Source organism: Paenibacillus sp. LPE1-1-1.1 (assembly GCF_040676435.1).
GTDB lineage: Bacteria > Bacillota > Bacilli > Paenibacillales > Paenibacillaceae > Pristimantibacillus.
Window position 1 is genome coordinate 1 of record NZ_JBEGHY010000047.1, and the last position, 57,671, is coordinate 57,671.

The 57,671-nt window shown below is 48.2% G+C and carries 46 protein-coding genes, 12 tRNA genes and 1 rRNA gene (1 of these 59 running past the window's edge); 56 read left to right on the top strand and 3 right to left on the bottom strand.

Features of this window, described 5'->3' with window-relative positions; translation table 11 throughout:
- The 9 genes from MRBLPE1_RS31950 to MRBLPE1_RS31990 form a co-directional block, all read left to right on the top strand.
- A 23S ribosomal RNA gene (locus tag MRBLPE1_RS31950) occupies positions 1-90 on the top strand; the annotation flags it as partial.
- Positions 91-291: 201 nt separating this feature from the next.
- Positions 292-367 (top strand) — tRNA-Asn (locus MRBLPE1_RS31955).
- 4 nt (positions 368-371) lie between these two features.
- Positions 372-447, top strand: a tRNA-Thr gene (locus MRBLPE1_RS31960).
- A 41-nt stretch (positions 448-488) separates the two neighbouring features.
- Positions 489-563 (top strand) — tRNA-Glu (locus tag MRBLPE1_RS31965).
- Between the two features lie 33 nt (positions 564-596).
- Positions 597-672 (top strand) — tRNA-Val (locus MRBLPE1_RS31970).
- 9 nt (positions 673-681) lie between these two features.
- A tRNA-Gln gene (locus MRBLPE1_RS31975) sits at positions 682-756 on the top strand.
- A gap of 10 nt (positions 757-766) precedes the next feature.
- A tRNA-Lys gene (locus tag MRBLPE1_RS31980) sits at positions 767-842 on the top strand.
- A gap of 16 nt (positions 843-858) precedes the next feature.
- Positions 859-941 (top strand) — tRNA-Leu (locus MRBLPE1_RS31985).
- Between the two features lie 98 nt (positions 942-1,039).
- Positions 1,040-1,122 (top strand) — tRNA-Leu (locus MRBLPE1_RS31990).
- A gap of 60 nt (positions 1,123-1,182) precedes the next feature.
- Here MRBLPE1_RS31990 and MRBLPE1_RS31995 read toward each other — a convergent pair.
- On the bottom strand, positions 1,183-1,668 hold the full coding sequence (locus tag MRBLPE1_RS31995) for a GNAT family N-acetyltransferase (protein ID WP_364154289.1): 486 nt from the start codon (positions 1,666-1,668) through the stop codon (positions 1,183-1,185).
- Positions 1,669-1,900: 232 nt separating this feature from the next.
- Between MRBLPE1_RS31995 and MRBLPE1_RS32000 the strand changes: the two genes are divergently transcribed.
- From MRBLPE1_RS32000 to MRBLPE1_RS32170, 35 genes are all read left to right on the top strand, one after another.
- Entirely contained in the window at positions 1,901-4,357 is a 2,457-nt protein-coding gene (locus tag MRBLPE1_RS32000) for a phosphodiester glycosidase family protein (protein ID WP_364154292.1), read from the top strand.
- A gap of 241 nt (positions 4,358-4,598) precedes the next feature.
- Positions 4,599-5,456 (top strand): ABC transporter ATP-binding protein, encoded by an 858-nt coding sequence (locus MRBLPE1_RS32005; RefSeq protein WP_364154294.1) that lies wholly within the window; start codon positions 4,599-4,601, stop codon positions 5,454-5,456.
- Between the two features lie 536 nt (positions 5,457-5,992).
- Positions 5,993-6,067 (top strand) — tRNA-Gly (locus MRBLPE1_RS32010).
- Between the two features lie 6 nt (positions 6,068-6,073).
- A tRNA-Arg gene (locus MRBLPE1_RS32015) sits at positions 6,074-6,150 on the top strand.
- A 34-nt stretch (positions 6,151-6,184) separates the two neighbouring features.
- Positions 6,185-6,261, top strand: a tRNA-Pro gene (locus MRBLPE1_RS32020).
- Positions 6,262-6,276: 15 nt separating this feature from the next.
- Positions 6,277-6,350: transfer RNA gene (locus MRBLPE1_RS32025), tRNA-Gly, on the top strand.
- 324 nt (positions 6,351-6,674) lie between these two features.
- Positions 6,675-9,479 carry a phosphoenolpyruvate carboxylase gene (gene ppc, locus MRBLPE1_RS32030; protein ID WP_364154297.1) on the top strand — a complete coding sequence of 935 codons (2,805 nt, stop codon included), beginning with the start codon at positions 6,675-6,677 and terminating at the stop codon, positions 9,477-9,479.
- Between the two features lie 252 nt (positions 9,480-9,731).
- Positions 9,732-10,874, top strand: a complete 1,143-nt coding sequence (locus tag MRBLPE1_RS32035; protein ID WP_364154299.1) for a S1C family serine protease — start codon at positions 9,732-9,734, stop codon at positions 10,872-10,874.
- Between the two features lie 505 nt (positions 10,875-11,379).
- Entirely contained in the window at positions 11,380-11,946 is a 567-nt protein-coding gene (gene sigW, locus MRBLPE1_RS32040; RefSeq protein WP_364154302.1) for an RNA polymerase sigma factor SigW, read from the top strand.
- A gap of 196 nt (positions 11,947-12,142) precedes the next feature.
- Positions 12,143-12,781 carry a zf-HC2 domain-containing protein gene (locus tag MRBLPE1_RS32045; protein ID WP_364154303.1) on the top strand — a complete coding sequence of 213 codons (639 nt, stop codon included), beginning with the start codon at positions 12,143-12,145 and terminating at the stop codon, positions 12,779-12,781.
- Positions 12,782-12,922: 141 nt separating this feature from the next.
- The gene (cdaA, locus tag MRBLPE1_RS32050) at positions 12,923-13,765 is read left to right on the top strand and encodes a diadenylate cyclase CdaA (RefSeq protein WP_364154305.1); all 843 of its coding nucleotides are present in this window, start codon (positions 12,923-12,925) and stop codon (positions 13,763-13,765) included.
- The gene (locus MRBLPE1_RS32055; RefSeq protein ID WP_364154306.1) at positions 13,758-15,170 is read left to right on the top strand and encodes a CdaR family protein; all 1,413 of its coding nucleotides are present in this window, start codon (positions 13,758-13,760) and stop codon (positions 15,168-15,170) included. The genes cdaA and MRBLPE1_RS32055 overlap by 8 nt, the downstream gene beginning before the upstream one ends.
- A 62-nt stretch (positions 15,171-15,232) precedes the next feature.
- Complete coding sequence (glmM, locus tag MRBLPE1_RS32060) at positions 15,233-16,573, top strand: phosphoglucosamine mutase (protein WP_364154307.1); 1,341 nt, start codon at positions 15,233-15,235, stop codon at positions 16,571-16,573.
- Between the two features lie 566 nt (positions 16,574-17,139).
- Complete coding sequence (gene glmS / locus MRBLPE1_RS32065) at positions 17,140-18,972, top strand: glutamine--fructose-6-phosphate transaminase (isomerizing) (protein WP_364154308.1); 1,833 nt, start codon at positions 17,140-17,142, stop codon at positions 18,970-18,972.
- Between the two features lie 456 nt (positions 18,973-19,428).
- Complete coding sequence (locus tag MRBLPE1_RS32070; RefSeq protein ID WP_364154310.1) at positions 19,429-21,474, top strand: tetratricopeptide repeat protein; 2,046 nt, start codon at positions 19,429-19,431, stop codon at positions 21,472-21,474.
- A 776-nt stretch (positions 21,475-22,250) separates the two neighbouring features.
- Entirely contained in the window at positions 22,251-22,859 is a 609-nt protein-coding gene (locus MRBLPE1_RS32075) for a TetR/AcrR family transcriptional regulator (protein ID WP_364154313.1), read from the top strand.
- A 47-nt stretch (positions 22,860-22,906) separates the two neighbouring features.
- Positions 22,907-25,264, top strand: coding sequence for an MMPL family transporter (locus MRBLPE1_RS32080; protein WP_364154315.1), 2,358 nt, complete (start codon positions 22,907-22,909; stop codon positions 25,262-25,264).
- A 182-nt stretch (positions 25,265-25,446) separates the two neighbouring features.
- On the top strand, positions 25,447-25,971 hold the full coding sequence (locus MRBLPE1_RS32085) for a GNAT family N-acetyltransferase (RefSeq protein WP_364154318.1): 525 nt from the start codon (positions 25,447-25,449) through the stop codon (positions 25,969-25,971).
- 1 nt (position 25,972) lies between these two features.
- Positions 25,973-26,416: a GNAT family N-acetyltransferase gene (locus tag MRBLPE1_RS32090; RefSeq protein ID WP_364154321.1), complete on the top strand. Its 444-nt coding sequence runs from the start codon at positions 25,973-25,975 to the stop codon at positions 26,414-26,416.
- Positions 26,417-26,886: 470 nt separating this feature from the next.
- Positions 26,887-27,249 carry a MarR family winged helix-turn-helix transcriptional regulator gene (locus tag MRBLPE1_RS32095; protein WP_364154324.1) on the top strand — a complete coding sequence of 121 codons (363 nt, stop codon included), beginning with the start codon at positions 26,887-26,889 and terminating at the stop codon, positions 27,247-27,249.
- Entirely contained in the window at positions 27,246-28,208 is a 963-nt protein-coding gene (locus tag MRBLPE1_RS32100) for a lysylphosphatidylglycerol synthase transmembrane domain-containing protein (protein WP_364154326.1), read from the top strand. Before MRBLPE1_RS32095 ends, MRBLPE1_RS32100 begins: the two co-directional genes overlap by 4 nt.
- A complete protein-coding gene (locus tag MRBLPE1_RS32105; protein WP_364154328.1) occupies positions 28,205-29,677 on the top strand; it encodes an alkaline phosphatase family protein in 1,473 nt (490 codons plus the stop codon). Before MRBLPE1_RS32100 ends, MRBLPE1_RS32105 begins: the two co-directional genes overlap by 4 nt.
- A 43-nt stretch (positions 29,678-29,720) precedes the next feature.
- Positions 29,721-30,488: a glycosyltransferase family 2 protein gene (locus tag MRBLPE1_RS32110; RefSeq protein WP_364154330.1), complete on the top strand. Its 768-nt coding sequence runs from the start codon at positions 29,721-29,723 to the stop codon at positions 30,486-30,488.
- A gap of 32 nt (positions 30,489-30,520) precedes the next feature.
- A complete protein-coding gene (locus tag MRBLPE1_RS32115) occupies positions 30,521-32,092 on the top strand; it encodes a hypothetical protein (protein WP_364154333.1) in 1,572 nt (523 codons plus the stop codon).
- 20 nt (positions 32,093-32,112) lie between these two features.
- Positions 32,113-33,195, top strand: a complete 1,083-nt coding sequence (locus MRBLPE1_RS32120; RefSeq protein ID WP_364154335.1) for a hypothetical protein — start codon at positions 32,113-32,115, stop codon at positions 33,193-33,195.
- Between the two features lie 31 nt (positions 33,196-33,226).
- Positions 33,227-34,708: a copper amine oxidase N-terminal domain-containing protein gene (locus tag MRBLPE1_RS32125; protein WP_364154337.1), complete on the top strand. Its 1,482-nt coding sequence runs from the start codon at positions 33,227-33,229 to the stop codon at positions 34,706-34,708.
- Between the two features lie 87 nt (positions 34,709-34,795).
- A complete protein-coding gene (locus MRBLPE1_RS32130) occupies positions 34,796-35,719 on the top strand; it encodes an FTR1 family iron permease (protein ID WP_364154340.1) in 924 nt (307 codons plus the stop codon).
- Between the two features lie 2 nt (positions 35,720-35,721).
- The gene (locus MRBLPE1_RS32135; RefSeq protein ID WP_364154343.1) at positions 35,722-36,489 is read left to right on the top strand and encodes a hypothetical protein; all 768 of its coding nucleotides are present in this window, start codon (positions 35,722-35,724) and stop codon (positions 36,487-36,489) included.
- A gap of 136 nt (positions 36,490-36,625) precedes the next feature.
- Positions 36,626-37,315, top strand: a complete 690-nt coding sequence (locus tag MRBLPE1_RS32140; RefSeq protein ID WP_364154345.1) for a response regulator transcription factor — start codon at positions 36,626-36,628, stop codon at positions 37,313-37,315.
- On the top strand, positions 37,312-38,730 hold the full coding sequence (locus tag MRBLPE1_RS32145; protein ID WP_364154348.1) for a sensor histidine kinase: 1,419 nt from the start codon (positions 37,312-37,314) through the stop codon (positions 38,728-38,730). The genes MRBLPE1_RS32140 and MRBLPE1_RS32145 overlap by 4 nt, the downstream gene beginning before the upstream one ends.
- Positions 38,731-38,766: 36 nt before the next feature.
- Complete coding sequence (locus MRBLPE1_RS32150) at positions 38,767-39,858, top strand: Fe(3+) ABC transporter substrate-binding protein (RefSeq protein WP_364154350.1); 1,092 nt, start codon at positions 38,767-38,769, stop codon at positions 39,856-39,858.
- A 129-nt stretch (positions 39,859-39,987) separates the two neighbouring features.
- Complete coding sequence (locus tag MRBLPE1_RS32155) at positions 39,988-41,628, top strand: AraC family transcriptional regulator (RefSeq protein WP_364154353.1); 1,641 nt, start codon at positions 39,988-39,990, stop codon at positions 41,626-41,628.
- A gap of 128 nt (positions 41,629-41,756) precedes the next feature.
- Entirely contained in the window at positions 41,757-42,752 is a 996-nt protein-coding gene (locus tag MRBLPE1_RS32160) for an ABC transporter substrate-binding protein (RefSeq protein ID WP_364154356.1), read from the top strand.
- Positions 42,753-42,766: 14 nt separating this feature from the next.
- Positions 42,767-42,889, top strand: coding sequence for a hypothetical protein (locus tag MRBLPE1_RS32165; protein ID WP_364154358.1), 123 nt, complete (start codon positions 42,767-42,769; stop codon positions 42,887-42,889).
- Between the two features lie 59 nt (positions 42,890-42,948).
- Positions 42,949-43,554: a hypothetical protein gene (locus tag MRBLPE1_RS32170; protein WP_364154361.1), complete on the top strand. Its 606-nt coding sequence runs from the start codon at positions 42,949-42,951 to the stop codon at positions 43,552-43,554.
- Positions 43,555-43,636: 82 nt separating this feature from the next.
- Here the strand turns inward: MRBLPE1_RS32170 and MRBLPE1_RS32175 are convergent, their stop codons facing one another.
- The gene (locus tag MRBLPE1_RS32175) at positions 43,637-44,545 is read right to left on the bottom strand and encodes a hypothetical protein (RefSeq protein ID WP_364154364.1); all 909 of its coding nucleotides are present in this window, start codon (positions 44,543-44,545) and stop codon (positions 43,637-43,639) included.
- Positions 44,546-44,755: 210 nt separating this feature from the next.
- Between MRBLPE1_RS32175 and MRBLPE1_RS32180 the strand changes: the two genes are divergently transcribed.
- Together MRBLPE1_RS32180 and MRBLPE1_RS32185 are read left to right on the top strand one after the other, a co-directional pair.
- Positions 44,756-45,382 carry a TetR/AcrR family transcriptional regulator gene (locus MRBLPE1_RS32180; RefSeq protein WP_364154367.1) on the top strand — a complete coding sequence of 209 codons (627 nt, stop codon included), beginning with the start codon at positions 44,756-44,758 and terminating at the stop codon, positions 45,380-45,382.
- Positions 45,383-45,412: 30 nt separating this feature from the next.
- Positions 45,413-45,616 carry a hypothetical protein gene (locus MRBLPE1_RS32185; RefSeq protein ID WP_364154369.1) on the top strand — a complete coding sequence of 68 codons (204 nt, stop codon included), beginning with the start codon at positions 45,413-45,415 and terminating at the stop codon, positions 45,614-45,616.
- Between the two features lie 88 nt (positions 45,617-45,704).
- Here MRBLPE1_RS32185 and MRBLPE1_RS32190 read toward each other — a convergent pair whose 3' ends face one another.
- Positions 45,705-46,154: a YdeI/OmpD-associated family protein gene (locus tag MRBLPE1_RS32190; protein ID WP_364154372.1), complete on the bottom strand. Its 450-nt coding sequence runs from the start codon at positions 46,152-46,154 to the stop codon at positions 45,705-45,707.
- A gap of 249 nt (positions 46,155-46,403) precedes the next feature.
- On the opposite strand from MRBLPE1_RS32190, the gene MRBLPE1_RS32195 reads away from it, so the two are divergent.
- The 10 genes from MRBLPE1_RS32195 to MRBLPE1_RS32240 all read left to right on the top strand — a co-directional run.
- Complete coding sequence (locus MRBLPE1_RS32195; protein ID WP_364154375.1) at positions 46,404-47,960, top strand: ABC-F family ATP-binding cassette domain-containing protein; 1,557 nt, start codon at positions 46,404-46,406, stop codon at positions 47,958-47,960.
- Positions 47,961-48,074: 114 nt separating this feature from the next.
- Positions 48,075-49,625, top strand: coding sequence for an SAM-dependent methyltransferase (locus MRBLPE1_RS32200; protein ID WP_364154377.1), 1,551 nt, complete (start codon positions 48,075-48,077; stop codon positions 49,623-49,625).
- 95 nt (positions 49,626-49,720) lie between these two features.
- On the top strand, positions 49,721-50,134 hold the full coding sequence (locus MRBLPE1_RS32205) for a hypothetical protein (RefSeq protein WP_364154380.1): 414 nt from the start codon (positions 49,721-49,723) through the stop codon (positions 50,132-50,134).
- Between the two features lie 216 nt (positions 50,135-50,350).
- Positions 50,351-51,952: a plastocyanin/azurin family copper-binding protein gene (locus tag MRBLPE1_RS32210; protein ID WP_364154383.1), complete on the top strand. Its 1,602-nt coding sequence runs from the start codon at positions 50,351-50,353 to the stop codon at positions 51,950-51,952.
- Positions 51,953-51,962: 10 nt separating this feature from the next.
- Complete coding sequence (locus tag MRBLPE1_RS32215) at positions 51,963-52,637, top strand: plastocyanin/azurin family copper-binding protein (RefSeq protein WP_364154386.1); 675 nt, start codon at positions 51,963-51,965, stop codon at positions 52,635-52,637.
- A 95-nt stretch (positions 52,638-52,732) separates the two neighbouring features.
- A complete protein-coding gene (locus MRBLPE1_RS32220; RefSeq protein ID WP_364154389.1) occupies positions 52,733-53,302 on the top strand; it encodes an RNA polymerase sigma factor in 570 nt (189 codons plus the stop codon).
- Positions 53,303-54,064, top strand: a complete 762-nt coding sequence (locus MRBLPE1_RS32225; protein ID WP_364154392.1) for an anti-sigma factor domain-containing protein — start codon at positions 53,303-53,305, stop codon at positions 54,062-54,064. It begins immediately after the preceding gene.
- A gap of 258 nt (positions 54,065-54,322) precedes the next feature.
- Positions 54,323-55,342: an ABC transporter permease gene (locus tag MRBLPE1_RS32230; protein ID WP_364154394.1), complete on the top strand. Its 1,020-nt coding sequence runs from the start codon at positions 54,323-54,325 to the stop codon at positions 55,340-55,342.
- A gap of 17 nt (positions 55,343-55,359) precedes the next feature.
- Positions 55,360-56,268 (top strand): carbohydrate ABC transporter permease, encoded by a 909-nt coding sequence (locus MRBLPE1_RS32235; RefSeq protein ID WP_364154397.1) that lies wholly within the window; start codon positions 55,360-55,362, stop codon positions 56,266-56,268.
- Positions 56,269-56,408: 140 nt separating this feature from the next.
- A protein-coding gene (locus tag MRBLPE1_RS32240) for an extracellular solute-binding protein (RefSeq protein WP_364154399.1) crosses the window boundary here: on the top strand, positions 56,409-57,671 show its 5' portion. The gene runs 411 nt beyond the window's last position; the window shows 1,263 of its 1,674 coding nt (coding positions 1-1,263); the start codon lies at positions 56,409-56,411; the stop codon falls past the right edge of the window.

Here is a 57,671-nt window from a genome sequence, read left to right on the forward strand (position 1 = left end):
CCCTTGAAGACGACGAGGTTGATAGGTTCGGGGTGGAAGCACAGCAATGTGTGCAGCTGACGAATACTAATCGGTCGAGGGCTTATCCTAAAACGTTTGAGAAGCAAACTTACATCGTAAGCATACGGTTAAGTTTGCCCCGGACCCATACATCCGGCAGACAGCAGCTAAAAAGGTTTCAGCAAACCTAAACTTTCGTATCCAGTTTTCAAGGCGCAATGCCTTGAAGTTCAACCGTGCCTCTTTTGCAGTTGAAGCTCTTGGAGACATTTCAACGCGAATATGCAATGTTCCCTGATAGCTCAGTTGGTAGAGCACTCGACTGTTAATCGAGTTGTCACAGGTTCGAGTCCTGTTCGGGGAGCCATTATGCTCTCATAGCTCAGTAGGTAGAGTGCATCCATGGTAAGGATGAGGTCACCGGTTCGATCCCGGTTGAGAGCTCCAGTTATACTTTCAACTGCAAGGACAAGCTTTAATTTCTGTATGGCCCGTTGGTCAAGTGGTTAAGACACCTCCCTTTCACGGAGGTAACAGGGGTTCGAGTCCCCTACGGGTCACCAATTACCTTTTTCACAAAAGGCGCCTTTACACTTGGACGCTTAGCTCAGCTGGGAGAGCATCTGCCTTACAAGCAGAGGGTCGGCGGTTCGATCCCGTCAGCGTCCACCATATCGCTGCTGGGGATTAGCCAAGCGGTAAGGCAACGGACTTTGACTCCGTCATTCTCAGGTTCGATCCCTGAATCCCCAGCCACTTATACTATGAGTCATTAGCTCAGTTGGTAGAGCACCTGACTTTTAATCAGGGTGTCGTAGGTTCGAATCCTACATGACTCACCATTTTTTTATCTCACATGCGCGTATGGCGGAATTGGCAGACGCACCAGACTTAGGATCTGGCGGGCGACCGTGGGGGTTCAAGTCCCTCTACGCGCACCATCTTTAAGACCCTTAATCGGGAAACACTCTGTATGTCAACAGAGTAACGTAGGTGGAAGTCCTGCAAAACATGGTTTAGCTTTACCGGAATCACATATGCGCGTATGGCGGAATTGGCAGACGCACTAGACTTAGGATCTAGCGGGCGACCGTGGGGGTTCAAGTCCCTCTACGCGCACCATACCATGAGAAAACCCTTGGCGAACAAGGGTTTTTTGCTGTCTATAAACATAATGCAGACCTATCGATCAGTACGATATGCCGTAATCACTTGCTCAGCGCCATATCGATATAAGGTTTGTTCGGCTTTCATGCCCACCTTTTCTAGAAGCCTGCAGGAAGAGAGGTTGGCGCTTTGTATCTCAGCTATAAGCTTAGATTGATTAAGCTCTTTAAATGCATACAGAATAAGCCGTCTGATCACTTCTTCAGCATAGCCATGCCCCCAGTTGTTAGGTGAAAACTCGTACGACACCTCCATATGTAGACCATCCCTGTGGTTTTCCAAGGACACAAGACCAATGAACGTATTGTTTTCTTTTAGCGTGACAGCCCAATAAAAAGATTGATGGCGGTTGGCGCGATCTAAAGTCTCCATAAATTTGTTCAAAGCATGGATCTCCGGAATAATGCCTCCGAGATATTTTCTGACGTTCACATCGGCGTACAGCTTTTTTACATGTTCATAATCGCTACCGAGCTGCATGCAAAACTTAGAACGGTTCACGTTATTTAATCGTCGAATCAGTGATATTGAGGATAAAGGAAGTTAATAATCATAGGAATTAATTGTAAATCTAATAAATCTTTTATACGTCAAATGTTTTAGGTGATTGCGAGTCTTTGTCCTGGAGAAGTATCTCATATAGCTGGAAACTTATACTTCAATTTTATCAAATTCCTGTCGATATAGTTCATTGGGACTAACTGGAATCTGTAAATATGAAGGAGAATGGCTTATGTTTCTAAAAACAAAGTGCTTGAGAAAGCGCGGACTAGCTGTGCTGCTAACCATCGCTTTAGGAATCAGTTATATAGATAACGCTGGATTTTATTCTATTGGGGGAAATGAGAATAACGTTGTTTCGGCAGCGGAAGATTCCAGCGCCTCGAAAGCTGAAAACATAGGGCTTAAGAGCAATTTGCCTGCTAAAGCTGAAATTGAATATTGGCGTTTTACCGCAAAGGGGACGCTTTATCCGCCAATAGCATTGCCAAATGGCAAAGTGATGGCTGTAACGTCGAACAGTTGGATATCGATCTTGGATGTGAACGGAAAAGAAGTGAAGAAAATCAACGCCTATAGCCGATTATCAGCGCCGGCTATCAATGCGAAAGGCCAGATTTTTGTGGCGGGCACAGGTGCCAGGTTGTTTCAATACGATAATGCAGGCAACGGCGGACAGATGGGTATCTATTATTTTAAGGATAAAAAGGAGCAGCTGCAGTCCTCCGGCATGGTGACGGATGGAGAAGGCAATCCGTATTTTGCCTATCAGCATGCGATTTTGTCGCTAAGCAGCGCGGGGGAGAAGCAGGCCGCATTGCTACCGGCCGGCGTCACTGTGAAGGAGCTCGCCGCAGGTAAGAGCGGCGTGTATGCCCTGGGCGGCAATGGCGTGCTGTACGCAGTGCGCGGCAATGCCGTTGTTTGGGCGGCGTCGCTTGCGCAGACGCTGCAAGGGGCGAGGCTGATCGCCGACGGCGCAAGCGGAGGCGTTGTGCTGCTTGCGGGCAAGGCGGTTGCCGCGTATGAAGAGGACGGCAAGGTCCGATTCACGCGCGAGCTTGCGGCGGCGCCCGCAGGCGGCTGGACATCCCCGGTGCACTTGCCCGGGGATGGAGGGGCTGTCGTTGCCGCGGAGCTTAGCGGCAACGGCATTGCTGCGTTCCGCCTCGCAGACGGGGCGGAACTATGGCGCATCAGCGCCAGCGGGGCGGCCGGTTTCGGCCCCGCGTCGCTGGCGCCGGACCCTTCCGCCGGCATCGTACTGGCCGGCGGACGTTCCGGCGCCGTGTACGCGATCGACGGCTCCGCCGGGTCGATCTCGTACACCTACGGCGGGCACGCCGCGGTTCCCGCGAGCGGCGTGGCGCCGCAGGGCAGCGGACGGTTCGCTTACGCCTCCGCCGACAAGCTTATCGCAGCGGGGCCAATCCGCCCCGTGGCGATTACCTATGCAGAGGCTTCGCTTAAGCTGCCGCTGGATACGAGGCTCCCGCTCACGGACAAGCTGAAGCTGTCCGATCCCGTCGCCGTCAGCTATCGCTCCGACAACACGGCGGTCGTTCGCATCAATGGCAACAGCGTCATAACCCCGGTTGCCGCGGGAAAAGCAAACTTGTATATCGCGGTTACAGCCAACGGCTATAAAGGAGAGCTAATGCTTCCCGTTCAGGTTACGGCTGCAGCGTCTAAGCTGAAGGTAAAGGATGAAGCGAGACAGGTTACGGCAGCGGGTAAGTCATTTTCGGTGCAAACGGTTATTGTGCCAAAGGGAATGCCGCTTACAGCTGGGCTGGCAAGCCGTAAAGTCGGCGTCGTGCAGTCTCTGCAGGCGATTGCAAATGCCTATCAAGCCGATGCAGCTATCAACGGCACCTATTTCGAGGCCTATGGAGGCATACCCGAGCCTTACGGAACGGTTATCGTAGACGGCAGCGTCGAACATATCGGTAACACGGGCACGGCGATTGGCTTTACGTGGGACGGTACTGTGGTGATGGACACGCTCCGCGTTAAAATTTCAGGAGGCACAAACGGCTCTTTCACCTCGCCGAACAATTGGTATGCGTATTTCATTAACCGTACGCCGGCGGCAGGCGCATCCTCAGCCATTATGTTTACGCCAAAGCGCGGAGCAAAGCTTGGCTTTGCATTAGGTACGGCGATCACCGTCCGTAAAGGGATCGTGACGAAAATAAGCAAGAAAGAGAATGCGAGCATTCCAACTGACGGATACGTTCTCGTCTACACGGGCTCGGAGGAGAAGCTGGCTTCGCGCTTCCAGATCGGAACGAAGGTCGACTACAAAATAGAGATGACCAATTTGGACAAGGCTCCTGTAAAGTGGTCCCGCGTGCATACGGCGATTGGTGCCGGCCCGAGGCTGGTGAAGGATGGGAAGCTGGCAATCAGCCCGGCATTGGAAGGCTTTAGCAGCTCAAAAATATTAACCGATGCTGCTTCCAGAAGCGGAATCCTCGTGAAAAAGGATGGCACTATCCTGCTTGCGACCGTACCCAAGGCAACGATTAAACAGTGGGGCCAAATCATGGTTCAGCTCGGAGCCGTGCAAGCAATGAATTTGGATGGAGGCGCATCCTCCGGCATGTACGCACAAGGAAAACTCATTACTACGCCAGGCAGGCTAATTAGCAACGGACTCGTATTCGGGACGAAGCTGAAATGGTAAATGAAGTTAAATATAAATGCGAAGGCCGTTCTTGGGAGAGAACGGTCTTTTTTTTCATGACTCATAAAATTAGGCTTGCTTGATGCTGCGCGTCACAAAGTTAACCATTGACTTTTTTTGTGAGAAACATTATCATTAAGACGTCAATGATAATCGTTATCAATTTTCGTTTTTTAAACGAAATACAAATACTTAATCAGAAGGTGTCTGCCCCAGGCAGCGGAAGGAGCGTGAATGTCCAATGATTCGTCTAACGACTTCGAGTCTTGACATTGCTTACGATGATCGTCTTATCGTCCAAAACTTAAACATTGCTATACCTCAAGGGAAAATTACGGCGCTTGTAGGAGCGAACGGCTCTGGGAAATCAACGATTTTGAAAACGATGGCCCGTATTATGAACCCTTCCCAAGGCAGCGTACTTTTGGACGGCAAATCCATTCATAAGCAATCGACGAAGGAAGTAGCGAAGCAGCTGGCCATATTGCCGCAAAATCCAACCGCGCCGGACGGACTGACTGTAGCTGAGCTTGTATCCTACGGCCGCTTTCCTTACCAAAAGGGCTTCGGATCGATGAGCAAGGATGACCGCAGCATCGTACAATGGGCAATCGAAGCGACAGGCATGACTGATTTTGCGGATCGTCCCGTTGATCATCTGTCAGGCGGACAACGCCAGCGTGCTTGGATAGCAATGGCGCTTGCGCAGGAAACGGATATCTTGTTCCTTGACGAGCCAACGACTTTCCTTGATATGGCCCATCAGCTGGAAGTTCTCCATTTGCTTCAAAAGCTTAACGCAAGCAATAACCGCACCGTCGTGATGGTTGTGCATGATTTGAATCACGCAACGCGCTACGCCCATCATATGATCGCTATTAAAACAGGTGTCGTCGTTGGCGAAGGAACGCCTGCTGAAGTAATGACGCCGGATATCATGCGTGAAGTATTCAATATTGAAGCAGACATCGTTCCTGACCCGCGTACTGGCGTTCCGCTTTGCTTGCCGTATGCGCTGGCAGGGCAGCCGGCTGCGGATAAGGTAACGATGAACAGCCGTACGGCGCAAGAGAAGCTATTAGCTGCTGCAGGAGCTTAATTCCATTGGAATCCCATGAGAGACTGTCTAAAGGTTACATACCTTTTAAGACCGTCTCTTTTTTTCATGCGGCTGGCATACGTGCGCGAGAAATGTTCAATAAACAGCTAACCTTATCTATCCTGACAGTTAGCAAAGGAGGTACATTTAACATCATATGCAGCTTACAGCTGTTGCAGGCGAAACTTAAGAAGATTGGAGGCCAGTCATCCCGACCTGTCCATATCCGATAGAAGCATGCTTATTTTCCAGAATAACATCCGCTAATCTTATAGTTGTTCCTCTGCAGGAATGGCCGGTTCAAGTGTCATAATGGGGCACGATTTACATAAGCTTAATTAGAAAGATCAGTTATGTTTCGAACAAATTTCCGCGTCATTGCTGGATTTTCCGACTGGGCAGTACTGTGAAATTAAGGTTTGCGAAAATAATTTAAAACTTTTTTATAAAAACAGTTGCTTTTTGTTTTCAGGGGTGATATATTATTACTTGTCGCCGCGATGATAAACATCACGAACGGCTGACACGAATAACATGCGGAAGTGGCTCAGCGGTAGAGCATCGCCTTGCCAAGGCGAGGGTCGCGGGTTCGATTCCCGTCTTCCGCTCCATAATGTGTGCCCTTAGCTCAGCTGGATAGAGCGTTTGACTACGAATCAAAAGGTCAGGAGTTCGAATCTCTTAGGGCACGCCATTATCCCATCAATAGATGCACTTTATTTACACCTCGGGACGTAGCTCAGCTTGGTAGAGCACCTGGTTTGGGACCAGGGGGTCGCATGTTCAAATCGTGTCGTCCCGACCATATTTCATTTTTTATGCGGGTGTAGTTCAATGGTAGAACTTTAGCCTTCCAAGCTAATAGCGTGGGTTCGATTCCCATCACCCGCTCCAACTACAAACGACGAAGTCCTTGATCATTCAAGGGCTTTTTTTTATTTTAGAACAGACTATGGCTAACGTTCGTTTTATAAAACGGGTGTCATTGAATACCGGCTGTTAGGCTGCAGAACAGAGCAAGTATCCCACGGGGCGTGGCTTCTCTGTTTTTGGATGGATTGGCTTCAGGGCTTCAACCCTGTAGGTTTTTGTAGTATGATGGTAGAAGTCAAAAAACGTTCATGTTGTACATGCAAGCTTCCGAAGCGATTTTTGCTTCACAAAACAAGTAAATGCTTACGGAGCGATCTTGCTTCGCAAAAATTTAGGAGGAACAGTATGTCGGATCAATCTGCATCTACCTTAACGACAAATCGGCAGCAGGCTAACAATTTGCTGCGACGCGATGTCCGGTTTTTAGGAAACATTCTCGGCGAAGTTCTCGTTCATCAAGGCGGCCGGGAGCTGTTGGATATCGTGGAACGGATTCGTGAGCAAAGTAAAGCGCTTCGCGCTGAATTTGTACCGGAAATATTTGATCAATTCAAGGAAAACGTATCTTCCCTTAGCCCGGAAATACGTCATCAAGTAATCAGGGCGTTTGCTATTTATTTTCAGCTCGTCAATATTGCTGAGCAAAACCACCGGATTAGACGGAAACGCGATTATGAGGTTTCTGCAGGCGAAACGGTACAACGCGGCTCCATTGAAAGCGCCGTTCAAGATTTGAAAGAACGCGGGATTGCGATCGAAGACGTTCAGGATATTTTGAGCAATATTTCGCTTGAGCTTGTTATGACTGCGCATCCGACCGAGGCAACTCGCCGCGCGGTGCTTGATATTCATAAACGGATTGCCGTTGATGTGATGGAGCTGGATAACCCTACATTAACCTATCGCGAACGCGAGAAGCTGCGTGAGAAGCTCATGAACGAGGTTCTTATATTGTGGCAGACAGACGAGCTTCGTGACCGCAAACCAACCGTTATCGATGAAGTTCGCAACGGCTTGTACTATTTTGATGAAACGTTGTTCGAGGTGCTGCCAAGCGTATATGAAGAGCTTGAACGCTGCCTGAGCAAATACTATCCAGACGAGAACTGGCATGTGCCTGATTACCTGCGCTTCGGCTCATGGATCGGCGGCGACCGCGATGGCAACCCATCCGTAACGGCGAAGGTCACTTGGGAGACGCTAACGCTGCACCGTCAGCTGGCGATTCGCAAGTATGAAGAGAAGCTTAATGAGCTGATGGATCTGCTCAGCTTCAGCACAAACCTGGTCGAAGTATCCGATGAGTTAGCGGAATCGATTCGTTCGGATCGCGAGCATGTCGAGCTGAAGTGCGTCGAACTATGGAGAAATACGAAGGAGCCTTACCGTATTAAGCTGGGCTTCATGCTTGAGAAGCTGGCTAATACGCGCGATGAATCCCTTAAAGGCTCGCTAATGCGTTATAACAACCCGGATGAGCTTCGTCAAGACTTGCTCGTTATTGACCGCAGCCTGCGTCATCACTTTGCTGATTATGTAGCGGATACGGCACTTGCTAAGCTTATCCGTCAAGTGGAGCTGTTTGGCTTCCACCTTATGGCGCTTGACGTTCGTCAGCACAGCCAAGAGCATGAAAATGCAATGTCTGAAATTTTGGCGAAAATGAACGTAGTTGCTGACTACGCGTCACTTTCGGAAGAAGAGAAAACGGATCTGCTTCACCGTCTACTGAACGATCCGCGCCCGCTAACGTCGGGTCACTTGGATTATTCGGAGTCTACGCGTGAATGCTTGAGCGTTTACCATACGATTTACCGGGCACAGCAAGAATTTGGCGTCAATTGTATCTCGAGCTATTTGATCAGCATGACGGAAGCAGCGAGCGATATGCTTGAGGTTATGGTATTTGCGAAGGAAGTCGGCTTATTCCGCAAGGAAGCTGACGGTACCATCCGCTGCACGCTGCAATCGGTACCGTTATTTGAGACGATCGACGATCTTCATGCGGCGCCATCAATTATGAAAGAACTGTTCGAGATGCCGGTTTACCGCCAAGCGGTTGCTGCTCGCGGCAATCTGCATGAGATTATGCTTGGTTATTCCGACAGCAACAAAGACGGCGGCGTGGTTACAGCGAACTGGGAGCTGCGCGTAGCGCTGAATGACATAACGGCTGCCGGCAAAGAGTACGACGTGAAGCTGAAGTTTTTCCACGGCCGCGGAGGCGCTCTTGGCCGCGGCGGAATGCCGCTTAACCGCAGCATTCTGGCGCAACCGCCTCATACGATTGGCGGCGGCATCAAGATTACCGAGCAGGGCGAGGTTCTCTCCTCCCGTTATTCGATGCAAGGTATTGCATACCGCAGCTTGGAGCAAGCAACATGGGCGCTGATTACGGCCGCTCGCCTGGCGAAATACCCAGAGCAAGCACCGCAAGCGGAAGCGGAGTGGGATGAAATTGCGCGTTCGATTTCCGAGACGGCGCTCGTGAAGTATCAGGATCTTATTTTCCGCGATCCGGATTTCTTGACTTACTTCAAGGAATCTACGCCGCTGCCTGAGGTTGGCGAGCTGAACATTGGCTCCCGTCCGTCCAAACGGAAAAACAGCGATCGTTTTGAGGATCTGCGCGCGATTCCTTGGGTGTTCGCTTGGACGCAAAGCCGTTACCTTCTGCCTGCATGGTATGCTGCCGGTACTGCATTGCATCAATACGCAGGCGAGGACGAAGCGAAGATGAACACGCTTCGCACGATGTACGAGAAGTTCCCGTTCTTCCGCTCGCTTATTGATAACCTGCAAATGGCGCTAGCTAAAGCAGATTTGGTCATTGCGAAGGAATATGCGGATATGATCAAGGACCAAACGATCCGCGATCGTATTTTCGAACAAATCGAACAAGAGTATAAGCTGACTTCCGAGCTGATTCTAAGCATTACGGGTCAAACGGAAATTTTGGATAATGTTCCTGTTATTCAAGAGTCGATCCGTCTACGCAATCCATACGTCGATCCGCTTAGCTACATGCAAGTGCAGCTGCTAACCGAGCTTCGCGCGCTTCGTGATAACGAAGAGGATGATCCGCAGCTGCTCCGAGAGGTGCTTCTGACGATCAACGGCATTGCGGCCGGCCTTCGGAATACAGGCTAATCCATTAAATATATCGCTTAGGCGAATGAAATCAGCTGGCCATGGTGCAGACCATGGCTGGCTTTTTTTATGACCAAAAAAGGGAACGCAATGCTAGCGCATCAACATTATCGAACATTAAGAACAGCTGAAATCAAGCCTTCTATTTTCTTATGTTCCTTTATGATCCGCTTAAGTTTCGTTTAAGGTATATCCTGCATGATAGGTACATAGGAAACAGACACCTACACCTACTATGGAAGGATGATAAAAATGAACGAGGAAAATAAACGCCCGGAATCATCGAACGATACTTATACGGAAACTCATACATCGAACACGGCTAGCGAGACTCCTGCCACTACTTATATTTATGAATCCAGCAAAACTACCAATGAGCTTAGAGCCTCTTATGAGAGAGAACTAAATGTACAGAAAACGGAAAGCAGGCCGGTAACGGATGGGGGGAAGCGATCGAAACGTGCTGGGAGAAGCTCGGCAAAGACGCTGCTTGCCTCATTCTTGATCGGTGCGATGGTCATCGGCGGCTTCTCGTATATGGCAGATAAAAACAATCTGTTTAGTGGAAATGAGCAGGCGCTTCAAAGCAGCGGTTCGAGCGTCGTAAGCCAATCCGCCCAGCAGGATGCAGGACTGTCTACGGCGTCGTTAAGCACTAGCGATGACATTGCATCCGTTTATGCCGAAGCAAGCCCGGCGGTAGTGAAGATTGAAAATTACGGGGAGCCTCAGTCAGCTTCCATGTATGATGATCCAGGCTTCCGGCAGTTTTTTGGCGGCGAACAACCGGGGCAGCAGCAGGAACAGCAACAGGAACAGCAACAGCAGGAGACAAATGGCACAGAGCTGCAGCTGATGGGCTCGGGAACAGGATTTTTCTTTGAGTCGGATGGTTACATTTTGACGAATGAACATGTAGTCGCGGGCGCAAAGGAAGTGAAGGTTACCGTCCAAGGTTATGACGAACCTCTTACAGCGAAGGTTCTCGGTTCGAGCTATGAGCTCGACCTGGCCGTGCTGAAGGTGGAAAGCCCTGACGGCAACGCGTTTCCTTCGCTTAAGCTTGGAAGCTCTGACGCTACTCAAATTGGCGATTGGGTTATCGCAATCGGCAATCCCTATGGCTTTGATCAAACGCTGACCATGGGTGTGCTGAGTGCCAAAGAACGTCCGATCACAATCGCGGATGATCAGGGCGAACATGATTACGAGCATCTGCTTCAAACGGACGCTTCGATTAATCCGGGCAATTCCGGAGGACCGCTCCTTAATGAAGCGGGTGAGGTGATCGGTATTAATACGGCGGTTAACGCAGAGGCACAGGGCATAGGCTTCGCTATTCCTACAACGACGATTACAGAGGTGCTAGAGCAATTAAAAACGAATGCGCTGTAATCCGCAGGGCATACATCAATGCAGAAGGTCTAGAGGCCGCTTGGCTTCTAAGACCTTTTTTGCTATTGTGTGCGGATACTGGCCGAAGGTCGAAACGATAAACTAGCCTAAGGTCGATTGCTGTGTTCGCGCCAAACCGATATAATGGCTGAATGACATTGCTTTTTGAATGAATGATCACGGAAGGCCCAGGAAGATTCGGAAGGTATACTTTCTCATTTGTCTTGCTTTTTAAGTCCATGTCGATTACGATTTTCCTTGAATGGTAATCATTTGAATTCAGCCTGCGCACCTATCTTTCTCTTAAGGCCGGTATTAGCAGTTTTTGCTGCGCGCGCTACGGTTTGTTGAAGGTGCAGCACGGAGATTAAACGACATATCGCAGCGGCGGGTATGGCCGAACCTTGCGATTACATACAAATAGCAGTTGTACCATGCAATAAGGTTGCCTGAGCCTATGGCAAGGCGATTTAGTCGAATGAACGGAAGGTTTGGAGGAGTTAAGGTGAACGTATTGGAAGCACGCCTGGCGAAGTTAGCGCTCAAAGGCGATCAGCAAGCATTTGCTGAGCTTGTAGACCTCTATCAAGATAAGCTCTTTCATATGGCATATCGAATGTTAAACAGCCGCCAGGAGGCGGAGGATGTGGTTCAAGACACCTTCCTTCGCGTATACAAAAACCTGGACCGATATGATGATACATTGAAGTTTTCGACCTGGATTTACAGGATTGCGACGAATCTCTGCATTGACCGGCTGCGCAAACGCAAGCCGACCTATTCGCTTGACGCGGAATCATCCGATCACGAGGGCCTGGATGGCTATTCGATGATTCCAAGCGACAATCGGACGCCGGAATCAGAGCTTCTGCTGTCGGATACGCAGCGGATCATACATGCAGCTATTGCTTCGCTGCCGCCGAAATACAAGAGCGTCATGACTCTCCGCTATATGCAGGATCTTTCCTTGCAGGAGATTGGCGATGTGCTGGACATGCCCGTGACAACGATCAAAACCCGTGTTCACCGGGGCAGGGAATTTCTTCGCAAGAAGCTGGAGCACAAATTATAACTAATAAGAGAGGCCTTGCATGAAAATGGAAGCCATGTCCCGGACATCGGCTTTTTTTCGAGGGCGGATATCCTTATAATCATATTATCGTGTTTGAATTCAAAAAAAAAGTGAAACATCCCTCTCGTTAGCAACGTATCCTAATAGCGAGAAAAGAACTTAATGCGCGAGCATCTGAAAGAAAGGACTGGCTGCTATGAATTGCAACGTCGCCATCGTATGGATGCATGACTATTTAGACGGCGAGCTGCCGCGTGAAGATATCGTTACGTTAAAATCTCATCTGCTTTCCTGTCCGGCTTGTCGCAGTCGGTTTGAACAGCTCCAGAAGACGGACGCCGCGGCGTTCCAAACTTTAGAAGCGATTAAGCCTGCCGCGGATTATGACAAGAACGCATCAGAGCAATTGACGCAGCGGATTATGCAGCAGCTGCCGAAGAAACAAAACAAGCAGCGGAACCGTGCCGTACGCTTCATCTACAGGTACCCGGGAGTTACCGCGGCCGCAGTGTTTGTACTCGTTATGCTGGGAAGCTTCTTCACCATGTGGGAAGAGGACACCAAGCTCATTGTAGCAGGCGAGGATCTTCAGCAGGTCATTATAGAAGGCAATACAGTCATTGTACCGGAGGGAGCCCATCTAACGGGGAACCTGACCGTGGAGAACGGAGTGGCTGAAGTGAAGGGCGAGGTAGACGGTAACGTAACCGTCATTGACGGCTCCTTGAACTTAGCCTCCACCGGCCATATCGCAGGTCAGAGCAGAACCATTGACCAAGCGCTCGATTGGTTCTGGTACAAAGTGACGCAAACTTTTGGCGGTAATGCTCGTTAATGCAAGCTGCCTCCCTCTTGCAGGGGGGCGTTTTTTATTTTTTTTTGAAAAAAAGGATTTCCAATCCCATATCTAGAAAATAATAAAGTTGAAAACCGATAATAGACAAGAATAAGGGGATCGGCTGTTGGGGGTTGGCATATGAGTTATTTCTCGGATTTGACTTGGCATGACTGGTTAAAGGACATCATCGATGTTGGCATAGTCAGTTTTATTATTTATAAAATGATTTTACTGGTGCGCGGAACCCGTGCGGTTCAGCTTTTGAAAGGTATTTTTATACTCGTTGCGGTATGGGCGCTCAGTACATGGTTCAATTTGTATACGTTAAAATGGCTCATGAATCAGATGTTCACGTTCGGTATCGTGAGCGTGCTCATTATTTTTCAGCCGGAGCTAAGACGCGTGCTGGAGCAGCTTGGCCGCGGCAAGCTGTTTGCGCGTTCGTATTCCCTTGACCGGGATGTCGTTAATGAACAAATTGACGGCTTGATTAAGGCTGTCCGCTTTATGTCGGAGCGTAAGATCGGAGCGTTGATTGTATTCGAGCGAAGCACGGGGCTAAGTGAATTGATTGAGTCGGGAATCCGTATGGAGTCGAAGATTACATCGGAGCTGCTCATTAATATTTTTACGCCTAATACGCCGCTTCACGATGGCGCGGTTATCATACGCTCGAATCAAATCATGGCAGCAGGCTGTTACCTGCCGTTGTCGGAGAACCCTTTTATCAGCAAAGAGCTTGGCACGCGCCACCGCGCCGCTATCGGCGTAAGCGAGGTAACGGATGCCGTATCGGTTACGGTGTCGGAAGAAACGGGACAAGTATCCTTGTCGCTGGGCGGCATGATCGTACGCGATATTAACGAGGAATCGCTTATTTCGAAGCTGTTCGATGAGCTGACTCCGAAGACGAACGGGCGCGCGAAGGAACGCGTGACGATATCGTCTTTCTGGAAGCGGAAAGGAGGCCAAGATGGATAAATGGCTAAGTCACCCGACCTCGCTCAAAATTATTTCCATTATCGTGGGATTGCTGCTCTGGGCTGTCGTGCACATTGATCCGGACACATCGCCTCAGACGGTTACGTCCAATGTAGACACGAAGACGATTGAAGCATCTGTCATAAAAGCAGACGGACTAGATACGGACAAGTACGTAATGACGGCCATGGAGCCATCCGTGGTTCGCTTGGACGTACAAGGAAGGCTTACCAATCTTCTTAACGCCTCCTCCGATGACGATTATGTCGTCAAGGTAGATTTAAAAGACGCGAAGCCGGGCATTCAGGAATTGCCGCTGGTTGCAACCTTGCCAAAGGGAATTCAGCTTGTTGAAATGTCGCCGCGAACGGTAACGGTGCAAATCGAAGAGATTTTGACAAAGCCGTTCGAGCTTCAGGTAACGACGGAAGGGAAACCGGCAGGAGGTTATGTGGTAGGCGCTTCTACGGTCGTAGCGCCATCGGCCGGCGTTCAAATTACGCTGCCTAAGGACGATATGAGCAGGGTTGGCGTCGTTACAACGGAAGTTAATGTAGAGGGCGCAGATAAAACAATCGTGAACAAAAAGGCAAAGGTTGTCGTTTATGACACGGACGGCATAGAAATGACTAACGCGATCATTTCTCCGGAAACGGTGCATGTCGAGGTTAAGATCACGCCTCCGTTCAAAACGCTGCCTCTTCAGGTGCGCTATACGGGCTCTCTGCCGGAGGGGCTGAGCCTGGTATCCGTAAAGCCGGCCATTGACGAGGTGACGGTATACGGCGAACAGAAGGCGTTAGACGAGCTTCAGGTCTATGACGGCGTTGTGCTTGACCTCTCCAAGGTGAAGCAATCCGGGGCCGTGCAGGTCAAGACGGAAGCGATTGACGGCATTAAATCGATTGATCCGGCTGAAGTCACGCTCGAGGTTGTTGTTGCGCCTATCATTACGCGAACCTTTACGGGACTGCCTATTGCCGTAGAGGGCGCCTCGAGCGGAACGTCTGCGGTTTTCCGAAATCCGGCTGACGGGAAATACGATTTAACCGTAAGCGGCGCAGAGTCAGTGTTGAATGCATTGAAGGCAGAAGCGATAACGATTATCGCAAATGTCGAAGGGCTAAAGCCCGGCGTACACGTTGTAACGCTCCAGGTGGATGTGCCTGCTTACGTGCAGACCGTGCTCGGGAGCGGGGAGACGTTGACGGTATCGATTGAAATCGTGGAAGAAGAAGCCGCGGGGACGGATGACGAAAACGCGGAGGAGGTTGGAGGCACTCCGACGGAGGAGCCTCCAACGTCTACTCCGACGCCAACGCCGACGCCGACAGCGCCGGATACCGGCGAGGAGAGCGCTAACGGCAGCGAAAATGCTGCCGGAGGTCCAACAATGAATCCATAATCAACAAAGCAGCATAAGTAGATAGTAACAAACGCACTATATGACAAAGGAGCATTTTAATTATGGGGAAATATTTCGGTACAGACGGTGTTCGCGGGGTAGCAAACCGGGAGCTTACACCGGAGCTAGCATACAAAATCGGTCGCTGCGGCGGCTATGTTCTAACGCGCAAGGCTAACAAACCTAAAGTAGTTATCGGCTTGGATACACGGATTTCGGGCCCAATGCTTGAATCGGCGCTTATTGCAGGCCTGTTGTCCATCGGCGCAAGCGTCGTTCGTCTAGGCGTTGTTTCTACGCCGGCGGTTGCTTATATTACGCGTGAGACGGGCGCTGATGCAGGCGTTATGATCTCAGCATCGCATAATCCCGTAGAGGATAACGGCATTAAGTTTTTTGCGGGCGACGGTTTTAAATTATCGGATGATACCGAGCTCGAAATCGAGCAGCTAATTGATGCGTTAACGGATGAATTGCCACGTCCCGAGGGCGGCGATATCGGAGCGGTATCAAGCGATAAAGGTGCTAAGCAGCGTTATTTGGACTATTTGAAGACAACGATCAAGGGAGATTTCAGCGGTCTGAAAATCGTGCTCGATTGCGCGAACGGCTCTGCTTATGAGCTGGCTCCTTCCGTATTCCGCGAGCTTGGAGCGGACATCATTACCGTAGGCGCCGAGCCGGATGGGCTGAATATCAATGCTGGCGTCGGATCGACGCATCCTGAATATTTGCGTGAGCAGGTTCTGCAGCACGGCGCGGATCTAGGGCTTTCTTTTGACGGCGACGCGGATCGTCTCATTGCCATCGACGAGAAGGGCGAAGAGGTCGACGGCGACTTTATTCTTTGCATTATCGGCGACGCGATGAAGCAGGCCGGCAAGCTGAAGGAAGATACGATCGTTACGACGGTCATGGCTAATATCGGCTTCTTTAAAGGTGCGGAGCGAATCGGCCTGAAAACCGCGCAAACTGCTGTCGGTGACCGTTATGTTATGGAAGAAATGCGTCGCGGCGGCTTTAACCTTGGCGGCGAGCAATCCGGACATGTTATTTTCCTTGACCATATTACGACGGGTGACGGCATCCTCACTGCGTTGCAGCTTGTTGATACGCTTGCAGCCTCCGGTAAGAAGCTAAGCGAGCTTAAGGGTCTTATGCGCAAGTACCCGCAGAAGCTTGTTAACGTTCGGGTAGCGGATAAAAGCTTGTACCAAGGCAATGCCGCAATCGAAGAAGCGGTGAGACTCGTAGAGCTTGAGCTTGGCGATAACGGCCGTGTCCTTGTGCGTCCATCGGGTACGGAGTCCCTGATTCGCGTGATGGCGGAAGGTCCGGAGAAAGACCAAGTCGAGGCGTATGTCGATCAAATCGCTGAAGTTGTAAAAAGCGAGCTAGGTTAAACTTTTTAGGTGAACATGTCGAAGGCTTGTCGGACCTTGTAGAAGACGGGTCTTCGACTCCTTTTTTTGGAAGATACTTGTGTATTTTTTCATCGAATGGTTGCACAGCAGCGCTAAAATGAATATGATAAGTAGTGTGATTCAGGAAGGAAAGAGAGGATAGAGGTTATTTAAGCATGTTAAGCGCCAGAGCTTGCGTAGTGGGCAGCCTTGTTGCCGAGCCTTGTATTTAGGGCTTGAAGCGGGTGTTCATACGGGAAGCTGACGAGGTGAAGGTGTTCGAAACATTCGGCGGGGACCTTCCGGTATTGCAAGCCAACCGAAAGCCGTTACGTAAAACGGCCGGGCGACCGGTCATACAATCGTGCGGCGGGCTTATTATTTTTCGTATTTGTATTCATCACTCCCGTATGTCCTAGATGCCACCTGTGGGGTGGGCACGGGCAGAGGGGTTACATTTTCCGCAATGATTGCGATTAATCTGTGACAACTTCATATTGCCTGTGCCACGCATTGGCGGCATCCGATAAAGGCGGGAAAATAACCTATCGGAGGCTTATTAAATTATGTGTGGAATTGTAGGATATATTGGTAAACGCGACTCTCAGGACATTTTGCTCGAAGGATTGAAGAAGCTGGAGTATCGGGGATATGATTCCGCCGGTATCGCTGTCTTCACGAAAAACGGGCTCGAAATTACAAAGTCCAAAGGTCGTTTGGCGAACCTTGAAGGCTTGCTGCGCGAAGAACCGTTAGAAGGTTTTGTCGGTATCGGTCATACTCGCTGGGCTACTCATGGTAAACCATCTGATGTGAACTCGCATCCGCACACGGACAACACCGCTAAGTTTTCTGTTGTTCACAACGGTATCGTTGAGAATTACTTGAACCTGAAAGAAGAATTGATGGCAAAGGGGCATATTTTCGTATCGGAGACAGATACGGAAGTCATTTCCCATCTTATTGCTGATGAATATAACGGCAACATCGTAGAAGCCGTACAACGTGCGGTTAAACGTATGCGCGGAGCGTTCGCGCTTGGCGTATTGACAGAGTTTGAACCGGATCGTCTAGTAGCTGTTCGTTTTGCAAGTCCGCTTGTTATTGGCGTAGGCGAAGGCGAAAACTTCATTGGTTCGGATATTCCTGCTATTTTGGAGCACACTCGCAACGTTTACATTTTGAACGACGGCGAAATGGCTATTCTGACAAGCAGTTCTGTCGAATTGATGACGACTGAAGGCGAAAGTATTTCCAAGGAAATATTCCATGTCGATTGGGATCTTGTAACGGCGGAGAAAGCCGGATTTGATCACTTTATGCTGAAAGAAATTCACGAGCAGCCAAAAGCTTACCGTGATACGATGATTAGCCGCATTGCAGAAGACGGCAAATCCGTGGAATTAAAAGAGCTGGGAATGACAGCTGAATATATTAAATCGATTCGTAAAGTGCACATTGTGGCTTGCGGAACGGCTTACCATGCAGGGCTTGTCGGTAAATCGGTTATTGAATCGCTTGCGCGCATTCCGGTTGAGACGGATGTTGCTTCCGAATACCGTTACCGTTCGCCGATCATCACACCGGATACCCTTGTCATTGTAGTCAGCCAATCGGGCGAAACGGCGGATACGCTAGCTGCTCTTCGTGAAGCACAGCGCAACGGTGCTCGCGTACTGGCGATCACAAACGTTGTGGGAAGCTCGGTAGCACGCGAAGCAGACCATGTCCTTATCACTTGGGCTGGTCTTGAGATTGCGGTTGCTTCAACAAAAGCTTATACATCGCAGTTGATTGCCTTCTACCTATTCGGTCTTCACCTTGCGGGCACGCTTGAAACAAAAGAAGCGGCTTATATCGAAGAAGTAATAGCTGCTATGCATAAACTGCCTGAGCAGGTTGAGTCTATCCTTGAACAGGCGGTAGTTCTTAAGAAGGTTGCGGAATCAATCTCGCATCACAAGCATTTGTTCTTCATCGGACGCGGCGTAGACTACGCTGTAGCGCAAGAGGGCTCGCTCAAGCTGAAGGAAATTTCTTACATTCACTCCGAAGCTTATGCAGCAGGAGAACTGAAGCACGGTACCTTGGCCCTGATCGAGGACGGTATTCCGGTTATCTCTCTTGTAACACAGGAAGAGCTTTACGAGAAAACGCTAAGCAATATTAAAGAAGTAAAAGCTCGCGGCGCTCATGTTCTAGGCATAGCAAATGAAGGCAGCGAAGAAGAAGTAGCGAAATCCGTCGATGAGCTGTTCGCGATTCCGAAGACACTTCCGATTCTGTCGCCAGCATTGTCCGTTATCCCGCTGCAGTTGATTTCTTATTATGCATCGCTAGCGCTTGAGCATGACGTGGATAAACCGCGTAATTTGGCGAAAAGCGTTACTGTTGAGTAGGTTTAGTTAAGTGAATTGGACGTTTGTCCAGTGATAAAAAAGTGTGGAACCAGTAAAAAAAGTCTGGAACCAATAAAGAAACTTTGGAACCAGTAAAAAATGTGTGGAACCATGCATGAATTAATTTATTAAAACATCTAGAGGGTAGCCTGATAAGTTCATATTCAGGCTACCCTGTTTTTGTTTTTAAGGAATATTTAAGTCCTAAATATGGAGTTTGATTGCAGCCAGACTAAAAAGTGGATACATCGTAGTAGCGACCTGTTACAATAAACCCAACTATAATAGGTCGCGACTTCAATGGCGTGACCGAAGAGGATCTTCATTGTTCTTTATTTCTCATTAATATTAGACCATACCAATGTTTAGGATGGAAAATCGCGCACGAAGCTTTTCGGGTTGAGGTATAGCACTTAGCTTGACAACTTCACTTATTAAAAAAGTAAAGGTGATAATATGCAGATACCGTCTTACTTTGGTCCACAATTAATGGGAGGAATTCATAATTCAGCTGGCCTATCTTATCAAGATACATGTGCCTTATACAATTTCTTCAATTACCTAAATAAGGACGATGAGCTACTGAGTCTTGGAATTGAAATGATAAATGACTTTTCTCTTCACAAAGAAGGGCATATAATAACTGCACAGGTAAAAATACAAACATTATCCCTCAAAGATATGCTCAAAATCCTAGAAAAAACTCCCCTGAAGAGAAATGATACAATCATGGTTGTTTGTGCCCAATTTGATGATGAATTGCGCCAAATTATAAAGAAGAGAGACCGATTCAGGTATGCGATACAATCTGATTTAGATTCTGATTGGAAAGAATCTATAACTTCTGATTTTGAAGCGGAGTTGAAAAAAAAAGGAATAGATTTTAAAAATAATCTATTCTTAAAAAGCGAATATGTTGAACTGCCCGCAGATATGGCACATATGGCTTTGTTCTTCGTAATAACGAAATGGCTTGAGAGAGAAAGACGTACAGTAGATATATCGGGCTTTATGAATAAATTATCAGTGTTTATTCAGAAATTGCGAGAAACGAGTGGTTCACTTTCGTTAAAGCAATTGAAAGAATTTGTGGAAGAACATTCTACAGAATCTTTGGTTAAGCAAATTATAAAAACAGCGTATGAGACCCAATTCATTCAACCGACTGAGTTAATATCTGTTTTAGGTGAAACAAAGGACGATATTTTTAAACAATTAGAGAAAAGGATTCAAGAAGCGCAGGATCATTTCAATAATCAAGAATTTAGTGAATCTTTGGAAATATACTCGAGCATAGAGAAGATATATCAAAAAAACGAATTGAAAGTTCAATGTGCTGTACTTCATGAGTTATTAAATAATTATGACTACGCAATAAAGTATTGCGATGAAATTTTAAAAATGGATCCCTCTCACTATGAAGCATGTTTAATTAGAGGTTCGAGTTTGGGAGCTTTAAACAGATTTAATGAAGCTATTGAACAGTTTGAGTATACATTGTCATTAAAGCCATCTGTTCTGGCACATTATAATTTAGGTTATATCTATTTTATATCTGAAAGTGCTGACTCTACTAAGAAAGCGATTGCTCACTTCAAAGCTTGTCTAGAGATAGATAGTATGTTTGAAGATGCGCATCTCAACTTAAGTATTGCCTATTTTCAAACAGGTGTATATGGTGAATCTTTAAAGCATATAAACAAAGCTCTCGATATCGATTCAGAATCTTATGAAGCCGTATCCCATAAAGGTGAACTTTACCGCTTCTTTGGTTTATATGATGATGCAATAGATTATTTTGAGCAATGTTTGACTAAACATAATGAAAATCAGCAGGCACTTTATGGCTTAGCTTTGTGTTTTACGGAGAAAGGTTACCTCTCGGAAGCCGCTATTTATTATAAACGCCTTTTCGAATTTCATTCAGATAAAATCTTTAAAAAGGGTGTTTCTAATACAATTGGAGGAAAGACCCTAATTGTTGATTTAGGCTGGAAAAGAACCATTTATGGACATTTTGAAGTCATTAAGGAAAATTTGATTTATATTGATATAGCTGGAGTGCAGTTGAAAATTCCTCTCAGTATAGCAAAGGATTATATTTTTATAGGATGTCTTCAACTTATTGATGAAACTGGTACGATTATATATCCAACGGTTGGAAAGTTCATGGAGACGAAAGAAGACTTTCAAACCTTGAAAAATAATATCCAGGAATCGGTTCAACTCGATCAGTTTTTCGATAAACCACTATTCGTGGATTTTAATGGAAGTATTGAGATAAATATTGAAGAGCGCGAAAAGTATGTACTTATAGAGATGTTCGTCTGCAATCAACCTCTAGTTGTTGGTATTACAGACCAAAAGGGCGACGGTTTTGAGTCGTTTAAAGATTACTTTAAATTATACGGACAATGTCGTATACATTTTGAATGTGTTGAAACATCTGAAGTCGTTGTTATTGATTGTATTTCGAAAGTTAATTTAAAGTCACTTGTTTGAAGTAACCAAAACGGCAGAAAGGTCTTCAAATTTAGACCTGAGACACGCTTAATTACTGTAGGAAGTATGATGTGTTTGTTGGATTTTATTGTCATCCAACATTCAGGAGATCAGGGGTTCAATATTCGAGCTGCGTGTAACAATTAAAAATAGGGTAATTGGTTTCCAACTTTCTTTTCATGTTAATTTTTAGTGGTTACTGACTTTCTTTTTTTCGTGTTTATAGCGTGTCGCAGAAAACCCTGTAAAATCAACTAGATTGGTTCCACACTTTTTTCTCACCCGGTAACGTTTGTTCATGTCCAGTGATATTAAAGTTGTAAACCAATTAAAGATGTTAAACAGCCAGAAAGTCCCGATGAATATTTCTCGGGGCTTTTCTGTGTTTAGGAGGATATATAATGGATTCAATTAGAGGAAGGTTCAAATCCATTGTAGACCACAATTTAAGTCTGCACTACGCACTTAAAGTTTACCGCTGAGCCGACCGATTTTCAGGATCCACTCCTGATTATCGCTCGGCTCTTTTCTCGCTCTTTTCCCCAGGGTTATCAAGTGAATGTTCCATCCATTGCTGTATCAGGTAGCGAGAGAACCCTGATAGGAGTGCTGCAATCCTTCATCCCAAAAGTATTCCAGTCAATGCTCAGCTAGGTAACCTGCTCGATATGCAACATTACTCAAAGGGCAATATTGCACATTGGGCAACGAAATGCTAAAGTATTCCCTATGAAGAGATGATATCTAACGCTTATGTATTGAGGTGACATAAAAGGATGAATAAACAAAGTTTACGAGATATGAAGCGGGAGGCGACCGCACATGCCTTGGCCGGAGCTGCATTCGAGCTTGCACGTGAACGGGGCTTGGACGGCTTTGTTATCGACGACGTGGTGCAGCGCGCGAATTACTCCAGAAGAACATTCGCGAACCATTTCTCCTGTAAAGAGGAAGCCGTGGCGATGTCTGCATTAACCTTTAATGGTATCGATGACGCCAATGATTTGCAATTGGCTGACAGCACTAACCCGCTTGATACCCTGCAGCTATGGATGAAGATGCAGCTTACTGCCGATGTGCTATGGAAAATGCGTGAGCTCGTGTCGCTATCCAAGCGGCATCCGACGCTGGAGCCGTATATCCTCAGCGTTTTCCAGCGACTGCAAAACGCAGCCGAGGAGGCTTTGAGCAACTTTTTCCATGGCCGTTATTCCGAGGGCTACACCCATCTTCTTGCGGGAGCGGTTTTCGGGGCAATACTGCCGATCGTCGACGGCAGCCTAAATGTGCTGCTTCCGGGTGATTCAACTGCCGAAGCCCCCGGGGCTACAACATTCGATCAATATTTGGAGACGACATTCGGTTACTTGCGAAACGGCTTCTAGTTTCCCTACCGCATATTATTTGCACTTACAGGAGGAAAATTACGGTTATGTCTACATTTTTGTACAAACTAGGAAGAAAATCCTACGACAAACCATGGTACTTTATTGCCGGCTGGGTTGTGATTCTTGGAATCGTCATCGCGATGCTGGGTATCTACGGTATGAGTGTAAGCTCCGATATGAAGATTGAAGGCACGGAGTCACAAAAGGTATTGGACAAACTTGAGGGGGCGTTACCTGAAGCGTCCGGCGGTCAAGCCAGCGTGGTTTTCACGGTCCCTGAAGGAGAGCGGCTCGATACACCGGAACGTATAGCCGCGATTAGTGAAGCCGTTAATAAGGTCTATGGCCTTGAATATGTCATTAACCCCGCCGAATTGGCCGCTGCAGCTGCTGCAGGCGGAGCGTCTCAAGGCGATCAGCCGTCTCAAGCAGGCAGTGCTGAAGGCGGGGACGCAGCGGGAACGGCAACAGCAAGTGCGGCCCCAGCTGAAATGCCGCCGTACGGCCCTCTCATGATTGATGGGGTGCCTGTGATTGGCATGTTAATAGCGACCGACGGCAGCGTTGGCCTGTTCCAGTTCCAGTTCACCGTGCAGCAAACATCACTTCCCAAAGGCGTCGCGAATTCGGTCGTCGAGGCGGTCACGGAAGCGGAGAACGGCACAGGTATTTCAGTGCTGCCGAGTGATTCGCTTAAAGATTCGGAAGTTCCGATCGGGGCAAATGAGGTTTACGGCTTGATTATTGCTGCGATCGTCCTGATCATGACGCTTGGATCCGTCGTTGCAGCCGGTTTGCCGATTGTGATCGCGCTTTTTGGAGTCGGGATCGGCGTCGGCGGTGCCTTCGCCATTTCCAGCTTCGTTACCATGAGCTCCGTCACCCCTGTATTGGCCCTTATGGTCGGTTTGGCAGTCGGCATCGATTATGCGTTATTTATCGTGAATCGCCAGCGCCGCCTTATATTTGACCAGGGACTGACAGCGCGGGAAGCTGCAAGCCGAGCGGTCGGCACAGCGGGAAGCGCGGTGTTTTTCGCAGGGCTGACAGTCATCATCGCCTTGTGCGGACTTCTCATTATTGGAATTTCTTTCTTAAGCACGATGGCGCTCGTTGCCTCGGTTACCGTGTTCCTTAACGTGCTTGTTGCCCTCACGCTGCTGCCAGCGCTGCTTGGCTTGCTGGGTGAGCGAATTTGCTCATGCAAAGCGCGCGAGAAGAGCCGTTCCAAGGCATCCGACAAGCAGCATGGCATCGCGGATAGCTGGGTAAAGGGAGTCGTAAAGTTCCGTTGGCCGGTTATTGTCGGTGTGATTGCATTACTCGGTGCTGCCGCGATTCCGGTTGCCGAAATGCAAATGGGTATGCCTTCCGGTGCTACCGCGAACATGGACACATCCCAGCGGCAGAGCTACGATGCGATCTCGGGCGGTTTCGGAGAGGGCTTCAATGGTCCGCTTCTCATCGTTGCCGAACCGAATGATCCCTCGGGGACGATCACGCCTCAGGCGCTTAACAATATCGTGCAGGACATTCAGAAAGTCAAAGATGTATCGGTGGTATCACCGCTAGGCATGAATAAGGACGGAAATATAGCTATCCTGAGTTTGATTCCGAATACAGGCCCGACAGACGCGGCGACCAAAAATCTGGTCAAGGAGCTGCGCGCTGCCGATTCGACGATTGCTCAGACAAATGACGTTACCCTCGGTGTAACGGGATTCACGGCGATTAACATCGATATGTCGTCTAAGCTTTCAGAGGTTTTCCCGATCTACATCGGAATTATCGTCATCCTCTCGCTAATTATCCTGCTTTTGGTGTTCCGGTCTATTCTTGTCCCGATCAAGGCGACCTTAGGCTTCCTGCTTAGCGTCCTTGCGACGTTCGGGTTGACTACAGCGGTGTTCCAGTGGGGATGGTTTGGCAACCTCTTCGGGTTTGACACTGGCGGTCCGATCATGAGCTTTATGCCTATCATGGTCACTGGGATCCTCTATGGCTTGGCGATGGACTATCAAGTTTTCCTGGTTTCCTCCATGCGCGAGTCTTACGTCCATGGGTATCGGGGCAATAAGAGCGTGATTCACGGATATGACCAGGCCAGCCGCGTTGTAGTAGCTGCTGCAATTATTATGGTCTCGGTATTCGCAGGGTTTATATTTACGCACGACATCATGATCAAACAAATTGGCTTCGCACTGGCGATCGGAATTCTGATTGACGCTTTCGTAGTCCGCATGGCGCTGGTTCCGGCCGTAATGGCCCTCTTCGGGGATAAGGCTTGGTGGCTGCCGAAATGGCTGGACAAAATGCTGCCAAACCTTGACGTCGAGGGGGATAAGCTGATCGCCGAGCTTAAAGCGCAGGAAGGCAGCGCCGCCACGCCAAACGTTCGCTAAACGAACGGACGAAAATAGTAATAGTTACTTAAAGCTTCCTGCTGAGCCGAACGGAATCCAGGTATCCACTCCTGATTTCGCTCGGCTTTTCTTTTATCCAATCGAAGATTCGATAACTAAAGGAATGCAGATAACCAAACCGAATTGTAAGATATGGGAATTGAAATATAAAGGAGGAAACAATGAGGATTAGACAAGCGAATGTTCATGACGTGCGCGATATCGCCCGAATCCATGTAGCTAGTTGGAAATCTACATACAAAGGCATGATTTCAGATGAATATTTATCCGCATTAAGCATTGAAAAACGCATTGAAAATTGGGAATGGGTATTCAATCATTTGAACCCTCATGAAGTGATTTATGTTGCAGAGAATGAAGAGGGAACCATAATAGGGTTTGCAAATGGCGGTAAATGCAGAAGTGAAGAATTCAACAAATATGATTCTGAGCTATATGCCATTTATATCTTGGAGGAGTACCAGGGAAAAGGTTCTGGACAAGCTTTATTTTCCTCAATAATAAAACATCTGCAATCGCACGATTACCAATCGTTAATGGTATGGGTATTGGAAAAGAATCCTGCAAGAACCTTCTATAGCAGATTAGGAGGTCAGGTCTTCTCTCAAAAAGATATTCGGATGGGTAACGAAACTTTAACTGAATTAGCTATGGGCTGGAGCGATATTAACGAAGGGATGTTTTGAAGTGATTAGACGATTTGAGTTTAAGGATCTGGACAAGTGCACACTATTATTTTGTGAAGTTTTTAATGGAGAACCTTGGAATGATCAATGGTCGGATCGTAAAGCAAAAGAATATTTATTGGATTTTGTAGGCACGCCAGGGTTCATGGGTCTGGTCGCGATTCAAGATGAAGAAATCATTGGCTTTATTTGTGGATACCGTAAGAAATGGTGGGAAAATGATGAGTTCTTTGTAAATGAAATGTGCGTTCATCCGAAGGATCAAGGACAAGGAATTGGTTCCAAAATGTTTGAAAGCCTTGAAAGAGAATTACTGGCAGAAGATATAAAAACGATAACATTGCTAACGGATAGAAATGTTCCGGCAGAAAAGTTTTACAAGAAAAACGGTTTTTCTGAAATCAATAGAATTGTTGTCTTCCTTGCAAAAAATATAAAAGAGTAAGTAACGGAGGTCTCGTTACCTTTACATTCCGCAAGAGGGCAACCCCCAAATGTATGATGACCGCTGCATAAAGGTAACACAGAAGCCGGTAATTCTTTGGGCGAAATGTGACCCCGTTTATGGACAATTAATAAAAAGTGCTAAGCCGAGAGTAGATGGCTCCTGTATTCGTCAGGAGCCATCTTTTTTAATGAAATGGACCTTTATGAGTTCGTAATCCAGCATAAGAATAACCGGTTTTTTTGTCTGCAAAATTACATGGTTAATCATTTCCATTATTAACGATTTTGGATCCAAGTTAAGGCAAGCGATACAGCTATTAAGTATAACTGGTAAAAATATTTTATTTTCACATCATTCTCTCATTTTCATTCGATATAATTGCAAATGACTTCGGAATGATTATCATTATCATAAAAATAAATGAAAATGAATCAGGCTGGTATGCATCGAAGGAAGGTGGTGGGGAATTGGACGCTCAAACTAGGTACAAGTCCGGAAAGTATCATCGAAACGCTAAAATGAAACACCGGTCACAACGAAGCAAATATCGAGTACTCGGAATCCTAATGGAACGAGGAACCGTAACGTCCGGGGAACTCGCGGTGCTTCTTATGATGCCGGCACCATCCGTAAGCAAAGTGACTCAAAGCCTGACCGTTAGCGGATTAATAGCGAGGGCAGAGAAGGACGGTCAGTTTATGGCCATTACGGATAACGGAGTGCGGGTCTGGGAGGAGGCGAACCGGGATTGGCAAAAGTGGCTGGAGCGCTATCCGGATCTCGTTTTCAATCAAGAACCTGAACCGTCAAACGGCGCTAACGCGGGATGATGAGAAAACTTAGCGGATTCGCCGGACTTGTCCTCTTCCTTGCTTTTTTGCTTCTGAGCTGGCAGTTGTTCGACGTGCATCAACTGCTTGAACGGTTACGCATGGTACTCGTTCAGCCGGGATGGCTGCTATTCATGTTTCTCGGTTATCTTTTATCTTTTGTTCTCAAAGCTGCTGCCTGGCGTGCGTACGCAGGCCGTGAACATGCCATCGGAATGTATTTGCATGGCATTTTTTACAGCTTGCTAGTCAATCATTTGCTGCCTATTAAGGTCGGTGATCTTGTACGCACAGGCGTTTTAATGAAGAAGGCGCGAATGAGGTGGGACACTGCTCTCCACTCCGTCGTGATTATGCGTTTGACGGACTTGCTTGTGCTGGGAACGATATCGGCCATTGGCATGCTGTGGTTAGGAATGAAAATATCTTGGCTGGTGTTCACTGTCATGGCAGCATTGGTTATTTTTGCAGGGGTGACTTTGAAATGGTTTCCGATTCGCCGCTGGCCATTTGCCAATCGACACTGGGAGCAGCTCAAGGCAATCGTTCTATCCAGGCAAGGCCCCTATATCCTAGGTCTTGTAGCCGTAAGTTGGATACTGGAAGCGGTAATTTTGTTTGGTATTGCCCATATGGGTTTCATACAGTTAAGCGCCGCTTCATCCATTTGGGCCAACAGCGTAACAATCGGCGGCCAGGTCTTTCATGTTACGCCGGGTGGTATAGGGACCTATGAGAGTACATTAAGCGGCTCATTGGCAGTGCTGGGTGTTAGCTGGGAAGAAGCCTACACCACCGCTTTGCTGACACATGCTTTTAAATTCACGGCGGCTTTTATTCTGGGCTCCTACTCTCTGATTCGAATGCCGATTGGTCTGCGCGAAGCCCAGGAATGGATTCAAATCAAACAAAAATCTTCCCTAAATACGAATCATGCGCGTGAAAGGACATTGTTATGAAACAAGCTTCGTCTTTTGAGATTGTAGCGGCTAGATGTTGGAACCTTCTGAATGAGGGCAAGCCGTTTACGCCGATTTTTGCCACATCCGTATTCCTGCTGTATCGGTCTGATCAATGGCTGGACAGTCGTTTCTGGACAGGTACCGGCTTAAGTCTACTCTTGATTTTACCTTTGTTTTTTTTATTTTATTATTTCGATTTTCCGCTTTTTCTCCGCAATTATTTATGGCTGCCGCTTGTAGCAGCGTTACTTGTATGGGATCCTCAAAATCTTTCCCTTCATGCGGCGGCAATCGGATTGTATTTCTTCTTCACCGTGTTTTTCTGGGGAACGTTTTATTACCGAATGCGGATCGGCACGTCATGGTGGAACTTTAAACGCTTCTGGAAGCTAGTGCTCAAGAACAGCGATTCGACAAGCGGTAATGCACAGGAACAACTGCCCAAGCTGCTGCTGCTCTTGTTATTGTGGAATCATTTTTACAGATTGCTGTTTCCTTCGGCAGAAGCCCCATGGCCCGCTGCCGGGTTCGCGGATGCTGTTATTACATTGGGCATATTCACAGCGTGCTTAGGGCTATACAGCTGGATTCTGCATGCAAACCTTTTTGATTGGAAACCCAAAGAGACGACACGATTCACAGATGGGCCTGATATGACGGGAAAGGCCACCAATGAGAAGGTCATTGTGATTGTCATTGACGGTATGCGCAAGGAGCGCTTTGAAGAAGCCGATGCTCCTTTTCTGAAGAAACTGCGGTCGGAAGGAACAGAGTATACGCAGATGGAGACGGTCTATCCCGCAAGAACGGTCGTTTGTTTTTCATCCATGTTTACCGGTGCCCATCCCAAAGACCACGGTATACGTTCCAATATGGTTTGGAAGCTGGGAATTCGGGTGGAAAGTATTTTTGATTCGCTGCGGAAGGTTGGGAAGCGGGGGCGTTTGCTTGGTATTGCCCATCTGATTGACTCCATGGGCGACGATGTGGAAAGCGTGACTGCCGTTATGCACAATGACAAAGCTGACCGCAATATCATCGACCGCTCCAAAAAGATAATGGCCGAACAAAACCCTGATTTATTCGTCGTTCAGATGATTGCCGTTGACCAAACCGGACACAGCATGGGCGTGCTGTACGATGAATATTTAGAGAAAATCGCCGAGGCGGACAGGTTGGTGGAGGAGTTTGTCGGTTGGCTGACCGTTCAAGGCATGATGGAAAATACAACGCTTATCCTTTGCGCCGACCACGGGCAGGCAGACGGTATCGGCGGGCATGGCCACCTGGATGAAGGAGAACGGTTTGTCCCCTTCTTCCTGCATGGTCCAACCATTCGCCAAGGCTGCAGAGTCGATGAGAGACATTCGCTAATTTCCATGGCCCCCACGCTCGCCTACTTATTGGGAGCACCGTATCCAGGCGCCAGCCGCGGGCGGGTGTTGACGGATGCGTTCAAGCGTTAATACCTCAACCTCAAGGAAATGGCTTAATGAAAAGAGGAATCCCATGAAATCTACCGGTAACAAAAAGCTTGTCGTATTCATACCTGCACACAATGAAGAAGCAAACATTGCGAGCGTCATTGCTCGTGTCCCGAGAGACTTCCATCCTAAATATGACGTAAAGGTCATCATTATCGATGATGGCTCGACCGATCGGACAGTAGAGATAGCGAAGGAAGCTGGAGCGGACTATGTGCATTCCTTTGAGAAAAATAGGGGTTTAGGGGCTGCGGTTAGAGAGGGACTGAGGCAATCCTGCCTGCTGGACGCCGATATTGGTTTGATGATTGATGCAGACAATGAGTACCCGCCGGAGCAAATTCCTGAGGTTGTCGCTCCAATTATGGATAGGACGGCAGACTACACGTTCGGTTCGCGATTTAAGGGGAGTATCGCAGGGATGAAGCTGCATCGCAGGCTGGGAAATTATTTTTTTACGCTGCTCCAGTCCGTGCTGCTGCGCAAATGGATTTATGACGGCCAATCCGGCATGCGAGGCTTTTCTCGGGAAGCGATGGAATGCGCGGAAATCATTCATGATTACAATTACGCCCAGGTGTTGACCTTGAATCTGCTGCGGAAGGGCTTCCGTCTGCAAGAGGTTCCTATCGCCTACAAGGTGAGGACACAGGGGCAGTCCTTCATTAAATTCCGGCAATATGTCAATTCCGTCATTCCGGCTATTTATAAGGAAATGAAGCGGCCCGCTCTTCGCGGTTCATCCCTTGCCCGAAACAGCCAAGTGCGGGATACCTCGGGTCAGCAAGCGTAATGGTTATCGCAACGAGAGGGGATCAGTGAATATTGTTTCGACTCGTTCGCCGAATATCGATAAGCGCTGCTATTATCGTTCTACTCTTCCTTTTCTGCTTCAATCTGTTTTTCTCTAGTCCCTTTGTACGCTCATGGGACGAGGTAGATTTTGTGCTCGCGGTGGACCGTTACGACCTGCTCGCCATGCAGCCCCATTTTCCGGGATACCCGTATTTTATTGCGGGAGCGAAGCTGGTTCATGAGTGGGTGGCTGACCCGGTCCAATCCTTGATTATATGGAATGCGATGTTTGCCTTAAGCGCAGCGGTTCCCATGACGTTGTTAGCCAGGCGATACATCGGGCTGGTTCCTGCAGTATGGGCTGCGGTGGGCGTTCAATCTTTGCCTTATTTATGGCTTATGGGCTCTCGGCCCATGTCCGAATGCGCGGGCATCGCCGTGCTGTGGTGGTACCTGTGGAGTGTGCGATGGGCTGCGGACCGTCCTAAATCGAACCTTCGCTTGGGTGCCGCGTTACTGTTGTTTAGCGTTCTAATGGGGATTCGGTTATCCTACTTCCCGTTTGGCATTGCCTTGGTACTGCTGCTTGTTTACCAATATACGAGTCTTACGGACAGCCGCAATAGGCTTCGAAGATTGGTTATGGCAATTGCAGCCGCCGGAGGCGCGCAGCTCATTTGGATTGGCGGCCTAATCCGGTCCGAAGGTACGCTGCAAGGTTTCTGGAAGCTGTCCCTAGCATTTGTTTCCGGACATTTCTCCGAATGGGGCGGCGGGGTCGCAGACTCGAAGGTACCTATCGGCACGCGCTTTGTAACGCTCATCGCCGATCACCTGATTCGCGACGTATGGTTTAGCCGTTCGTCGGCACTTGCTGTGCTTTATTTACTGCTTTTAGCTTTGATGGGCTTTGGGCTGTGGAAGCTGACAGGCAGCATACGGGATGTTTCTGCGGATAGGAAATTCGGCAAATGGCTGTGGGTTTGCCTGGCAGCATATGGCGTATGGGTTTTATTAGGTCAAAATATTGAAAAACCTCGCCATATTGCACCCGTTGCTGGTCCAATGCTTCTGGTCCTTTATGCTGCAGCATTCAAAACAGCGGCGTTATTAAACAGAGCTTCGGGAGATATCCGCCGGTGGAAGCGGGATAAGGCAGCAGCAGTTGCCATCTATTTTGCCTTAGCTGCCGTTATCGCCGTTCAAATCGCAGCAGGAGCTCAATTGCTAAAGCTTCAAGCCGAGCAAAAGCCCGCTGTCTATCAATTGAACGATTATATGGAAGCTTTGGACCAACCGTTCATTCTGTACACATGGGAAGAAACCCGGGTACTTCGCTATTTGGAGGCCGGATATGAGCATCGGAAAATTTTGACGTTCGATTATTTTTATTCCTTAGCGCAGACGGGGGCTGGGCAGCGGGTATTTTTGACGGATCATGTGCTAAGCGGTTTTTTGCAGCAAAATGCCAATGCGGGATCACAGGTTATCCCCGTTGCAAAGTTTGTGTCAGATGATTTATTTGACCCGGTCTATTCCCGGATTACCCTTTATGAATGGATCGGACCAAATGAAAATGAGCTCCAAATAGAAAAAGAGTAACACAGAAGGAGTGTGTGCAAGTGTCAAGATGGTTTCGAAGCGGGCTGGCGGTGGTTGCCTTGCTGCTATGGCTATCTCCTGCCCAGGTATCGGCGTACTCCTATGGGGATGCGAATACGGAGGATGTTGCCGAGACTTTTAAGGTTATTGTCGGTGAAGCAAGCGGGAGTAAGCCGGATTGGAAAGTGATCGAAGAGACTCACAAGGTAAGGCGTTCGGAGATCAAATCGCATTTTGGCGAATCCGTCGCGGTCACGCTGGACAAGAACGTTGAAGCGAAGGATGGCAAGCTGTTGACGGCTAATTACAAGGCCGTTCTTGTTATGAATCTGGACCGCCGCTTCACCTATGCTTTGAAGGATGTGAGTGACTATGCCGGAGCCAAGCTGCTTCTGGCCAAAGCGAAGGCAACCTTCGATACGTTAGCGCCCTATATGTCATCTGGAACGGATGATATCAACAGTGCTTTCGAAGCAGCCTTGGAAGCGCTCGGAAATCCCGGTTTGTTCGGGGTAGGGGAGAAGGAGGTCGATCCGGAAGCATTTAAACAAAAGGTAAACTTCATTTACGCGAAGGTTAAACCTCAGTTTCCTTACAAGGCTTATGCCAAGCCGGCGGTTGCGGAGCCAAGCGAGGAGAAGCCCGTCAAAGTACCGGCAGCTACGCAGAAGCCTTCTCCAAGCAAGGCGCCTACGGCTGCCGTTAAGCCTTCGCCGAGCGTGAAGCCGAGCCCGGCTGAAGAGGAAGCGGCAACCGCCTCGCCAACGCCTAGCACGGTTCCAAGTCCAGCTCCGGATGAATTGGTATCGGCCAGCCCTGAGGCAGAACCAACGTCTGAGGTGCCAGTAACCGAAGTGACGGGAGGTGAGACAGCAACTTCCGCCGAATCCGGCACCGGGGAAGCATCGGAGCAAGTGTTAGATGAGCCGATAGCCTCCGATTGGGCGGTTGCTGCATCCGAACAAGCAGCGCAGGAGGAAGGGCATGCTCCAATGGAGCAAACCGATAAAACGAATTCCATGGTAACGGTATTCGTTATCGCAGGGGTCATTATCGTTGGCGCTGGCGTCATCTGGTTTATTCGCAAAAAAGGCTTAATGTAAAAAACAAAAACTAATTTTAGGAGAGATGAAATTGCGTAAATTATTATCCTTAGTACTCAGTTTGTCCTTGGTTTTTTCTTCCGTATTGATGCTGGCTACCGTTGTCAGCGCTGAATCTAAATTCAAAATCACGGAGGATGCGGATATCGCCGCAAAAATAAAAGCCTTTACGGATATCAAAGCCTTATTCACGGACAAGACGGATCTTAACGCGGTTAAACAATTTTACGTGAATCAGTTCCAAACGGATGTGAAGCGCATTGACGCAGCAATCAAGCCCGATGATCCTAAGATCGATGAGAACATTTCTTTTGTGTTAGACAATGCCATTAAAGGCACGCTTAACGTGGGCCAAGCGAAGCAAGCCGTAGACAAAGGGCTTCAATGGTACTTCTACTTCAGCCTGCGTGATTTGATCAGCAACAAGGTCAGACCGGCACTTACGAAAGAAGATTTCAATACCGCTACGAATGAATTCTACAAAGTCGTGCAAATTTACGAGGGAGTTATCCAGAGCACGGTAACCAAACGCGATGGCACGTATGGACTTGACATGACCGGTATTTTGAAAGGTACGATCGAGCAGCTGCTAGCGGATCTTGCAGAAAAAGACGCCAATGATTTCAACGTGCACCGTCAAGTTTTGGATAAAACCATTATCAAAACCTACGCGCTTGCAACCTTTACTTATGCGACGAATATCCCGGCGAAGCCTGCTGCCGATCAGCCTGCTGCCGTTACGGAAGGCTACTTCCTTTTCCTCCCTGTATACACGTATTTAAGAGGCGGAAGCGTGGAGGATGCTAATTACGTTTTGAATGTATTCGCATCTGGAGACGCTAGTAAGGTAGATAAAGATAAGATCCAAGCCGCGCTTCAAAGAACGATGATCGGTAAAGTATCGGAATATGTAACGAATGCGTTTGCGAAATTAGCTGACGGTGATCTGCAAGGCGCACGCGGTTATGCAATGGAAGGGAATATGTTCTTGTCGACGCAGGAAGTATTCTTCACGAAGGAAGAATATGCGGCAGCCGCAGCGTATGCGCAGCAGTTCGCTGAAGCCATCGATATGTCGGATCTTGCGAAAGCAAAAGCCGCTTCCTTTAAAATGCTGAAGTTCCTTGCACCCAAAGACGGCACTCAAATTTCAGTCAATGAAAAAACGTATAAAGTTGACGGGCAGTCCCGTACGGCTGCCAGCGCTCCATTCATCAATAAGAAGACTTCCCGCACACTGGTTCCCGTTCGCTTAATTGCGGATGCGATCAATGCAGAAGTTAGCTACGACAATAACACCAAGACGGTCAGCATTGTGAAAGACGGCAAGAAAACCGAACTGAAGCTTGGTTCCGATCAAATCGTTCAAGACGGTAAACTTAACGAAACGATTAAACTCGACCAGCCGGTCGTCGTGGAAAAAGGAAGCTCATTTATTCCACTGCGCGCGGTCGCCGAGTTGTTCGGAAAAGGTGTTTTTTATGACAAGGGTGAAATCATTATTCTCAGATAATTCATAATCTCTTTACGGGAGACGCCTGCGTTTAAAACGCAGGTGTCTTCCGCCATTATATTTAACTTATGGAGCGGGGGCTTAAGGATGAATTTGCAGTCCTTTTTAATTACGTTTCGCGAAGCGCTCGAAGCGATTCTAATCGTTGGGGTTATCATGACCTACCTAAAGAGGATCGGCCAGACGCAGTGGAACAAATGGGTATGGGTCGGCGTTATCCTCGCGCTGGCAGCGAGCTATGGCACCGCCTTGGTGTTTCAAACGGTGCTAACCGGATTCGCAACGATGGGCAGCCAAAATTACTTGAAGATTGGCATTATGCTCGTCTCATGCGTCCTCCTGTCTCATATGGTTTTATTCATGAGCCAGCAGAGCCGCAATTTACAGGGGCAGGTTGAGAATAAAATATCCGCGATTCTCACCGTCGGCGGGGTGATGAACATGATCATCCATTCTTTTCTGGTCGTTGTAAGGGAAGGCGTAGAGACCGTGTTTTTTTTCGCTGCGATTACCGGCGGAGATATTCAACAGGCGCTGCAAAGCTGGGGAGCGTTATTTGGCCTGATCTTGGCTTTCGTTGTCGGTTATTTGTTTTTTAAAGGCACCAAAAAAATTCAGCTTAAAACTTTTTTCCGGATCACCAGCATATTCCTCATGATGATTGCAGGAGGGCTGCTTGTCCAGGCTGTCGGGATCATGCAGGATATTGGAATGATAGGGACGGTTTACAAAACGCCTGGCGGCGAGGTTGGCGAGATTTACAACCTTACGGCTATCATGCCTGAGCATCCGCTGGACGAAACGCAGCATATTCGCGATACCGGCGAACGCCCTTTGATTAACGGACAAGTCGGAATTTTCTTTAAAGCATTCCTCGGCTATACACAGAACCCATCCGTTGAAGAATTTGTCCTCTACTGGGCATTTTATCTGATTATATTCATTCTGCTGGGTTTGCAGAAAAAGCATTACCTAAACATGCAGTCTACAGAGTCGATAAAGGGAGTGTGAACATGTTGAAAATCGGAATTATTGGTTTTGGCCAAGTCGGTAAAGCGATGTTTAAGCAATTTCCGAATGCAGCCGTTTATGACGGTCCCTTGGGCATTGGGAGCCGGGAGGAGCTTACCGGCTGCGATGCCGCTTTTATATGCGTGCCTACGCCGGAAGCAGCGGACGGCAGCTGCGACACGGCTCAAGTGAAGGAAGTTCTGTCGTGGCTTAATGCCTCGGTTATTATTATTCGGTCTACGATTCCCGTTGGTTTCACCGACAGTCAGATTAGGGATACGGGCAAGCGGATCGTCTTCCAGCCCGAATATTACGGAGAAACGGCAGCGCATCCGTTTGCTGACCTCAATGCGAGAAGCTGGTTGACGCTGGGAGGTTCAGCAGGGGATGTGAATTTGGCTGTAAAAGCCTATCAAAGCGTATGTAACGCAGAGGTTAAATTCGTGCTGACGGAGGCGCGCACCGCGGAGCTGGCCAAATATATGGAAAACTGTTATTTGGCCTTGAAGGTCGCTTTTTGCAACGAGTTTTACGATATTGCGCAAGCCTTTGATGTCGATTACTCCAGACTGAGGGAAGTATGGCTGGAAGATCCGAGAATAGGCCGAAGCCATACCTTTGTATATGAGGATAATCGCGGCTTCTCAGGAAAGTGTCTCCCTAAGGATTTGAACGCCATTCTGCATCAGGCGGATGAGAAAGGCTTAAATGTAGGATTAATGCACGCTCTGCGGTCGAGAAACGAACAGTTTATGAAAAAGAATGATTGATTGACATACGTTTTTCGAATAGAATAGATTCATAGATAATAATGATAATCATTTTCATTCAATGGAAATAAGCCCTATAATCATGTCGCGGCTACCATCAGGACATGGCTTTAGCCTTGCGGGAGGAAAAGGCGTAATGAAAAAAGTATTGCTGATTGAAGACGAGAAAAATATGTCACGATTTATCGAGCTTGAGCTTCAGCATGAGTCCTTCTCAGTAACCGTTGCTTCTGAAGGCAATACGGGGCTGAATTTTGCGCTGTCTGATGATTGGGATATTATTCTCCTCGATATTATGCTGCCTGGGATCGATGGACTCGAGATATGCAGGCGGGTTCGCTCTCTTAAGCACACGCCGATTATTATGTTAAGTGCAAGAGACAGCATAGCTGAGCGTGTATTCGGATTGGACTGCGGCGCCGACGATTATTTGCCAAAACCATTTGCCATTGAAGAGCTGCTGGCGAGGATGAGGGTCGTGTTCAGAAGGCAGCAGGAATCGTACAAGGAGCAGGAGAAGGATGGGTTTCCCGTCCTTGCCTATCTGGATTTGATTGTAGACCCGAATAGGAGAATGGTTACCCGAGCGGGCGCGCCAATTGATCTGACCAAACGCGAATATGATTTGCTCACGGTGTTTTTAAGCAATACAAACCGGGTGCTTGACCGCGAGACATTGCTTGATAAAGTATGGGGGTTTGAGGTAGCGGTGGATACGAATGTCGTGGACGTGTACGTCAGGTATTTGCGCCGCAAGATTGATTATCCCGGTGAAACCAGCTACATACAAACCTTGAGAGGCATTGGTTACGTGATGAAAAAATGAGCTTGGAAAAATGGACGGGCTTCTACTTTCGAATGCCGATTAAGTTCAAGCTGACTTTATGGTCAACCGTGTTAATCATGGTGCTTTTCGCCGGATATAACACGCTGCAGTACGTGATAATGGAAAAATGGATCATTCACCGCGAGAAAAAGAACGTTCAGCACAGCATGAATGAAATTTTGAACTATTTTCTGGAACAGGAAGCGGAATTTAAGCCAGAGAATTTAACGAAAATAAGACAGTATTTGGACAAAATCAACCGAGACGATCAACGGATCCGTATCATTGGAACCGATAATATTCCACTTATAACGATAAACGATAATGTGCCGGACAATCTGTTGGTGCACCAATCGATCTCACACCAAGTAATCGGTATTTACAAACAGGGCGGCTATTCCCATTTAATCATGGAAAGTCCGATCACCATTTTCGAGTTTACCGGCTCAGTCGAAATTGTCAAAAGCCTGGCCCAATTCGAGGAAATGAGAAAAACGATTTCACAGGTGATGTTTTATTTCACTTTGGGGGCAGTCGTTTTAAGTATTTTGGTCGGCTGGCTGCTTACGCGAAATGTGCTCAAGCCGCTGCAGGCAATGGCTCAGACGATTAGAGACATTAGCAGCAAAGGGATGCAGGAAAGAATGCGGCCTGCATTAAACGGCGATGAAATATCAACTTTGATGATCATGTTTAACGATATGATGGATCAGGTGGAAGAATCGTTCCGTCAGCAAAGCAGGTTTGTCGAGGATGCTTCCCACGAGCTTCGAACGCCGGTAGCCATCATCGAAGGCCATATGTCTCTGCTTCGTAGATGGGGGAAGGAAGACCCTGTTATTCTAAGCGATTCGCTTGATGCTTCTCTTCACGAGTTTGCACGGTTAAAGGGGCTTGTCTTGGAATTGCTAGCCTTATCTCGGGCAGAGCAAAATACGCATGTCCTCGAATCCTTGTTGAAGAACCCTTCGAAGGTAATACAAAGAATAATAAATCGTTTTGCTCTGATACATCCCGATTTCGCTCTGGAAACCGATTTAAAGCAAATCGAAGACATGAGTTTGATAATTTCCAACGAACATTTGGAGCAAATCCTGCTCATTATTTTAGATAATGCCATTAAATACTCTCTACAGCATAAAGTGATATCCGTCAAAGCCAACGTAAGAGAGAAACAGATTGATATTGAAATCATCGATTACGGCATGGGCATTCCAGCGAAGGATTTACCGTACGTTACGGACAGGTTCTACCGGGTAGATAAAGCAAGAAGCCGTGATCAGGGCGGGAATGGTTTAGGTCTTGCCATTGCCAAGAGATTGATTGATCGTTATCAAGGCACGCTTGCGATCCGTTCCGAGGAGATGACCGGCACAACGGTAACCATCAGCTTGCCATGTTTATTTCATGAATAGAAACCGGGTACGGTAAATGATGGAGGAGGAAGAAGCTTGAAAACGTTGTCGATCATTTTATTTCTTTCTATAGTCTGTACGGCATGCGGGCTTGGAGGAAGCGGCCTGGAACCTCCAAATCATACCGAGCCTACGGTTACAGCTATACATGAGACGAGAGATACGGACATGAAGAACGGCGATGTAACGGTGTATACAGCAAGGCATTATGAAGCCGATTCCATCCTATTCGAAGCCTTTACGAAGCGAACGGGGATAAAGGTCAATGAGATCAAAGGCACGGCGGAGGAATTGGTCGCCCGGCTAAAGCGGGAGGGAGAGGACACCGAGGCTGATCTGTTCTTTACCGTGGACGGAGGCGTATTAAACTATGCCAAGCGAGAGAACGTGCTGCAGCCGCTGAGCTCTGACGTCATTGACCGCCAGGTTCCGGCCAAATGGCGTGATCCGGATGATTATTGGATTGGCATTGCTACGCGTGCACGGGTAATCGTGTATGCGAAGGATCGGGTGAATCCGGAGGAATTATCGACTTATGAAGGCTTGACCGACGAGAAGTGGAAAGGCAAAGTGTTGGTTCGGTCTTACTCCAATCTATATAACCAGTCATTGCTCGCTTCGTTTATTTCGTTAAACGGAGAAGAGCAGGCGGAACAGTGGGCCAGAGGGATCGTGAACAATTTCGCGCGTGTTCCGGAAGGCGGAGATCGCGATCAGGCCAAGGCCATTGCCGAGGGTATCGGTGATGTGGCGATCATGAATACGTATTATGTGGGGCAGCTTGCCGCTTCTAAAGATTCGGAAGAAGTACAGGTAGCGGAAGACTTGGGCGTGTTCTTCCCCAATCAGGAGACGACGGGGACACATCTCAACATCAGCGGAATCGGGCTCGTCCGTTATTCGAAAAACAGAGAAAATGCATTAAAGCTGGTAGAATATATGACGAGTAAGGAAGGCCAAACGCAGTTGGTGCAGGGGAGTTATGAATTCCCGGTAAATGAAGAGGCTGAAACTGCAGAGCCAATCAAATCCTGGGGAGCTTTCAAATCGCAGCAGCTTGATTTCGCAGACTTAGAAGATTACCGGCAAAAGGCGATTGAAATTTTCAAAAAAGTGAATTGGGCTTAATGATCTACTTAGGCGATGAGGCCTGTTACTTAATGAAAGAAAGAGCATGTTCCGAATGGAGGCAGGCTCTTTTTTGCGTATCATGATTACTAGTTTCATATTAAAATATGTCTTGGGAGGTGTGCTTGCTTGGTTGATATCGAAAAGAACATTAAACATAACGAATATGCCACACTCGAAGGCATGTTATTCAAGCTTCGGGAAATTGAACAGATCAAGAGCCATTCGAGTGAATGGAAATTAAAGCTTCAGTTTGTCCAGACACACATGATTTTTGTAGCGTCAAGCGGTCGAGGTTGGCTTACGATTGACGGGCAATTCACCGAGATGCGAAAAGGCAGCGTTTATGTTTGTACGCCTGGTCAGCTCATCGAGGCAGCTGCGCACTCGTTTGATGAACGCGGGTTTTATTATATGCGATTCGATATTATTGAGGATGACGGATCGTCTAACGATTCGATGAAGGTTATCAAGCGGAACAGCTCGTTCCCGATAAAAGGGGAAGTTATCGTCTCGTCGATGATTTCCGTTAACGCCTCGTGCATAACCATTTGCCAATGTTTGCAGGACGAGGATCGATTAAAACGTTTCCGCGGTCAAATCCTCTTTCAAGAAGTGCTGCATACCATCCTGCAGGATGCTCTTCTTGTACGTGGAAACGATTCGGAAACGGCGCTTGAATACGTGAAAGGCTATATCGAACAGCATTATCAGAAAGATCTGACGATCGATCATTTGGCGAAGGTGGCTGGGATTAGTACCCGTCATTTTATGCGATTATTTAAAAAAAGATATGGCTGCAGCGCGATCGACTATTTGGCCGTCTTCCGGATTAAAGAGGCGCAGCAGCTGATGAGGACGGGCGGGCAAAATCGTCTCCGGGATATTGCACGGCATGTAGGTTACCATGACGATATTTATTTTCGACGCAAATTCAAACAGGTATCAGGTATGCCTCCAGCGGCATTTATGAAGATCAGCAGGCAAAAAATAGTCGCTTACCATTTTTCCAACATTGGACAACTGATTACGCTTCATATAAATCCTTGTGCCGCACCAGCCGATCACCCCTGGACTGATTATTACAAGCGAAAGTATCAAATGGATTCCGTGCTCCCGCTAAGTTCAAATCAATCGATAAAGAGAGAAGAAATTCGGCTTGCTAAGCCTGATTTCATTATTGGTATAGATATCCTTGTACCTGCCGGGGAACAGGCCATGCTCAAGGAAATCGCGCCCGCGTATTTTGTACCTTGGTTGGAGAACGACTGGCGTACGCATTTGCGTTTGATTGCGCAGTTTCTAGACAAGTCAGCAGCATCGGAAGTTTGGCTTGAAAATTATGATCGAAAAGCCCTTTTTGTCAGAGAACAGATTAAACATGTTTTCAAGGATGATAGTCTCCTCATTCTGAGAATCACAGGAGACCGCTTTCACGTTTTGGGCAACAGAAGCTTAGGTACGGTGTTCTATGACGATCTGCATGTTGTACCCGCGCGTGGCGTCGAGCGAATGAAGCCGGATCAGCAGGTAACACCAGATCAGTTGGCGGATTTTGATGCGGACCGGTTTTTGCTTATCGTGGACGAGGACGCTCTATCGCAATCAACTTGGAGTACTCTCATGAGCTCTGAGCTATGGCGCGGTCTGAAAGCCGTCAAGAACAGCCGTGTGGATTTCCTCCCGTCGTATCCATGGGTAGAATATACGGCATTCACCCATGATCTTATGCTGGATGAAGCGCTGAAGCTTTGGCGTAATCGTACATAAAAAAATGTCGTTATCGTCGATATTCCAAAATTGAAAATTCATCTATACTCCTCATATGTGATAATGATAATCAATTTTAATAAGCGATTATCATTTATAAATTAGATTTTCAGGAGGATCACCAGAGAATGAAGCGTAATGGAAGATTGTTTGCGGGATTAATTATCGTATTGTTAGTCATGTTAAGTACTGCTTGTGCAGCCGATAATACCGGGTCGAATAAGAACAGTACTGCTGCTGGGAATTCTGGTAAGACGAATGCAGGAGTATCCGATAAAATGCGTGTGATAACAAGCTTGAAAGGAGACATCAGCATTCCAACCGACCCCCGAAGGGTTATTGGGCTTTCTGTCGTCTACCCGGAGTTTTTATATGCACTTGGCGTTACGCCTATTGCGGTACAAAACTATCATCAGGATTTCCCATCCTATCTTAAAGAACCGTTTAAAGATACGTTGAAGATGGGGATTGCGCAAACGCCTAATTTTGAAGCCATTCTAACCTCAGAGCCGGATTTAATTATTGCCCCGACATGGTGGTCCGATAAGGATTACGATCAGCTGTCCAAAATCGCGCCAACCGTGCTATTGCCGCAGCGTGATAATTGGCGCGATGAATTGCGGGATATTGGCGAGGTTCTCGGTAAGAAAGACCAGGCAGAAACGGTCATTCAGGATTTAGAAGCGGAAAAAGAAGAAGCCAAGAAGAAGCTCGACACCCTTGTTGGAGACGAGACAGTCATGTATATGATGATTATGGCAAAAGAAATCGTTATTTACGGTGAAAATATCGACCGGGGCATTTTCATCCATAAGGAGTTAGGCTTAAAACCAGTTAAAGAGTTTCCTCAGAACGAGCCAAGCCTTTCTATTTCCTTGGAAAAAATACCGGAATATAATCCTGACCATATCATCCTGCAGCTAGATGATGAGACTAGCGAAGAAGTCCAGAGCAGGTATAAGCAAATGCTGGATAGCACATTGTGGAAGAACATGACGGCGGTAAAGGAAAATCAGGTCTACATTATGGGAGGCAAGGAATGGTTTAGCCTGGGCATGTCTCCTTTGGCAGATAGCCATGCGATTGATGAAGTCGTTCATGCTTTTGAGAATAAACAAGAATAAGGGGAGGGTATGCAGTGGGCACGGTTGACCTTCGACAGCTGGAAGAGAAGTTTTTCCTGACTTTGTATGAGCCGGAGTACACCGTGCTTACGTTGCCTGCATCGGATCTATTAATAGAAGAAAATAGATGCGATTGATCGACACGTACGGACCGCTCATTAAAACAGAAGAACGATCCGCGGCGGCAGCGTTTTTTATGAGTTGGTATGCAGGGATATGCAGGGCGATGCAGCACATGCTGTTTCGCGGCGATGAATGGCTTCTGGATTTATCATTATCTAATGTATCCGTTCAATTATATGCAGGTGACCACTATCCCCTTTTTTCATTTAAAATCAATGAACAGCGTTTCAGGAAAATTCCGATAACGTGCGGCGACGCTTGGCGCAAGAAGGCGCTCGATTCATTTTACAGGGAACACATAACGCCATTGATCGCAACATTATCCCGACTAGTCCAAATGAGTGCCATTCCTTTATGGGGACAAATTGTTAATGCGTTGTATAGTCAAATGGAAGAAGAGTTGGGCGATGCTTCGGATGAGAAGAGCAGGAAGATGATCGTTGATCCATTTCTAATGTTGAAATGGGGAATCGATGCCAGCGCGTTCGGACTCCGTAAAAATCCGTTTGATATTAAACTTCGATACATTGGACATCCGACTATCCCTGAGCAAAAAGTACGATTGAAAACAGCCTGTTGCCTTGCCTATCGCTTGAATACGGAATTTGGCTATTGTTATGAATGTCCTCGATTAAATGAAAAGGATCGGGCATTAATAAGAGCGAATGATCACTGTTGAGGCGGCACCCAAATGGAGGGTGCCGCCTTCAGCGTTTTATAAGCAAATCTTCACCAATGACAGCCATTAAGCAGGCGGGCGCTTAAAGTACACTGCCACCGTTAACTAGTGTCACTTCCTTCTGAAAGATAACCTTTGCCTTGCCGCCGTATGGATTGACCAGCGTGGCTTGAATAACCGCTGTACCTTTAGCTGTCTGGTTCGGAATGGATACCGCCCCGTTCGCACGGACAGTCACCGCCCCGTCACCGGATACTTTCGACCATTTCAAAATGGCGGAAGGAAGCTCGATGCCGTGCGCCTTAAGCGAATAGTTGTGTTTTTTGCCATCGGCCGTTATTTTTACCGTTTCAACCGTTATAGAGCGGATATAAGCAACGGTGATTGCACGGGCAACCGGTTCGTCATGCTGTAATTTCTGACGGAAGTTCTGCGCCATGGCAAGCAGGCCGCCCGGTGTAACGTCAAGCTGACTAAGTATGCTGCTGAGCTTGTACGCGTCGGGGTCACCGAGCAGCAGCACTAACGTTACATGCAGAACCGCTGTCTGCTTTTGTTTATTCATGAGCAGTTGGGCTAGCTCAAGTTTTGACTTTTGTGCAAGGATACCGGCGATTGTACCTTCGAGACCTTTGCGGCTGCCGGCGTCTCCAGATAAAAATGTTACGAGGTCATCCATTGTTATATCGGAATGTCCTCCAGCTGCTGCGATTGTTTTCAAAGTCGCGCGAAATTCTGTATTTGTCCGTATGTCGTCCAAATCTGAGGCCAGCGAGATCCGGTAACCTCTGCTCCCCTTGGCGGGTGTCCATGAGAGGGACAGCGATGTCTGGCCGACATTCTCCGCACTCAACGTGCTAACTACGGGCCATACGGCTTGTACATAAAATGAGCCATTATAATCTCTATAAATCCCCTCATCATCGGCTGCGTGAATAAAAAAGTTATGATAGCCATTTTCTAATCCCGATATCGCTGCGGTCAGTGTCAATGATTTCTCATCATAGCTGGATGGTATGAGCTGGTTGTCTACCTTGACTAGGATAGAGCTTCAGATTATTTTACGGTCAGCAGGCTTTCCGTTATGAAATCCAGTTTTAAAACTTCCGTATTGCGGATGCATCTATCGTTGTGATAAAATTGATCAACCAATCAAGAAAATGATTATTCGATCAACTTCCATGCGGGAAGGAGTTATTTTATGAAGGAAATCAAGCCGGCAGCAGAAGGCAAGCAGTCATTCATAGCGGAAGCAAGACGGGAGCAAATCATTGCGGCTGCCATTCAAACGCTTGATGAAATCGGATACGTGAAAGCAAGCTTGTCGGAAATCGCGAAAAGGGCAGGGATCAGCACCGCGTTGATTTCGTATCATTTTTCGGACAAAAGCGATTTGATGAACCAGCTTCTCATGAAATTAATTGAAGATTCCACTTCGTCTATTATGGCAAAGGTCCGTCTCATGAACACGCCGAGGGAGAAACTGAGCGTCTTTATTGAAGCCAGTCTGGCTTACCGAGGCACTCACCCCAGCCATAATGCCGCACTGCTGGAAATCATTTTTAATGCGAGAACGCCTGAAAATGTCCCTTATTACAAATGGAACGATGGCGAAGACGACGATGTGCTGTTGAACGAGCTTCATTCTATTTTGAGTGAAGGCCAGGCATCCGGACAATTTAGCGCGTTTAATATTAACGTTATGGCGAAAATGATTCAAGGAGCGATCGGGGAATACATGTCGGTTAGCCCGGCTCATACACAATCGGTAGATTTAGAAACCTACAGCCAGGAACTGGCCAAAATCGTGCTAAAAGCAGCGCTGTAAGAAGAGAATGTACAGGAAAAGGAGAATCAGATGAGAACGTTAGAGAAAATATTCAATTGGATGGTCGTCATCGGCCTGCTGCTGTTAGTCGGACGAATTATTACGGTGATACTTAGATACTTTGAGGTTCCGTTTACGACCTTTTTTAAGGATTACAATGTCATTTCGTTTATCATTTTAATCATAGGCGCGATCGGCTCGCAAATCCTAAAGGATAAAACAAATAAGGAATAGTACCAAATCCGAAGCATTTGGGCTAATTAAGAATAGGAAGCATTGACGAGAGCTCTATCGAAGAGCTCTCGTTTTATTTGCGGCTTGACTATGAAGTTCGTCCCTCTTTCAGCAGTGCTACGGTTTTGTCTATCCGCCGCTGCCGGGTTTCAGCCGTCTTGGCGTCCTCGATTGCGAGAACCAGCCGCCGCTTGTTACTATAAGATAATCCTTCGAAAAAAGCTCTTGCTGCTGCTTCACCGTTAAGCGCGTCAGACAAATCATCCGGTACGATAATTTCGCGAGGCTCGTTATCAAGCTCGATATCCACCGCTACTTCATCGCCGGCCGCAACGCCTGCTCCCTTTCGGTTCTCAGCGCTCAGCGGAATCATGAACCGCCCGCCCATTGACGCGACGGTACTCCGGTAGGTGTAAGCGTTGATCGTGATTTTGACGGCGGGTTTCTTGCTTGTACCGAGAGCCGTAACCACTTCTTCCGGAACGGAGAAGCCTGTCGCCGTTTTGCCTCCAAGCTCGATGACCGATTGAAATTTCATACGAAACGCCTTCATATTGATTTGAATGGCTGAATATCGCTGCTTGTAACACAACATGTTCGTCGAATAATGGCAAAGAAGCGGGCCTTCCGATTAGATAGCCTTGGGCTGGCGCATTATTTTGAGGCTTGCAAAAGCAGCATAATATCCAATATAAAGATTGCACTCGAAAAGGAATCCTACATTGAGTTGTAGGCCCTATAACGTTTATAATATAACGAGACTATTACAAAAGAAAAGGTGTCATTCATGAGCATATTAAACGTAGAAAGACTAAGCCACGGCTTTGGAGACCGCGCGATCTTCAATGATGTATCGTTTCGCCTGCTAAAAGGCGAGCACATTGGGCTTATCGGCGCCAATGGCGAGGGCAAGTCCACTTTCATGAACATTATTACAGGAAAGCTCCAGCCGGATGACGGCAAGGTGGAATGGTCCAAGCGCATGCGCGTCGGTTACCTGGATCAGCACGCGGTGCTGAGCAAGGGCTCGACGATCCGCGACGTGCTGAAGGGAGCCTTCCAATACCTGTTCGACATGGAGCAGGAGATGAACGATATGTACGGCCGGATGGGCGATGTCACGCCGGAGGAGCTGGAGAAGCTGCTTGAGGACGTGGGAACCATCCAAGACACGCTGACGAATCAGGATTTTTATTTGATCGATGCGAAAATTGAAGAAACGGCTCGCGGTCTAGGGCTTACCGATATCGGGCTGGACAAGGATGTTAACGATTTGAGCGGCGGGCAGCGCACGAAAGTGCTGCTTGCGAAGCTGCTGCTCGAGAAACCGGACATCCTGCTTCTGGACGAGCCTACGAACTATTTGGATGAACAGCATATTGAATGGCTGAAGCGTTACCTGCAGGAATACGAGAATGCCTTTATTCTCATCTCGCATGATATTCCGTTCCTGAACAGCGTCATCAACTTGATCTACCATATGGAAAATCAAGAGCTGAACCGCTATGTCGGCGATTACGAGTATTTCCAGCAGGTGCATGAAATGAAAAAACAGCAGCTGGAATCCGCATTTAAACGGCAGCAGCAGGAAATCGCCGATTTGAAGGACTTCGTTGCGCGCAACAAAGCCAGCGTGGCAACGCGGAACATGGCGATGTCCCGCCAGAAGAAACTCGACAAGATGGAAGTTATCGAGATTGCGAAGGAGAAGCCGAAGCCGCAGTTCAACTTCAAGGACGGAAGAACGTCCGGCAAGCTGATTTTCGAGACAAAGGATTTGGTTATCGGCTACGACAGCCCGCTGTCGCGCCCGCTTGATCTTCGTATGGAACGCGGACAGAAGATCGCGCTCGTCGGCGCGAACGGTATCGGTAAAACGACGCTGCTGCGCAGCATTTTGGGCGAAATTCCGGCGATTTCAGGTACGGTACAGCGTGGTGAACATCAGCAGGTCGGCTATTTCCAGCAGGAAATGAAGGAAACCAACTACAATACCTGTATTGAAGACGTGTGGAAGGAATTCCCGTCTTACTCGCAGTTTGAAGTGCGCGCGGCCCTGGCAAAATGCGGTCTCACGACCAAGCATATTGAAAGCAAGATCGCGGTGCTCAGCGGAGGCGAGAAGGCGAAAGTCCGCCTATGCAAGCTGATCAACAGCGAGACGAATCTGCTTGTGCTCGATGAGCCGACGAACCATTTGGACGTGGATGCGAAGGACGAGCTGAAGCGCGCCCTTAAAGCTTATAAAGGCAGCATCCTGCTCATTTCCCATGAACCGGAATTTTACCGCGATGTCGTGACGGATACATGGAACTGCGAATCTTGGACGACGAAGGTATTCTAAACCGTCTTATCAAATAAACCAGTCTAACCGCCAAGGATTAGACTGGCTTTTTTTGTAGGGAAACGATAAAGGCCTGACGATAGAGAAAAAAATGAGCAAAGTAGGTTATAGAGAATGACTAATCGCGACCAGCAGGTTTACCGTTTTAGCGAAGCGCCGATTTGGGAGCTGCAGCGGGCTTATTTTGAAGAGCAGGGCATCCAGGCTTGGCAGCGGGACGAGGTGCCGCAATACATTACGAGCAATCCGATCATTGCGATGGCCTATGCCGAAATTATATTCGGGTTTCTTCAGGACCGTGCGGCGCAAGGCCATGCGTCGGAGCCGGTTACGATCGTGGAGCTTGGAGCGGGATCGGGGCAGTTAGCGTTTCATGTGCTGAAGGAGCTCGCCCTGCTGATTGATTTTGCAGGGATAGGGCTCCCGCCGTTTCGTTATGTGATGAGTGATTTGCCAGTCAAAAATATTGCCTATTGGCAGCAGCACCGCAGCCTCATGCCGTATGTTCAACAAGGCGTGCTTGATTTTGCGCAGTTTGATGCGGTTAAGGATGCCGAGCTGCATTTGACGCAGTCCGGCATTACGATACGGCCGGGCGATTTGGAGCAGCCGCTGCTCATCGTTGCCAATTACTTTTTTGACAGCATCCCGCAGGAGCTGCTCTATGTCGATGAAAGCAAAATCTTTGAATGCAGAGTATCCATGCAGGTAGAGGAAGAGGATTCGGATTACGGGCTGACCGCATCCGACAGGCTGGGGAAGCTCGTGCCCGAATACCATTATCTTCGTGCGGCCGAGTATGAGCGGGAATCGTATCCCTTCCGCGAGGTTATTGAGATTTACAAGCAGAAGCTCGAGGATTCGCATATTCTTTTTCCGGAGATCGGGCTTGCGTGTTTGCAACGATTGGGACAACTATCGCAAGCGGGCTTTGCCCTGCTCACCGCGGATAAAGGCGACCACCGCTTGGAAAATTGGGAATTTGCAGAGCCGCCAAAGCTCATTCATCACGGAAGCTTTTCCTTAACGGCGAACTACCATGCCATTCAGCATACCTTTGAGCAAAAGGGTGCTCTAGCATCCTTTACGGAGCATCATTATAAAAACCTGAATGTAGGCTGCATTCTTATGCTGCCAAGTCCGGTAAGCTTCTTCCAAACGCGCTTAGCTTACCGCCGTTTTGTCGACCGTTTTGGGCCGGATGATTTTTTTAGTTTGAAGCTTTGGTTCGATGAGCATGTGGAGACGCTTGCGCTGTCCCAAATCTTAGCCTTTTGGCGGCTGGCGCGTTATGATTCGCAGCTGTTTGTTCAAAGCGCCAAGCGGATCGGGCTTCTGCTCCCGGATAGCGGTGAGGAAGAATCGGAGGATCTGCGCCAAGGCATACACGCGATGTGGGCCGGCTATTATCCGTTAAATGAGCAGCAGGATTTAGCGCTGGATTGCGCGATGCTGCTCTATCAGCTGGATTTGTACGAGGATGCGCGAGTCTTCTTTGAACGGTCGCTGGCCGATCACGAGGGAAATGCCGAAGTGTTCTATTGCATGGCGATTTGCTGCTACGAATCCGGGCACGAGACGGCTGCAGCGAGCTATGCGGAGCTTGCTTTGGAGCGGGTTCCGAAGCATGAGGGAGCGGCAGCGCTTCTTGCGCTTTTGGCGTGAGAAGCTAAGGGGCGCCTAGGATTGCTGCGGATGCGCATCGGTGTTGAAACCTATTCGCGTTTTCGATCGTCATAACAGATAAAGGAGGGATTGCTTTGAGAAAAGGGATGGTCATACTCGTCGCGGTTTGCTTCCTAATGACAGGCTGCTTGAACAGAGAGAAGCTTCTTACGTTAGAGCAAATTCAAAGCTTGTTTGAAAAGCATGAGATTCCTTTATCCGAGGCGATAGGCGTACATCCGGATCATGTTTTTATTAAGACTTTAAATAAGGTCGAGCCTCAGGTGTACATGATTAATGACGACGAGCTGGTTAGTATTTATATCTTTAATTCCAGCAACGGCGTAAAGAAAGCCGTAAAGGATTTTGAGGAAAAAACGGCAGAGGCAGGCGTAGTCGCACACGAAAAATATCAGGTCGCCAACCTATTAATGATCTATGACGGCGCCGATGCAAGAATGGAAACGGTCGTTCAAGAGATGAGGTCGCTCGTTGACGGTAAGGAATGAGCTTGCCGATCTTGCGTTTAACATATCGAGTCGGCTAGGGCGGTACAGGAGCTATTCCTGTACCGCCCTTTTTTTGCGTCCGGTCTCCAGGCTGTGTTTCGGCATCTCCAATCTTGTTTTTAGATCGGCTGCAAAAAAATATTTGTTTTAAATCAAACCTATCCTTCCTCCGCGTCGTTATCTCTACAGATAAAGTCGACAAAGGAGGAATGATTAATGTTTACACGAGTAAAGAAACTGTTTTTGATTACGGCAACGTGCACGACAATCATTGCCGCTCCGCTTGGCACGGCATCTGCGGAACCGTCGCCGGGGATCAAGTCCGATGCCGATACGGCATTTGAGCTTGGGCTGCTTATCGGAGACGGCAAGGGCGTGGATGCGGCCTATTTGAGCAAAGCGTCAACGCGCTTGCAAGCTGCTATTATCTCGCTCCGGCTTAATGGAAAACTGAAGGAAGCACTGGCCTTTACGGGCAAATCTAATTTTTCCGACGCTGTACAGGTCAGTACAGCCAATCAAGCCGTTCTGGCTTACTTGAAGAGCAAACCGGAGCTAGGGTGGCAGGGAGCGGGCAACAATCGTTTTGAACCAAGCGCGGCGATCAGCTCTCAGCAATTTTACAAAGTGATCTTGGAGAACCTCGGTTATCAATCCGGAGCTGACTTTACATACCAACAATCGGAAACATTTGCAGCTTCGCATGACTTGAAAGAGATTGCCGGCAAGACGTCGCTGCTGAATTCGCATCTGGCGACATCCCTTGTCGAGGCGCTGTCCGCCGATACGAAAAATGGCAAGCGGTTCTTTGATACGCTGCAAACGGGCGGAGTCATTGCTCCCGGGGCTGCACTGCCGCAAGGCGAGCGAATTGGCCTAGGGCAAAACGACAAGCTCGGCACGTATTTTACGGATAAAAACGGGCGTGCGCTCTATTTCTTCACGAAGGACGCGGAGGACGTCAATTCCTGTCAAGGAGATTGCTTGAAGAACTGGCCGATCTATTACGATGCCAATTTTCAAATACCGGCTTGGCTGAATAAAGCCGACTTCGCCGTTATAACCCGCACGGACGGCGCGAAGCAGCTCACTTATAAAAATTGGCCGCTCTATTATTTCGTGAAGGATAGCAAGCCCGGCGATGTAACCGGCGAGGGCGTAGGGGGAGTATGGTTCGCGGCGAAGTCGGATTACGCGGTTATGCTCGGCACCTCGAAGGAAGTGGGCAACTATTTGACAGACGATTACGGCAGGGCACTTTATTATTTTGACAAGGACACTTCCGGAAAAAGCGTATGCGAAGGCGACTGCCTCGTCAATTGGCCTGCATATTCATCAACTAGCGTTAGTGTCCCGTCTACGATCAAACCAAGCGATATCGGAACGATTACCCGAGCGGATGGAAGCAAGCAAGCTTCATTCAAAGGGTTCCCGCTCTATTATTTCATTAAAGACAAGGCACATGGAGAGTTGAATGGGCAGGGGGTCAATGATGTCTGGTATGTTGTAGATCCGGCCAAATTTACCGGCACGACTGCATCGGCAGCGCCAGCGGCTCCGACGGTTAAGACGTACAACATCGACATTAAAGAGTACTCCTTTGGCAAGGGAGCCCTTACCGTGGAAGCAGGCTCCAAGGTGATCTTCACGAACTACGACGAGATGAAGCATAATGCGGTTGCTTTGGATGGCTCCTTCGCCACTCCGTTGCTCGCGAAAGGCGAAACCTATACGGTAACGTTTGATAAACCAGGCACTTATAATTATTTCTGCGAGCCGCACAAGTCTTTCATGACGGGTCAAATCATCGTAAAGTGAGCGTGAAGACATGAGAAAAATAACATATGGCTGCTTGTCGCTGATCCTGCTTCTCCTCTTCTTATCGGGCTGCGGCGCTCAAGGGTCAAACGAGGCCGCTGCCGGCAATACAACGAATGAGACTGCTGCTCCCGCAAGCTCTGAAGCAACGGATGAGAATGCGCATGATGATGGCCATGGGGCGGAAAGCGCGACTCCATCCCCTAGTCCAACGGATGCTGTCTCCCCTTCGCAGGAGCCGGTTGAAACGGAAAAGCCGCAGGAGACGGAGAAGCCTGAAGCGACGCAGAAGCCGGCTGCAACGGAGAAAGCGTCTGAAGCGAAGCCGACGGCAACCGCGGCTCAGCCAACACCTACGCCTAAGCCAACGACTAAGGCACCGGTCAAAACGGAGAAACCCGCAAAAGACGAAGATCAGCCAGACGCGGTAACCGTGCATGTCGTTGAGATTACGAACTTTGCCTTCTCGCCGGAAAAGCTTGAAATATCGCAGGGCGATATCGTTACCTTTATCAATAAGGACGAGGTAAAGCATTCCGCAACGGCTGATAACGGGCAATTCGATACGGAGCTGCTTGCCCAGGATGAGAGCATGAAGATTACCTTCTCGGACGCAGGCGAGTTCGGCTATTACTGCATTCCTCATCCGGGGATGAGAGGGTCTATCGTAGTGAAGGAAAAATAAGTTAGCTTTTATTAATAGATCGGGAGCAGCTGTTTATGGCTGCTCCCGTTTCTGATAACATAAAAAAAACGAGCCTGTTCTGGAGGCGCAAATGGATGGTTAATCTTACCGATCAAGAACTCATGCAGCAAATTCGAAACGGTAAAAATAAAGCGCTGTCCGTTCTATATGACCGGTATGGCGCTTTGGTGTATTCCTTCGCCATCAAGGCGGTCCGGGACGAGCCGACCGCAAGAGATATTTCGCAAGCGGTATTTATGCGTTTGTGGACTACGGAATCGGAGTATGACCCGGCTAAGGGGCGTTTTACAAGCTGGCTGCTTACCATTACCCGCAATATAACGATGGATCATCTCCGAAAACAAAGAAGAGACGCTTCCGGTCTTGTACAACTAACGGAGGAACGGTTTAATGAATTGCCTGATCCGCTGGGCCTGTCTCCCGAGGAGCATGTTGTCCGGCATTCCTTAAGGGAACAAATTCAGCAGGCATGCAAGCATTTATCTAAATCGCAGAAAACGCTGATCGAGCATTTTTATTGGCAGGGCTTTAGCTTAAGAGAGCTGGCGCAGCTGTACGATCAGCCAATCGGAACGGTCAAGAACAGGCTCCATCAGACTTTGAAAATATTGCGAAGGCATCTTGCGGCGAAGGGGGAACTTTAAATGAGTGACGAAGCATACAGCCGCGATTGCGATTTCATACTCGATTATCTTTCGGGTGCTTGCTCCAAAGAGGAGAAGGAGGCATTCGAACGTCATTTGACTTATTGTGATTCTTGCAGGCAAGAGCTGGCTGAATTGCGAATCGTATGGGAGGAGCTTCCCTTGGATATGGAACGGATCGAACCTCCAAAGGATTTGAAGGAACAAATTATGGCTGCTGCTAAGGAAGCGCCTAGACGTGATAAAGCATGGAGGGCAAGAAAGCTGTGGAAGCCGGCTGTTGCCGCGGCAGCGGCGGCGCTTATTTTTGTCGGCGGCTCGTTATGGGATAATCCTTTTATTAAAAATCAGGATACGCGGTTAGCGACCATTGAACATGCTTTATCTGCTCCGGCATCCGAGATTGTACAGATCACGATGCTAAAGGCGGAATCCACGGAGAAGGAGCATGCGTATGGCGTCGCATGCATTGTCGACAATGGAAAGAGCAAGCAGTTTGTCGTCTATGTGTTCGGGGCCGAGGAGACGAAAAACGAGGAAGCTTACCAGGTTTGGCTTCTCCGGGAAGGCATTCGAACGAGCGCAGGCACGTTCCGCGTCAACGAGAAAGGAGTAGGGCTGCTCACCATGGGAATAGAATCGGATCAATTAACCTATGACAGCATCGGCATAACCCTGGAGCCTGATGAGAAGGGCGATCAGCCGCGCGGGACCAAAGCTTTTGGAACGGATACCGCTCCTGATTCGGTAAATACACTATAGCTTTTTTAGAAAGAATGAGCTGTCTCACAAGGTTATCGACCTTGCAGGACGGCTTTTTTTATTTGCGCGCAATCCGTTACCTGTGCAGCTGGTGCCGTAATACCCAGAAGAAAGCGGGCCCTTTTCTAAGTGGCGAGGATCGACGCGGTGGAACCCCGTGAATACTGGACGTACGGCGTAAAAATGTCCCCCCGGAAGAGGGGGAATTGTACGTAAAAATGACCAATTGTACCTACACAACGGCTCAAGGAGTGGATTATGATTGGCAGCAAGAAAGCGCTACCACAGAAAAAGGGAGGGATCGTTCTGCAGCAACAAACAGCAAGAAAAGATCAAACGATTAAGAGCATCTCTTCGCTCAAGAATGGATATGGGAGGCAGGCGGCCAAGAGTTTGCGGTCGCATTGGCAGCTTTATTTGCTCGTCATCCCGCCGCTGCTGTTTTTCATCATTTTTAAATACTATCCGATGATTAATGCAGTTCTGGCATTTAAGGATTACAACGTCATAAAAGGCATCTGGGGCAGTCCTTGGGTCGGACTTAAGTACTTTAGACTGTTTTTCGAGAATCCCATTTTCTGGACGCTGATCAAAAACACGCTGCTGCTTAGCTTCTATCAGCTCGCGGCAGGCTTTCCGATTCCGATTCTGCTGGCGCTCATGCTGAATGAGATACGTAATGGGCGTTTCAAGCGTTTCATTCAGCTGGTCACGTTCGCCCCGTATTTCATTTCCACTGTCGTTATGGTGTCCATGATTATGTTGTTTTTGGCGCCACGGCTTGGTTTTGTTAATATCGCGCTCCAATACTTCGGTTTTGAGCCGGTTAACTTCTTGGGCGAGCCGGACATGTTCCGTTCGATTTATGTATGGTCGGACATTTGGCAGACGGCCGGATATGCAGCGGTTATTTACCTTGCGGCTCTCGCTGGCATAGACCCGACGCTGTACGAGGCAGCCAAGGTAGACGGAGCGTCGCGCTTTCAGAAAATATGGCATGTCGATTTGCCCGGTATCCTTCCGACGGTAACCATCATTCTGATTTTGAACGTGGGCAACATCATGTCGATCGGCTTCGAGAAAATTTATCTGCTGCAAAACTCGCTGAATCTGCCATCGTCAGAGGTCATCGCCACTTATGTGTACAGCATGGGCCTGTTGAATGCAAATTACAGCTTTGCCACGGCAGTCGGCTTGTTGAATTCCGTAATCAATCTCATTCTTCTGGTTGCGGTGAACAGCTTCGCGAAACGCATATCGAATAACAGCATCTGGTAAGTGAGGGGGAATTGTATATGGCTATTTCATCGGCGGTACCCAAAAGCAAAATACGGGAGTCGGCCAGCGACAGAGTTTTAATTTTCGTGATCTACGTTATTTTGAGCCTCGTGCTCGTTGCCGTTTTGTATCCGCTCATCTACATTGTCAGCAGCTCGATCAGCAGTCCGGCAGCAGTCGTATCCGGAAAGGTTTGGCTTTGGCCGGTAGATATTTCGTTTCTGGGCTTTCAAACGATATTGAAAACGCCGCTCATCATGACCGGTTACGGAAATTCCTTGTTATACATGTCGGTGGGAACGATCATCAGCGTAACGCTGACTGTTATGCTGGCTTACCCTCTTTCAAGAAAAACGTTTTTTGGCCGCAAGGGCATCCTGATGCTGGTCATGTTTACGATGCTGTTCAGCGGGGGACTCATTCCGACTTATCTAGTCGTTAAGGAGATGGGAATGATCGATTCCCGCCTGGCCTTGCTCATTCCGAACGCGATCTGGGTATGGCAGGTCATCATTGCGCGCTCCTTCTTCCAATCCACGATTCCAAGCGAGCTGGTCGAAGCGAGCGAGATTGACGGGTGCAGCGATTGGCGTTTTCTAGGCAGCGTTGTGATTCCATTGTCGAAGCCGATTTTGGCCGTGCTTGTTCTGATGTACGCCGTTGGACAATGGAATTCGTATTTCGATGCGCTTATCTATTTGAAATCCGATAAGCTATTTCCGCTGCAGCTTGTGCTGAGGAGTATCATCATTCAGAACAACAGCGCGGGAGCCATGGATCTTAGCGTACAGATACAAAGGGCTCAGCTGGCGGAGCTGCTCAAATATTCGTTGATCGTCGTGGCTACGCTGCCGGTTCTGATCATCTATCCGTTCGTGCAGCGCTATTTCGTTCAAGGTATGCTGGTCGGCTCTGTCAAAGGCTGATTGCGGGCTTTTCCGAGTATTCGGAATAAGGAGGTGGGGGCTATGTAAGCTTTTGTGAAGAACGTTCAATCTTCTATGCTGGAAACCTGAAGGAAGCCGCCACATCATAACTGTTAATATGCAAAGGGGAGCAAAATAAAATGAAAAAGTTTAGCTGGAGTTTAATGTCGCTCATTCTCATGCTGGTCATGGTACTTTCTGCCTGCTCGAGCGATAATGGCAAGTCCGGTTCGGAAAATGTGCTGCCGGAGGGCAGCGAGTCCGGATCGGCAACGGATACCCCGTCGAAACCGGTGGACATCAGCGTGTTTGCTGTACAGGAGCAAGGCATAGACCTGCCAACCAACAAGTACACGAAGCATGTTGAAGAAATGTTCAGTATTAATTTCAATTTCGAACTGGTTCCTTCGGACGGCGCGAAAGAGAAACGCCAGATTTCCCTCGCGAGCGGAGATTATCCGGATGCGTACATTCTGACTCATTATATCGATCAGTTTTCACAAGCCGACTTACTGAAATTCGGAAAGCAGGGCGTCATCGTTCCGTTGAACGATCTGATTGATAAGTATGCGCCGAACATCAAAGCCGCCATGGAGTCCAATTCGGATCTGAAGACGCTGAATACGGCTCCGGACGGCAATATTTACGGTCTAGTGGCGTATACGCAGTGCTTCCACTGCTCCTATCCGAGCAAAATGTGGATCAACACGGGATGGCTGGATAAGTTGAATCTCGAAATGCCGAAAACGCCGGAGGAATTCAAGAATGTCCTGAAAGCGTTTAAAACGCAGGATCCGAACGGTAACGGAAAAGCGGATGAAGTGGCGCTGAGCGGTTCGACGGAGGAATTCGGCGTTCGCGTCCTTCCATTCCTTATGAACGGCTTCGTATACAACGACGACAGAAACTATTTGAACATGGCGAACAACAAGGTTGAATCCGCGGCAATCAAACCCGAATGGAAAGAGGGTCTCGCTTACGTCAAGTCGCTGTACGACGAAGGATTGATCGATCCGGGCGCGTTTACGCAAAACGCCGAGGCGTTCAAGAAAATCGGCGAGAATGCGGATGCTGAAATTTTGGGCGCCGGCGCAGGCATGCATCCGGCAATCTTCATCGATTTGGCCGGCCCGCGTTCTGCCAACTATAATCCGGTACCTCCGCTTCAAGGACCGAAAGGCGCATTCGCTACGCATGACAACGGAGGCGTTTCTCCAGGCGGGAAGTTCGTCATCACGAACAAAGCAAGCGAAGAGGCACAGATCGCTCTGATCAAGCTTGCGGACTATATGTATACGGCAGAAGGCCAAACCAACGCAGGATCCGGCATGAAGGGCATCGATTGGGAAGATCCGGCGCCAGGCGACAAAGCTCTCGGCGAGGGCGTCGAGCCTAAGGTGAAA

Coding starts and splice junctions, on each gene's coding strand:
- MRBLPE1_RS32195 (WP_364154375.1), top strand. CDS start 46,404: ATGAGCATATTAAACGTAGAAAGACTAAGCCACGGCTTTGGAGACCGC.
- MRBLPE1_RS32080 (WP_364154315.1), top strand. CDS start 22,907: ATGTCTACATTTTTGTACAAACTAGGAAGAAAATCCTACGACAAACCA.
- MRBLPE1_RS32200 (WP_364154377.1), top strand. CDS start 48,075: ATGACTAATCGCGACCAGCAGGTTTACCGTTTTAGCGAAGCGCCGATT.
- MRBLPE1_RS32145 (WP_364154348.1), top strand. CDS start 37,312: ATGAGCTTGGAAAAATGGACGGGCTTCTACTTTCGAATGCCGATTAAG.
- MRBLPE1_RS32235 (WP_364154397.1), top strand. CDS start 55,360: ATGGCTATTTCATCGGCGGTACCCAAAAGCAAAATACGGGAGTCGGCC.
- MRBLPE1_RS32185 (WP_364154369.1), top strand. CDS start 45,413: ATGAGAACGTTAGAGAAAATATTCAATTGGATGGTCGTCATCGGCCTG.
- MRBLPE1_RS32105 (WP_364154328.1), top strand. CDS start 28,205: ATGAAACAAGCTTCGTCTTTTGAGATTGTAGCGGCTAGATGTTGGAAC.
- MRBLPE1_RS32210 (WP_364154383.1), top strand. CDS start 50,351: ATGTTTACACGAGTAAAGAAACTGTTTTTGATTACGGCAACGTGCACG.
- MRBLPE1_RS32190 (WP_364154372.1), bottom strand. CDS start 46,154: ATGAAATTTCAATCGGTCATCGAGCTTGGAGGCAAAACGGCGACAGGC.
- MRBLPE1_RS32110 (WP_364154330.1), top strand. CDS start 29,721: ATGAAATCTACCGGTAACAAAAAGCTTGTCGTATTCATACCTGCACAC.
- MRBLPE1_RS32005 (WP_364154294.1), top strand. CDS start 4,599: ATGATTCGTCTAACGACTTCGAGTCTTGACATTGCTTACGATGATCGT.
- MRBLPE1_RS32220 (WP_364154389.1), top strand. CDS start 52,733: ATGGTTAATCTTACCGATCAAGAACTCATGCAGCAAATTCGAAACGGT.
- MRBLPE1_RS32045 (WP_364154303.1), top strand. CDS start 12,143: ATGAATTGCAACGTCGCCATCGTATGGATGCATGACTATTTAGACGGC.
- cdaA (WP_364154305.1), top strand. CDS start 12,923: ATGAGTTATTTCTCGGATTTGACTTGGCATGACTGGTTAAAGGACATC.
- MRBLPE1_RS32070 (WP_364154310.1), top strand. CDS start 19,429: ATGCAGATACCGTCTTACTTTGGTCCACAATTAATGGGAGGAATTCAT.
- MRBLPE1_RS32075 (WP_364154313.1), top strand. CDS start 22,251: ATGAATAAACAAAGTTTACGAGATATGAAGCGGGAGGCGACCGCACAT.
- MRBLPE1_RS32100 (WP_364154326.1), top strand. CDS start 27,246: ATGATGAGAAAACTTAGCGGATTCGCCGGACTTGTCCTCTTCCTTGCT.
- ppc (WP_364154297.1), top strand. CDS start 6,675: ATGTCGGATCAATCTGCATCTACCTTAACGACAAATCGGCAGCAGGCT.
- MRBLPE1_RS32000 (WP_364154292.1), top strand. CDS start 1,901: ATGTTTCTAAAAACAAAGTGCTTGAGAAAGCGCGGACTAGCTGTGCTG.
- MRBLPE1_RS32140 (WP_364154345.1), top strand. CDS start 36,626: ATGAAAAAAGTATTGCTGATTGAAGACGAGAAAAATATGTCACGATTT.
- MRBLPE1_RS32170 (WP_364154361.1), top strand. CDS start 42,949: ATGAGTTGGTATGCAGGGATATGCAGGGCGATGCAGCACATGCTGTTT.
- MRBLPE1_RS32130 (WP_364154340.1), top strand. CDS start 34,796: ATGAATTTGCAGTCCTTTTTAATTACGTTTCGCGAAGCGCTCGAAGCG.
- MRBLPE1_RS32225 (WP_364154392.1), top strand. CDS start 53,303: ATGAGTGACGAAGCATACAGCCGCGATTGCGATTTCATACTCGATTAT.
- glmM (WP_364154307.1), top strand. CDS start 15,233: ATGGGGAAATATTTCGGTACAGACGGTGTTCGCGGGGTAGCAAACCGG.
- MRBLPE1_RS32230 (WP_364154394.1), top strand. CDS start 54,323: ATGATTGGCAGCAAGAAAGCGCTACCACAGAAAAAGGGAGGGATCGTT.
- MRBLPE1_RS32180 (WP_364154367.1), top strand. CDS start 44,756: ATGAAGGAAATCAAGCCGGCAGCAGAAGGCAAGCAGTCATTCATAGCG.
- MRBLPE1_RS32160 (WP_364154356.1), top strand. CDS start 41,757: ATGAAGCGTAATGGAAGATTGTTTGCGGGATTAATTATCGTATTGTTA.
- MRBLPE1_RS32135 (WP_364154343.1), top strand. CDS start 35,722: ATGTTGAAAATCGGAATTATTGGTTTTGGCCAAGTCGGTAAAGCGATG.
- MRBLPE1_RS32035 (WP_364154299.1), top strand. CDS start 9,732: ATGAACGAGGAAAATAAACGCCCGGAATCATCGAACGATACTTATACG.
- MRBLPE1_RS32055 (WP_364154306.1), top strand. CDS start 13,758: ATGGATAAATGGCTAAGTCACCCGACCTCGCTCAAAATTATTTCCATT.
- glmS (WP_364154308.1), top strand. CDS start 17,140: ATGTGTGGAATTGTAGGATATATTGGTAAACGCGACTCTCAGGACATT.
- MRBLPE1_RS32215 (WP_364154386.1), top strand. CDS start 51,963: ATGAGAAAAATAACATATGGCTGCTTGTCGCTGATCCTGCTTCTCCTC.
- MRBLPE1_RS32085 (WP_364154318.1), top strand. CDS start 25,447: ATGAGGATTAGACAAGCGAATGTTCATGACGTGCGCGATATCGCCCGA.